Here is a 57,671-nt window from a genome sequence, read left to right as displayed (position 1 = left end):
GGCACCGGCTCTCCCCGCTGCTGGAGTCGCTGGAGCGGGAGGCGGAGGACGAACTGCTGCGGGCCCGCGAGTCGCTGTCGGCGGTCACCGCGCCGCTGGCGGTCCGGGCGGAGCTGCGTGGCCGGCTGGACGCGTTCAAGGCGAAGGTCGCCCGGCACGGGCTGGCGGAGGACCCGGTGCTGATCGAGCGGTACGACGCGGCGCGCCGGATGCTGTGGAGCGCCCCGTGCGATCTGCGGGTCGCGGGGCAGGCGGTGCTGCGCTATCAGGAGGCGGTGGCGGAACTGCTGGACGTCCGGCGGTCGTCCGCACCGGAGGACCGGCGATGAGTACACCTAGGTCCTGTCCGGTCGATCTTCGTGGATCAGCCTGCGGCGTCCGGTGCGGTGCATCGCAAGGCGGAGGATCGTCCTCGTACTGGGCGTACTCGGTCGACTCCGACAACGCGGCGAGGTGCCGTGCCGGACGTCGCGGGCCCACGAAAATCGGCCGGACAGGGCCTGGGCGTGCGTGCAAGGTGAACGGGCCGCTGCGGCGGCGGGGCGAACAGGGGGACCGATCATGAGTACGCAGTGCCAGCGCCCCGCGTGCGAAGGCGATTACGAGGACATGGGCGGCGGTGAGCTGTACTGCGACACCTGCGGTCTGGCCCCGGTCGTCTCGCCCATGGGGTCTCCCCTGTTCGAGCGCAGCCGAGAACTCGGGGATGGGATGGTGAGCTCGCCGCCCACCGGTATCGCGGTCGGCAAGGGGGGCAACAGCAGTTCGGCGCGGAGCAGTTCACGGGCATCGTCGCGCTCCTCGTCCCGCTCGTCGACCTCGCGGCGTTCGGTCTCGGGGCGGCTCTCCCGGTCCCTGTCGGGGACCTCCACGGCCCGCTCGGTGTCGGTGCGTTCCTCCGGCGCGTCGTCGGGCGCTTCCGGGCGCAACCGGCTGGGCGCTGGCCTGGTGCAGGTGCCGGACGTGCCGCGGCCCGACCCGCGTTCCGCGGTGATGGAGAACCCGGAGGTGCCGGAGCGGAAGCGGTTCTGTTCGCGCTCCGACTGCGGGGCCCCGGTGGGACGGTCGCGCGGCGAACGGACGGGACGAACCGAGGGGTTCTGCACCAAGTGCGGCCACCCGTACTCCTTCGTACCGAAGCTGCAGGGTGGCGACATCGTGCACGGCCAGTACGAGGTGGCGGGCTGTCTGGCGCACGGCGGGCTCGGCTGGGTCTATCTCGCGGTGGACCGTGCGGTCTCGGACCGCTGGGTGGTCCTCAAGGGGCTGCTGGACACCGGCGACCAGGACGCCATGGCGGCCGCGATCTCGGAGCGCCGCTTCCTCGCCGAGATCGAGCACTCCAACATCGTCCGGATCTACAACTTCGTCGAGCACCTCGACCAGCGGACCGGTTCGCTCGACGGCTACATCGTGATGGAGTACGTGGGCGGCAAGGCGCTCAAGGAGATCGCGAACGAGCGCCGCACCCCGGCCGGGAAGCGGGATCCGCTGCCCGTCGAGCAGGCGTGCGCGTACGGCATCGAGGCGCTGGAGGCGCTCGGTCATCTGCACAGCCGCAATCTGCTGTACTGCGACTTCAAAGTCGACAACGCGATCCAGACCGAGGACCAGCTGAAGCTGATCGACATGGGCGCGGTGCGCAGGATGGACGACGAGGAGTCGGCCATCTACGGCACGGTGGGGTATCAGGCGCCGGAGGTCGCGGAGGTCGGACCGTCTGTCGCCTCCGATCTGTACACGGTGGCGCGGACGCTCGCGGTGCTCACCTTCGACTTCCAGGGGTACACGAACGTCTTCGTGGACTCGCTGCCGGACCCGGACAACATCGAGGTGTTCCGGACGTACGAGTCGTTCTACCGGCTCCTGGTCCGGGCCACGGACCCGGATCCGGCGCGGCGGTTCGCCTCGGCGTCGGAAATGGCGGAGCAGCTGACGGGGGTGTTGCGGGAGGTCGTGGCGTTGCAGACGGGGCGTCCGCGGCCGGCCCTGTCGACGCTGTTCGGTACGGAACTACGGGTCACGGACACGCAGTTGTTCGCCGAGCTGACGGGCGATGTGTCGCGGCTCGGGGTACGGGCGGAGCCGGCCGGGCGGCGGAAGGGGAAGGGGGCGGGTGGATCCGGGGTTGTCGCAGCGGCTCCGGCCGCCGAAGTTCCCGCTGCGCCGGGGGCGGTGGGGCACGCGGCGCCGGGTGTGCCGGGGCAGCGGGCTCCGGGGGCTGCCCTGCTGTCGGCGCCTCCCACGCATGTCCGGGGCGGTGACGGAACCCCGGCCGCTCTCCCGTACGCGCAGACCCGGGCGGCCGTTCCGGCGCCGCGGCCTGCGCCCGCCGACCCGGGCACGCTCCCGGGGACGTACGCCTCGGCCGGCCCCCGGCTGGCCGGGCTCGATGCACGGGCCACCTCGCTCGCACTGCCCGTTCCCCGGGTCGACGCGAACGACCAGAATGCGGGATTCCTCGCCGGCGTGATGACGTCCGCACCCTCCGAACTGATCGCCGCACTGCAGGCGGTTCCCGCCGCCTCGCTGGAGACCCGGCTGCGCGAGCTGCGCGCCCGCCTGGAGCTGAACGAACCCGGTGCCGCCGTCCAGACGCTGACAGGTCTGGAGGCGCTGCACGCGGACGACTGGCGGGTCGTCTGGTACCGCGGGATCACCTCGCTGGTGACTGGGGACAACGCGGCTGCGGCGCTGTCGTTCGACGCGGTCTACGACGCGTTCCCCGGTGAACCCGCGCCCAAGCTGGCGCTGGGCATCTGCGCGGAGGTCCTCGGCCAGCTGGACAACGCCGCCGAGTACTACCACCTGGTGTGGACGACCGATCCGAGCTTCGTCAGCGCCGCGTTCGGTCTGGCCCGGGTGCAGATCGCCGCCGGGGACCGGGCCGGGGCCGTACGGACGCTGGAGTCCGTGCCCGAGGCGTCGATCCACTACACGGCGGCCCGGGTTGCCGCCGTGCGGGCCCGGCTGCGCGAGCGCGCCCCGCACGAGCCGCTGATCGCCGATCTGACGGCGGCCGCCGACCAGGTGGCCGGGCTGCAGAGTTTCGGGCTGGACGCGGTGCGCCGCGAGCAGTTGTCGACGGAGGTGCTGGGGACGGCGCTGGACTGGGTACTCTCCGGGAGTCCCACGGCCCAGCCGCCCGCTCCGCAGTCGCCGTCGCAGTCGCACGGCCCTGCCGGGCCGAGAATGCTGCTCGGCAGTGAGTTGGACGAACGCGGCCTGCGTTTCGGCCTGGAGCGTTCGTACCGGATGCTCGCCCGGCTTGCACAGCGCGGCGACGAGAGGATCGAACTGGTGGAGCGGGCCAACCGTTTCCGCCCCCGGACGTGGGTGTGAAGATGTCGCGGATGCACCAGGAGACCGCCTTGTCGAGGTGTCCCAACTGCGAGGAGCCGCTGGAATCGGACGACCTGTTCTGCGGCGCGTGCGGGTACGACCTGTCGGTCGTCCCCGCGCCGCCGGAGGACCGCCCGACCATTGCGATCACCGTGCCGGTGACCGGTGCGCCCGTGACCGGTGCGCAAGGGACCGGTGCGCCGGTGGCCGGTCCTGGCGGGCACACCGCGGCGGCCTCCGGTTCGGTGGAGTGGCCGGCCGCGTCCGCCGCCGACCGGTCCGGACCGCCCGCCCCGGCCGGTCCGCCCGCCGGAGTCCGTTTCGACCGGCGGGGCGGGTCGGGCGACTTCGAACTGGCCGCGCCCGCGGCACCCGTCGCTCCCGATCCCCGTACCACCGGCGCCGCCTCGGAGCAGGAACGCACGGCGGGCACCAAGCTGTGCGTGGCCTGCCGCGCCGGTCATGTCGACACCGACGGCTACTGCGAGAACTGCGGCCATGCCCAGCCCCGCGAGCGTGACCACATGGAGCAGGAGCTCGGTTCGGTGGCAGCCGTCAGCGATCGCGGTCTGCGCCATCACCGCAACGAGGACTCGTTCGCGGTGTCGACGACCGCCCTGCCGGACGGCTCCCCGGCCGTCGTCGCGATCGTCTGCGACGGCGTCTCCTCGGCGAGCCGCCCCGACGAGGCCTCGGCCGCCGCCGCGACGGCGGCCAACGAGGCGCTGCTGGAGTCGCTGCCGCGCGGCGCCCACCCGCAGCAGGCGATGCACGACGCGATCGTCGCGGCGGCCGAGTCGGTCAACGCGCTGGCCCACGACGACGGCCGGGCCATGGAGCACGATCCGCACCACCACACGAACGCCCCGGCGTGCACCCTCGTCGGCGCGATCAGCGCCGGTGGACTCCTGGTCGTCGGCTGGGTCGGCGACAGCCGCGTCTACTGGGTGCCGGACGACCGCGCTCACCCGCCTGCACGCCTCACCGAGGACGACTCCTGGGCCGCGCAGATGGTGGCGGCGGGCCTGATGAACGAGGCGGAGGCGTACGCGGACGAGCGCGCCCACGCCATCACGGGCTGGCTCGGCGCCGATGCGTACGAACTGGAGCCGCACACCGCGTCGTTCAAACCGGACCGGCCGGGTCTGGTCGTGGTGTGCACGGACGGGCTGTGGAACTACGCGGAATCGGCGGCCGAGATGGCCGCCGCGGTACCCGCGGATGCGCACGAACGACCGTTGCACGGCGCCCAGGTCCTGGTGGGTCACGCACTGGACGGCGGGGGCCACGACAACGTAACAGTGGCTCTGCTGCCGTTCGCCGTGCCGTCACCAGGGGCAGGGTCGGTCTAAGGCCCCACGTCCGGTACTGCCCGCTCTCTTGTCCGCTGCGACCTTTGCCAGCTCTGCCACCTCTGCCAGGAGCCGATCAGATGGCCAACTTCTCCAAGTCCCACGTGCCGCAGTTCTCCGTCGAGGTGTATCAGAACGAATATCTGCCGGAGGGCGGCCGCGAGGTCAACGCGATCGTCACGGTCACCTCGACCGGCGGCGGCACCACCGGTGGCGTCCCGCTGACCGGGGCGGCTCTCTCGCCCGCGCAGGTGCCGGGCCAGCGGCCGAAAGCCGCCGTGGTGATCATGGTGGACTGCTCCGGTTCGATGGACTATCCGCCGACGAAGATGCGCAACGCCCGTGATGCGACGGCCGCGGCCATCGACACCCTGCGCGACGGCACCTCGTTCGCCGTGGTCGGCGGTACGCACATCGCCAAGGAGGTCTATCCGGGCAACGGCCGCCTCGCTGTGGCCAACGCGCAGACCCGCGCCCAGGCGAAGGAGGCGCTTCGCCGGCTCAGCGCGGGCGGCGGTACGGCGATCGGCACCTGGCTGCGGCTGACCGACCGGCTGCTCGGTGCCGCCGACGTGGACATCCGGCACGGCATCCTCCTCACCGACGGCCGCAACGAACACGAGTCACCGGAGGACCTGCGGGCCGCGCTCGACGCGTGTGCGGGCCGCTTCACCTGTGACGCCCGTGGTGTCGGAACCGACTGGGAGGTGAAAGAGGTCACAGCCATAGCCTCGGCGCTGCTCGGCACGGCCGACATCGTCGCCGACCCGGCGGGGCTCGCCGCGGACTTCACGCAGATGATGGAGAACGCGATGGGCAAGGAGGTCGCGGACGTGGCGCTGCGCCTGTGGACGCCCGTCGGGGTCGAGATCAAGTTCGTGAAGCAGGTCGCGCCGGCGGTCGCCGAACTGACCGGCCGCCGCACCGAGGCGAACCCGCGCGCCGGGGACTACCCGACCGGTTCCTGGGGCGACGAGTCCCGCGACTATCACGTGTGTGTGCAGGTGCCGGAGGCCGGGATCGGGCAGGAGATGCTCGCCGCCCGCGTCTCGCTGATCCTCCCCGATCCGTCTGGCGCGGCGGCCCCGCAGGTCCTCTCGCAGGGGCTGGTACGGGCGGTGTGGACGGACGACATGGTGGCATCCACCTCGATCAATCCGCAGGTCGCGCACTACACCGGCCAGGCGGAACTGGCACAAGTCATCCAGCAGGGGCTCGATGCGCGCAAGTCGGGAGACTTCGACGGAGCGACGGCGAAACTCGGCCGTGCGGTGCAGCTGGCATCGGCGTCCGGGAACGAGGACACTGCGAAACTGCTTTCGAAGGTGGTCGACGTCGTCGATGCGGCGACCGGTACTGTGCGACTGAAGGCGAAGGTCGCGGCGGCCGACGAGATGACCCTCGAAACGCGCTCCACCAAGACCGTCCGCGTGAAGAAGTAACACGAGGGCCGCGCAGCTCAGCGACGTGGCGAAGCGATAAGAAATGACGGCCCCCGGGGCCGGATGAGGAGAGGGGGAAGCGCCGACATGCCGACCTGCCCGAACGGACACCAGTCGGGTTCCGAGGACTGGTGCGAGGTCTGCGGCCATCGCATGGCCGGGGCCGGTGCGCCTGCGGGCGCAGTCCCCCCGCCGCCGCCTCCACCGCCGCCCGCGCCCGGATACGGCTACCCGCAGGGTCCCGGCTCCGACGCCACCCAGCAGGCAGAGCTCTGCCCGCAGTGCCGCACCCCGCGTGAGGCGATGGCGCCGTTCTGCGAGGAGTGCCGCTGGAACTTCCTCACGAACACGGCGACGTCGTACACCCCGCTGGCCCCGCAGCACGGCGGTCCGGGCGGGCCCGGCCCCGGCGGTCCGGTGCCCGGTCTGAACCTGCCGCCCGGCTTCCAGGCGGAGCAGGGGCCGCCCGCGCCGCCGCAGCAGCGCGATCCGTACGAGTACCAGAGCTCACGCCCCTCGCAGGTGAACCGCCCGGCCGAGCCGCTCACCCCCGGGCCCCCGGCGCCGGGCTCGCAGCAGCCGCCGCACCCGTTCCAGCGGCAGGGCCCGCCGCCCCCGTCCTTCCAGCAGCAGGGTCCGCCTCCTGTGCCGTCGTTCCAGCAGCAGGGTCCGCCGCCTCCGCCGTCGTTCCAGCAGCAGGGTCCGCCGCCTCCGCCGTCGTTCCAGCAGCAGAGCGCGCCGCCCTCGTTCGAACAGCCCGGCCCGCCCGCGCCGCCGCAGCAGCAGGCCACGGGTGACGACTGGATGCTGCCACCGCCCTCGCAGCAGCAGGTGCCGGCGCAACAGCCGTTCCAGAGCCAGGGCCCGAACCAGGGACCGGACCAGAACCAGGCGCCCGCGGGCTGGACGGCGGTCATCGCCCCGGACCGTGAGTACTTCCTGGCGATGATGCAGCGCAGCGGCCCCGAGGCGACCGGACTCAACCTGCCCGCGTACTCCCCGGAGCAGCGCCTGCCGCTCACCGGCAACCAGATCACCATCGGCCGTCGCCGGCACAGCACCGGCGAGTCCCCCGACGTCGATCTGTCCGTGCCGCCGGAGGATCCGGGCGTCTCGCACCAGCACGCGGTGCTGGTGCAGCAGCCCGACGGCAGCTGGGCCGTGGTCGACCAGAACTCCACCAACGGCACCACGCTGAACGGAGCCGAGGACCCGATCCAGCCCTACGTCCCCGTACCGCTCCAGGACGGCGACCAGGTGCATGTCGGGGCGTGGACGACGATCACCATCCACCGCGGCTGACCGGGTTCCTCAGAGGCAGTCGGCGATCAGTGGCCAGGCGTACGGCCCCTCGGGGTCGTCCAGCCAGGCCCACTGCCGCCCGTCCCGGACGGTGATGCCGAACCTCTCCCGCTCGGGACGCTTCTCACGCTGCCAGAGGGAGAGGGCCTCCCGCGGGTCGAGGGTGGTGCCGGTCAGCGTCAGCAGGAACCGGAACAACTCGTTCTCGGCCACCCGCCTCGGCACTCCGCCGGTGTGCGGGTGGCACACCGGCGGTGGAGCCGACCCGCGCAGGGGCACGAAGTACGCGGGTGTGTGCAGGAACCGCCCCTCGGCATACGGGCCGTGCGGTGACGCTTGTACCCGCAGCAGGATCAGACCGGTCGCGAACGGTGCCAGGATCCGCGCCCCCGGCCTGCACTGTGCCAGCCAGGCCTGCGGTACGGACGGCAGGGTGCAGGTCACGATGATCCGGTCGTACGGGCCCCGCTCGGGGCAGCCCCGCGCCCCGTCCCCGGTGATCACCGCCGGGTGATAGCCCGCCGCCGACAGATGGTTGCGGGCCGACTCCGTGATCTCCGGGTCGAGGTCCATCGTGGTCACCGCGTCGTCGCCGAGGCGGTGGGCGAGCAGCGCCGCGTTGTAGCCGGTGCCCGCGCCGATCTCCAGAACGGTGTGGCCGTCCCGTATGTCCAGCTCTTCCAGCATCCGGGCCATCAGCGACGGCTGGCTGCTCGACGAGACGAGTTCGCCGTCCCTGATCCGGGTGGCCAGCGCCCCGTCGGCGTACGCGCCGTGCAGCCACTGGGCCTGCCGGGCCGGGTCGGGGTCCTCGCACCAGAGCCGTGCGGGCCCGCTGGTCCCGGTCACGTAGTAGTACGGCACGAACAGATGGCGGGGCACCGCCTCGAACGCGGCACGCCAGGCGGGGTTCTCCAGCGCCCCGCCCTCGACGATCCCCCGCACCATCGCCCGCCGGGCCTCGGCGCCGGCCTCCGCGAACTGATCCAGGTGTGGGCCCATACCCCCACTCTCCCGCTCGCGCCCCCCGGAAGCGACGAGGCACGATGGCCGTCCGGACCGGGGTCCTAGGACCCGGGTCCTCGGCCGGTGCGTCTGCGACCATGGACGGGTGACAGAGATTCCGCGCGACACGCTTCAGGAGCAGACCTTCTACGAGGAGGTCGGCGGCGAGGAGACTTTCCGGCGCCTGGTCCACCGCTTCTACCAGGGGGTCGCCGAGGACCCGCTGCTGCGGCCGATGTACCCGGAGGAGGATCTGGGGCCGGCCGAGGAGCGGTTCACGCTGTTCCTGATCCAGTACTGGGGTGGTCCCCGGACTTACAGCGAGCAGCGCGGTCATCCCCGGCTGCGGATGCGGCATGTCCCGTTCCGGGTGGACCGGGCCGCGCACGATGCCTGGCTGAGCCGGATGCGCGTGGCTCTCGACGAGCTCGGGCTCTCCCCGGAGCACGAGCGGCGGCTGTGGGACTACCTCACGTACGCCGCCGCCTCGATGGTGAACACCGAGGGCTGACGGCACAGCCCCGTCCCTCTATCCCCCCACACACGCATGCACTGTGCGGAATACGGTGCTCCGCCGCCGGATAACGGTCACGATCCCATCAAGGTGTGTGCGTAAGCGGTTTCCAGCAGTGGTGCGCTCTGAAAGCATCCTGGGAGCGTCGGGGGGCGTGCGGGGTAACCATGTCGAGGGGGCCAGGTGACGGGGTTCGTCTTTCTGCGGGTGAGGGCGCATCGACTCCTTCTTACCGCAGCCGTCCTGGCCGTCCTGCTCACCACATCGGTACTGGCGGCGCTCACCGCCTTCTCCGGCTCCATCGGCGACGCGGCCCTGCGCCACACGCTCACCCACCGCTCCGCCGCGTCCGCGTCGCTCGTCATCTTCGCGCAGGTGGCGCGCGAGCAGCAGGGAGCGGCCGACGCGACCGCGCGCAAGGCCGCCCGTGAGACGTTCGACGGCCTGCCGGTGACCGTACGGAAGCTGGAGGCCTCGGGGGCGTACGCGCTGCCGCGCAGCCTGCAGGCTCCGGCGGCCCGGCGTGGCAACCCCGATCTCACCCGGTTCGCCTCGCTCGACCCCAGCCGCGTCCGTCTCACCGCAGGCCGCATGCCCGGCGCCGGGAGCGGGAAGAGCGGCGGCCCCATCGAGGTTGCCCTGCCCTCCGCCGTCGCCGATGTCCTGAAGCTGAAGCCCGGCGCGCGACTCACGCTCACCAGTCGGCTCGCCGACGACACCAGGCAGCCGGTCCTGATCACCGGCCTCTACGAAGCGGCCGACCAGGCCGACCCGTACTGGCAGTTGGACGAACTCGGCGGGCGCGGCGTCCGCAAGGTCTTCTTCACCACGTACGGTCCGCTGCTCACCGATCCCGCCGTGCTCGCCTCCGGGCGGATCAGCACCCGCGAGATGTCGTGGCTGGCCTCAGCCGACTTCCGAACCGTCACCACGGACCGCATCGACACGCTGCGCACCACAGCGACCAAGGGTCCGAAGGCACTCCTCGCAGCCCCTGCGTTCAAGGGCGGGGCCAGCGCGCAGACCTCGCTGCCCACCGTCCTCGACCAGATCGACCGGGCGCTCCTGGTCTCCCGCTCGACCCTGATGATCGTCGCCGTGCAGCTGGTGCTGCTCGCCGGTTACGCGCTGCTGCTCGTGGCCCGGCTGCTGAGCACTGAGCGCGGCGGGGAGACGGAACTGCTGCGGGCCCGCGGTGGTTCGCGCGGCCGGATCACCTCGCTCGCCGCGATCGAGGCACTCCTGCTCGCGCTGCCGGCCGCCGTCATCGCCCCGCTGCTGGCCGGGCCGCTGACCCGGCTCCTTGCGGACCGCAGTGAGCTGACCCGGATCGGGCTGCGGCTCGACGAGGGCGCGACCGGCACCGTGTGGCTGGTGGCCGCCGCCGTCGCGCTGGCCTGTGCGCTGGCCGTCGTCGCGCCCGCGCTGGCCGCCAGCGCGGGGGTGCGCAGCCGCAGCCGGGCCGCCGCGCTGCCCGGACCGGTGCGCGCGGGCGCCGACATCGGGCTGCTGCTGATCGCGGCGGTGGCCTACTGGCAGCTCGACCGGCAGACCGGCAGCGGTGCGCTCAGCGGTGACCGGGAGGGCGGTCTCGGCATCGATCCGCTGCTCGTCACCGCGCCCGCGCTGCTGCTGCTCGCGGGCACCGTACTGACGCTGCGGCTGCTGCCGCCCGCGGCCAGGCTGGCGGAACGTCGTGCGGCGGGCGGCCGGGGGCTGTCCACCGCACTGGCCGGCTGGCAGCTCAGCCGCCGTCCGCTGCGCGGCGCCGGACCGGTGCTGCTGCTGGTCCTTTCTGCCGCGATGGGCATGCTGGCGATCGGGCAGAGCGCGTCCTGGGACCGTTCGCAGGGCGACCAGGCCGACTTCAGGACCGGTGCGTCGGTACGCATGACAAGCGACTTCAACAGCGATCCGACGAAGGCGGGCAGATACGCAGAGCTGCCGGGGGTACGGGAGGCGGCGCCCGCCTTCCGTACGGCGGTGGATCTGTCCGGCGACCGCACGGCCGACGTGGTCGCCCTGGACACGGCGCACGCCGACGAGCGGATGCTGATGCGCGGCGATCTCGCCGACGGACCGGCGGATGGGCTGTTCGGCTCGATCGCACCGCCGAAGAGCGCGCGCGCCGGGCTGCTGCTGCCGAAGGGCGGCAGGGAGATCCGGTTCGACCTGCGGATCGCCGTGGCCTCGGCGCCGCACCGGGCGTCGCCGTCCGGCATGGCCCCGCAGGTCACCGTGGAGCTGGAGGACCGTTACGGCATTCCGTACCGGGTTCTCCTCGGATCCGTACCGGCCGACGGCCGGGCGCACCCCCAGTCGCTCGCGGTGGCGGCCGCCGGTGAGTTCGCCGTGACCGGGTTCGAGCTGAACGGCAGCCAGCCCGTAGACCGGGACGAGACGCACCGGGTCGCCGTGAGCCGGCTGCGGACCGTGACCACGGACGGCACCGAGCAGCCGGTCTCCGTCCCCACCGGATTCCGCTGGCAGGGCGCCAGCCTCCTCAACGAGACGCAGCCGCGTGGCGCCGTCGACGCGGCCGCGTCCGACCAGAACCCGCTGACGGTCGGATACAACACCGGGTCCGTTCCGGCCGAGGAGGTGGTGTACGGGGGGGCGCCGATCCTCACCGTGCGGGTCGTCGCGGCCCGCGCCGAGGCCCCGGCACTCCGCGCGGTCGCCACCGACACCTATCTGAAGGCGTCCGGGGCGAAGGTGGGCCAGGACGTGGATGTCACGCTGGCCGGCGAAACGGTCCGGGTGAAGATCGTGCGGTCGGTCCGTCAGCTGCCCACCACCGGGCTCGGCGCCGCCACCACCACCGCTGCCGCCGAGGCGTACCGGCTCCGGGACGGCGGCGCGCTGCTGCTCGACCTCAAGGCCCTCAGCCAGGTTCTCGCGGACCGCCCGAACGCCGTCCTCACCGCCACCGAATGGTGGCTGAGCACCGACCCCGGCCAGGCCGGGAAGGCCGCCGCCGCGCTCCGTGAACAGCCCGACACCGACCCGGCGCAGGTCCTGGTCCGCGACGAGGTGGCCCAGGATCTGCTGGGCGACCCGCTTGGCGTCGGGCCGCAGTCCGCGCTGCTCGCGGTGGCGGTTGTCGCCGCCGCGCTGGCAGCGGCCGGCTTCGCGGTGAGCGCCGTCGGATCGCAGCGCGAACGGTCCGCCGAATTCGCCCTGCTGCGGGCGCTGGGTGCGCCGCGCCGCGGGCTGGCCCGGATGCTCGCCGCCGAGCAGGGCGTGCTGATCGCCATCGCGCTGCTGGTCGGGTTCGCGCTCGGGGCCGTACTGACCAGGGCCGTCGTGCCACTCATCGTGCTGACCGGGCAGGCCGCCCAGCCGGTGCCGCCCGTGCTGGTGCAGCTGCCGGCCGGGCAGGTCGCCGCGCTGCTGGCGGGCGTCGCCGCGCTGCCGCTGCTGATCGTGGCAGCGCTCGCCCTGCGCCGCGCCGACCCGGCGATTTCGGTGCGCCACCAGGGGGACAACTGACATGAGCCCGCGTTCCGACAGCGGTCGTTCCGCAGCCATCGCCCGGGCCGGTGCCTGTGCCCCGTGGGTCCGCACGCGGCTGCGTACCGCGCCCGGGGCCGCCTGCGCGCTCGGGTTGCTGGTGCTGCTCACCGCGTTCCTCGCCGCCGCGTTCCCGCGGGCCGTCGACGCGTATGAGACCAAAGGGCTGCGCCACGAGGTGGCCGTCGAGGACTCCTGGCGCAGCGTGCTGGAGCTGACCGCTCCGCCGCCCGCCCCGGGGGTAGAGGCGGAGCGCGAGGCCGCAGTGCGCGGGGCGGCGCTGGGCGCGGTCTACCGCAAGGTCCTGGCCGGGCTGCCCGAACCGGTGCGCGCCGACACTTCCCAGTCCTCGTACGGCATCCACACGACGGAGCCGATCGCCGCCGGGGAGGAATGGCTGCCCCGGCCCAGCGGCCTCGACCCCGAGCTGACGTACGCGACCCCGTCGGCCCTGCCGGCCCACGCCACGCTGCGCGACGGCGCCTGGCCCACCGTCCACGGCGAGGTCACCACGGCCGCCACGGAGGTCGAGGCCGCGGTCACCGAAGCGACCGCCAAGGCCCTGCGGCTCAAGGTGGGTTCGACGATCGCGGTACCGACCCGGGACGGGCGGCCGCTGACCGTACGGATCACCGGCATCATCGCCCCGAAGCTTCCGGAGGCCGCCTACTGGTCGTCCGAGCGCCTGCTGCGTACCCCGTCACTGGTCGCGAAGCCCGGCACGGATCCCCCTTACTACTGGATAGCGGCCCTGCTGCTGCCCCCGGACGCCGCGCCCGCGCTGCTCGCCACGACCGGTGTGCCCGAGCCGTACTGGCGGATCGCGCCGGACGCCGACCGGCTCACCGCGGGCGACGTGGACCGGCTGCGTTCCCGGGTGGCTTCTCTGGAGAGCGGCCCCGAGCTGCTGAAGCTGCGTGCGCTGGCCGGTGCGGCGACACTGACGACCGATCTGGACACGGTCCTCACCGAGTACGACGCGATGCGTTCGGCGATCAGCCAGGTCGTCACGGTCGCCGCCGTCGGGATCGGTGCCGTCGCCGCCGTCGTCCTGCTGATGACGGGCGGCCTGCTCGCCGCCCGCCGCCACAGCGAACTGGCTCTGCTGCGCTCGCGCGGCGGATCGCTGCGCGGCATCGGCGGACGGCTGCTCGCCGAGACCGCGGTGACGACGGTGCCCGCGGCGGCGCTCGGTCTGATGCTCGCCGTTGCCGCCGTCGGCCAGGCCCGGCTGTGGCCCGCGGTCACCGGAGCCGCAGCCGTCGCCGTCCTGGTCTGTGTTGCCCTGCCGCTGAGTACGACGCTCCGTCACCGCAGACCGCTGCTGCACGGCGCCCGCGACGACATGATGACCGCCCGCCCATCTCGGCGGCGCACGGTTGGCGAACTCACCCTGCTGGTCCTGGCCGTCGGCGCGGTCGCCGCGCTGCGCCGCCGCGGTACCGCGGCGGACGGTGGTTCGGACTTCCTGGTCAGCGCCGCTCCGGTGCTGGTCGGGCTGATCGCGGCGCTGGTCCTCGCCCGCCTGTACCCGCTGCCGCTGCGGCTCGCCTCCCGCTCCGTCGCACGGCTGCGCGGCGCGATCGGCTTCCTCTCACTGGCCCGGGCCGGGCGCGCATCGGCGAGCGGCGCACCGGCCCTGCTGGCGCTGCTGGTCGCGCTGACGACGACGGCGTTCGGCGGCTCGGTGCTGGCGGCGGTCGCCGACGCCCGGGACGACGCGGCGGTGCTGGCCACCCGTGCGGACGCCCGGATCAGCGGCGAGGGCAATACGGTACCGCTGCCGGACCGGCTGGTCCGGGACGTACGGAAGGCGGGCGGCGTACGGGAAGTGGCGCCGGTCCAGATCGAGTACGGCGTTGCGCTGACGACCAGCGACCTCGGCATCGACGCGAGGGCCGCGCTGGTCGGCGTCGATCCGGGGACGTACGCCAGGCTGGCCCGCGCGACCGGTCTCGGACCGTTCCCCGCGGACCGGCTGAAGGCCACCGGAGCGGCGCCCGGCAAGGGCACGCCGCCGTCGAAGGACCGGGTGCTGCCCGTCCTGGCCTCGCCGGCCGTGGCCGAGCAGCTCGGCAAACAGCCGCGCGCCGTCAACGCGCAGGCCGGGGACTTCAAGGTGCGGGTCGTCGGAACGGTGACGCGTACTCCGGCCGTCGACACCGCCGACTTCCTGATCGTCGACGCCGCGTCCCTCATCAACCGGCAGACCACCACCCTGCTGGTCACCGGCGACTCCCCGGACGCGAAGGCGCTGCGCGCGGCCGCGCACCGGGCGGGCTCGAAGTTCTTCGTACAGCTACGGTCCGAGGAGCGCGCGGCGTTCGTCGACACCCCCATGCAGTCGGGCGCCGAGCGGATCTACACGGCGGCAATCGCGGCCGGCGCGGGCTACGCACTGCTCGCCGTGCTGCTGTCGCTGCTGCAGGCCGCACCGGAACGCACCGCGCTGCTGGCCCGGCTGCGGACCATGGGCCTCACCCGTCGGCAGGGCCGACGGCTCCTCGGCCTGGAGGCGACGCCGCAGGCACTACTGGCCGCCGTCGGCGGTCTTCTCGTCGGCTGGGCGACGATCGCCCTGCTGGCACCCGGCGTCGACCTCGTACAGCTGGCGCTGTCCAGCGGGCCCGGATCCGACGCACTCGACACCGCTCAGCTGCGGGCCGACCCGTGGTCGCTGGCGCTCCCTGCGCTCGGCGTGGTCGCACTCGCCGCCGCTGTGGCAGCCGTGCAGGCCTGGTGGGCCGGGCGCCGTGGATCGATCACCGAACTCAGGGCAGGAGACACCCGATGACGTCGACGACCGAGACCACGCTGACGGAGCTCGAACAGCGGGCCGCCGCACGCCGCGACCGGCCCTCGTACGGGCACGACGCGCTGATCGCCTGCGATCGGCTGGTCCGCATCTTCAGCGCGGACGGGGTGGAGGTGCAGGCCCTCCAGGGCCTCGATCTACTGGTCACCGAGGGCGAGTTGATGGCGCTCGTCGGGGCGTCCGGCAGCGGCAAGTCGACCCTGATGAACATTCTGGCGGGCCTCGACGTGCCGACGGCCGGGTCGGCGAAGGTCGGGGGCTGCGATCTGCTGTCGATGGGCCCGAAGGAACGGCTCCGCTACCGCCGGGACGTCGTCGGGTTCGTCTGGCAGCAGACCGCCCGCAATCTGCTCCCGTACCTCACCGCCGTCCAAAACGTCACGCTGCCCATGCAGCTGCGCGGCCGCGGCCGGAACCGCGAACGCGCGGCGCGCGCCGAGTCGCTGCTGCAGATGCTGGAGGTCGCGGACTGTCGCGACCGGCGGCCCCCGCAGATGTCCGGCGGCCAGCAGCAGCGGGTGGCGATCGCGGTCGCGCTCGCCAACAACCCCTCGGTGCTGCTCGCCGACGAACCGACCGGCGAGCTGGACTCGGCGACGGGCGAGCAGGTTTTCGCCGCGTTTCGCCGGGCCAACGAGGAGCTGGGGACGACCATCGTGATCGTCACCCACGACCAGGCGGTGGCGAGCGAGGTCCGCCGTACGGTCGCCATCCGCGACGGCCGTACGTCGTCCGAGGTGCTGCGCCGTACGGAAGTGGACGCGGCGACGGGCCAGGAGTCCCAGGTTGCCCGCGAGTACGCGATGCTCGACCGCGCGGGGCGGCTGCAGCTGCCTGCCGACTACACCGAGACGCTCGGGATGGAGCACCGCGTGATGCTGGAGCTGGAGCAGGACCACATCGGGGTCTGGCCGGACGACCAGCCGCACCCGTAACCGGAGTTACTGGTGCCGGCCCCAGGGGGCTTCGGCCAGGTGGCCCCATGTTGCCGCGGGCGCCATCGTGATCGGCAACGACGTACCCGTACTGATGCTCCAGGCCCTGCGCGACAACAACGTCCCCTGACTGGCTAGGCCCTGGCATCGGCCGGTGCGGCACCGGCCGGCCGGGCCGTGTCATCGGACCGCCGGTGCTCAGCCCGCGCCCACCGTCACCGCGAGCGTGCCGAGTCCGCTGCCCGCGCCGCGCACGGCGATCGAGCCGAACGGGGTACGCAGCCGCAGCCACGGACCCGAGGCGAACAGCGCGACCGGGAAGTCCGGGGCCGGGCGGAGGAAGCCGAGGGACTGGGCGGCGTGGACGGCCCGCAGCGGAAGCGGGGTGCCGCCGACCGTGCGCGACCAGATCTCGCGGCCGATCAGGTCCCGCTCCGCCCTCGTACGCCGGCCCTCGGGCAGCGCCTCGTCGCGGGAGCGGAACTCCGCCACCGCGGCGGTGACGGCGGTGCGCAGGGAGACGGGGTCAGGCAGTCCGGGCCGTTCCTGCCAGCCGGTGCGCGGCGGGAGCATCCCCGTCCACGGCGGCCCGGTGACGGACGCGGGCAGCCCGCCACGGGAATCACCCGTCTCGACGTCGAGCGATTCGAGGAGTTCACCGGCGGACACGGTGACGTCGAAGTCGATCGGGCCGGCCAGCCGCGCCGTCCGGATCGCGAGGACCTCGAACGACGGCGGCCTGCCGAACACGGCCAGCGCGCCGCCGCCCGCCTGCAACCGGACGGCGGCCGCCCGGTCGTAGTGCAGCAGGCGGCCGAGGAAGGCGGCGAGGTCCGCCGCCTCCCTCGCGTCGGCGAAGTGCAGCGACTGCACGGGCACCGTCATACGGCGGCGGGCTCCTCGGCCAGGTACTCCTGGAGGAAGAGCTTCTCCTCCGCGGAGATCCGCCGGGGTCGCTCCTCGGCCAGGTTGTACGGCACGACGACGGTCGAGGCCCGTACGTACACCTGGTCCGGGTCCTTGATCTCGTACGAGATCGTCAGGGACGCGGCACCGATTTTCGTGACCCAGGACTCGACGGTCACCGGCGCGTGCCGGTGGACCAGCGGGCGCACGTAGTCGATCTCGTGCCGGGCCACGACGGACCCGCCGGCGAAGGACGGCGAGCCGTCCCCCGGCGCCAGCCGGAACATGAAGTCGATGCGCGCCTCCTCCAGGTAGCGGAGGAAGACCACGTTGTTGACGTGGCCGAAGGCATCCATGTCCGACCAGCGCAGCGGGCAGTTGTAGATGTGACGAGCCAAGACGATCAGCCTCGCGTGAGCTTCTTGTACGTGGCGCGGTGCGGGCGGGCCGCGTCCGCGCCGAGGCGCTCGACCTTGTTCTTCTCGTACGACTCGAAGTTGCCCTCGAACCAGTACCACTTGGAGTCGCCCTCGTACGCCAGGATGTGCGTGGCGACGCGGTCCAGGAACCAGCGGTCGTGGGAGATGACCACGGCCGCACCCGGGAACTCCAGGAGCGCGTTCTCGAGCGAGGACAGGGTCTCGACGTCGAGGTCGTTGGTGGGCTCGTCGAGGAGCAGCAGGTTGCCGCCCTCCTTGAGCGTCAGCGCCAGGTTGAGGCGGTTGCGCTCACCACCGGAGAGCACACCGGCCGGCTTCTGCTGGTCCGGGCCCTTGAAGCCGAACGCGGAGACGTACGCCCGCGACGGCATCTCGACCTGACCGACGTTGATGTAGTCGAGCTCGTCCGACACGACCGCCCAGAGGGTCTTCTTGGGGTCGATGTTGGCGCGGCTCTGGTCGACGTAGGAGATCTTGACGGTGTCGCCGATCTTGATGCCACCGGAGTCCGGCGTCTCCAGGCCCTGGAGCATCTTGAACAGCGTGGTCTTGCCCGCGCCGTTCGGACCGATGACCCCGACGATGCCGTTGCGCGGCAGCGTGAAGGACAGGTCGTCGATGAGGACCTTGTCGCCGAAGGCCTTCGAGAGGTTCTCGACCTCGACGACGATGGAACCGAGCCGCGGGCCCGGCGGAATCTGGATCTCCTCGAAGTCCAGCTTCCGCATCTTGTCCGCCTCGGCCGCCATCTCCTCGTACCGGGCCAGACGCGCCTTGGACTTGGTCTGCCGGCCCTTGGCGTTGGAGCGGACCCACTCCAGCTCTTCCTTGAGCCGCTTGGCGCGCTTCTCGTCCTTGCGGCCCTCGACCTTGAGGCGGGAGGCCTTCTTGTCGAGGTACGTGGAGTAGTTGCCCTCGTACGGGATGGCGCGGCCGCGGTCCAGCTCGAGGATCCACTCGGCGACGTTGTTGAGGAAGTACCGGTCGTGCGTGACGGCGACGACGGCGCCCGCGTACTTCGAGAGGTGCTGCTCCAGCCAGTTCACCGACTCGGCGTCGAGGTGGTTGGTGGGCTCGTCGAGGAGGAGCAGGTCCGGGGCCTCGATCAGCAGCTTGCAGAGCGCGACGCGGCGCTTCTCGCCACCGGAGAGGTTGACGACGGGCCAGTCGCCGGGCGGGCAGCCCAGGGCGTCCATGGCCTGCTCCAGCTGGGCGTCCAGGTCCCACGCGTTGGCGTGGTCCAGGTCCTCCTGCAGCTTGCCCATCTCGTCCATGAGCGCGTCCGAGTAGTCGGTCGCCATGAGCTCGGCGACCTCGTTGAAGCGCGTGAGCTTGCCCATGATCTCGGCGGCGCCGTCCTGGACGTTCTCCAGCACGGTCTTCGACTCGTCGAGCAGCGGCTCCTGCATGAGGATGCCGACGCTGAACCCGGGCGACAGGAACGCGTCACCGTTGGACGGCTGCTCCAGGCCGGCCATGATCTTCAGCACCGTGGACTTACCGGCACCGTTCGGGCCCACCACACCGATCTTGGCGCCGGGCAGGAAGCTCAGCGTGACGTCGTCAAGGATCACCTTGTCGCCGTGCGCCTTGCGCGTCTTGCGCATCGTGTAGATGTACTCAGCCAAGAGAAACCGTCCGGCAATCGATGTGTGGGCAGATACACCCCATCTTGCCTGACGTCCATCCCAGGACGGAAACCCGTCCGGCCGACGGTACGCCCCGCGGGTGCCTTCCGGTACGCGACAGCCCCGGTACGCGTGGGCGTACCGGGGCTGTCATCAGCGCATCGTGACGGCGTGGCCCCGATGCGTCACTCTTTGTTTACTCCGCGGTGGTCTGCGTCTTCTGCTTGCGGAGAAGGAAGACCGCGCCGCCGCCGACGACGACCAGGGCGATGGCGATGCCCGCGATGACCGGGGTGGCGCTCGAGCCACCGGTCTCGGCGAGGTCGCCCCCGGTCCCGGTCCCGGTCCCGGTCGAGCTGCCGCCCGCGGAGGCCGGGGCGGGCTGGTCGAGGGTCTGGGTGTCGGGGCCACCGGTGGAGCTGCCGCTGGTCCTGCAGTCCAGGACGCCCTTGAACGTCTTGGTGAACCCGCCGGGACCGGTGATCGTGAAGTCGTACGCCTGGTCCTCGGCGACCGGGAGGGTCACCGTCTCCGACGCGCCGGCCTCGACGGTGTGCTTGATGCCTCCCAGCTCGAAGGTGAATGCCTCGTCGCCCTCGTTGCTCGCGGTGACGTCCACGCCGCCCTTGGCACAGTTCTTCTTCGCGGTGACCGCGGGGATCGCGCCCTTCTTGGCCCAGGTCGCGGTGGCGGTCGCGGAGACCGTGGACTCGCTGGAGCCGGCCAGGATCTGCGTCTGACTCTTGGTCACTCCGGCGAAGGCCCGGCCGACCGGCACCGAGGTGGTGGTCTGGACGGTCAGCGAGGCGGTGCCGTCGACGGCGCCCGCCGGGACGTCGAAGTAGAGCTCGGCGCCATTGGCGGCGGCGGTGACGGGCTTGCCGCTCTTGTCGGTGACCTTGACGCCGCTGGCGGAGTCGACGGGCGGGGTCACCGAGACCTGGCCGGCGTTGGTGCGGACGGTGACCGGCCCGAGCCGCTCACCGGACCGGCCGGAGACCGCGGCCGGGTCCAGGGCGAGGGACGCCTTGGGCTCGGCGACGTCCTCGGCATGCTTCTCCAGCCAGTCGGCGAGCTTCTCGGCCTGCTTGTCGCTGGCCTCGACATCGGCGTCGTCCGAGTAGCGCCAGATGGCGACCTGGGTGCCCGCCGCCGCGGTCCGCTCGGAGAGCGGCCCGGTGCCAGCCTGCTTGGCGAGCGCCGCGAGGTCGTCGATCTGCGGGTAGGAGTGCTCCAGGATCCAGCGGATCCGGCCCGCGTTCTTGTTGACGCCGAGCGACGTCTGGTTCCAGGGCGTCTCCAGGTACTTCGCCTGGTCCTGGGTGGGGTTATGGATGTCGATGCAGTACGTCTTGAGCTTGCCGCCGCCGTCGACGGTCATCTCGAAAAGCCCCGCGGGCAGTTCCTGCTTCTTCCCGTCCGTGGTGAGCACGGCCCGGTCGAAGGTCTTCAACCCGTCCAGGACTGCGGTGGCACCGCCCTGGTGCTGCGGCGCCTCGTCGGCGGTCGCAGTGCCCGCGCCGACGAGGGCCCCGGCTATGACGAGCCCGGATGCCACCACCGATGCGGCCAGCCGGGCAATGCCCCGGCCCCGTGGCGGATTCGCCCCCGCGTTGGACGATGAAAAGGCCGCTGAAGAAGCAGAAAACACAGATGTCCCCTCCGGGCGGCGCCCTCCGCGCCTGATGCGCGTGTGGGGATTGCCCCGCCAGTCGACTCAAGTACCCGTGAGTACTGGGGAATCCTAAGGAAGCGACAAAGCACAGTCCCCCGTCATACCGTCGTACAACCATTCCGAATCGGAATCGTTATCACCGGAACTGTTTACCGGCCGCCGTCGCCCCCGCTCCACCCGCACCGGGCGGAGTCACGGCGCCGACGCCAGCTCGGGGAGCGGCTCCTGACGCATCATCATTCCCACCGGCGCCTGCGCCGGCGTCCCCGCTGCGACTGCCGCCCGCCGTCGCCCCCGCTCGGCAGCCTCCCCCCTTCCCCGCACATCTCCCGCCCCGTCCGGCCCGTCCCTCCTGCCCGGCCGTGCCGTCAGCGTCGGGTCACCCCGCAGCACCCGCCGGAAGGCCGCCGTGCCCCGTGTCAGATCGTGTCCGACCGCCACCGCCTCGATGTCCACGAACGTCCGCCGCTGTCCGTCCCGTTCCTCCTCGCGCACCTTCAACCGGCCGTGCACGAGCAGTGGTTCTCCGACGGAGACCGAGCCCGCGAGATTCGCCGCCAGTGTGCGCCACGCCCACACGGTGTAGAAGCTGGTGTGCCCGTCCGCCCAGAGCTGTTTCTCCCGGTCCCAGCGGCGGGCGGTCACGGCGAATCGGAATCGCGCCATTCCCCCGGTCGTGGTCTCCCGGAACTCCACCCCGGTCGCCGCATTGCCCACCAGTGTCACCATGGTCTCGTTCATGCCTCCGCCTCCCCTTCGGCTCCGTGACCGCTGCCGCGCGGTCACTGATCTCATGCTGAAGGGGAGGCGGGGATCCTGCTGAGGGCTGTGTACTACCGACCGGTTGTGGAAAACTCCGTCACCGTCACGTACCGCTCGCGCACCTCCCGGTACCGCACCAGTTCGGCCGCCACCGGATCGAGCACCCTCGCCCGGCCGACGGCCGCCGCCGCCTCGCGCAAGCGCCGCTCGGCCTCCTGCCCGTACCGCCGGGCGGGCCCCCGGGCTGCCGCCGCACACGACCACTCGACCAGTGGCCCGCCGATCACGCCCGCCAGCATCACCAGCGCGGGCGTGAGCAGTCCCGGTTCGATCACGCCGATGATCTGGCCGACCAGCCAGAGCCCGCCGAAGATCTGCAGCAGCGTCATGGACGCCTGCGCCAGCACGGCGGCGGGCCACCACGCGGGTCTCGGCGGCTTGCCTCCCACCCGTCCGCTGTGCGCCACACCCGATGCACCGGCCACACCGGTGGTCACCACGCCCCCACCGCCGACTGCGGCCGCGGTCCCGCGCCCCGCGTCCCTGGCCCGCCCGTGCCCCACAGTTCCGGCCTTCTCGGCCAGCTCGTCCAGCGCCTCCGGCAGCCCTGTCGCCCCCTGCACCGCGGCCTCGCGGACCGCCTGTGCCCAGGGACCCGGCAGTCCGTCCGCGGCGGCGTCCGCCACCGTCCGTACCGCCTGCTCGACGCGTTGCCGGGCAGTGAGCTGTTCCTCCGCCGGTGCGGGCATTGCCGGCGCCCGGTCCGGACTTCCCGGCCGCCGGGTGGACTCGTACCACCGCCACAGCCGCAGCCACGGCGTCCCGCAGGCGCGTCCGGCGTTCCTGCGCCACTCACGTTCGGCGGCCTGGCCGGCCGCGGCCGCGCCCACCGCCTCCCCCAACCGGTCGGCGAACTCCTCGCGGGCCCGTTCACCGAGTCCCGGCCGCCCCTCCGCGACGTACACCGGACGCAGCTTCGCCGCCGCGGCGTCCACATCGGCCGAGAGCCGGCGCGCCGCTGCTGTGCGCTCCTGCACGAACCGGCCGAGCAGATCACGCAGTTCACCGACACCTTCACCGGTGAGCGCGGACAGCGACAGGACGGTGGCGCCCGGTTCGCCGTGTTCGCCGAGCGCCATGCCGTCCTCGTCGAGGAGCCTGCGCAGATCGTCGAGGACCTGGTCGGCGGCGTCACCGGGCAGCCGGTCCACCTGGTTGAGGACGACGAACGTGACCTCCGCGTGGCCGGCCAGCGGTCGCAGATACCACTCGTGCAGGGTGGCGTCCGCGTACTTCTCGGGATCGACTACCCAGATCACCGCGTCTACCAGTGCCAGCACCCGGTCGGCGTTCTCGCGGTGCCCGGCCGCTGCCGAGTCGTGGTCGGGCAGATCGACGAGGACAAGCCCCTGGAGCGCCTCGTCCACCTCCGTACCGCCCTGCTGCGGCCTGCGCCTGAGGCGTCCCGGAATGGCCAGCCGGTCCAGCAGTCCGGCGGCGCCGTCGGTCCAGGAGCAGGCAAGGGGCGCGGCGGTGGTCGGCCTGCGCAGCCCGGTCTCGGAGATCTGTGCGCCCGCCAGGGAGTTGAAGAGCATCGACTTGCCGCTGCCGGACGCCCCGGCGATGGCGACGACGGTGTGCCGTGCGGAGAGCCGCTGTCGTGCGGCGGCCTCGTCGAGTACGCGCCCCGCCTCGGCGAGCGTGGTCCCGTCGAGTCGGGCCCGGGACAGCCCGACGAGTTCGCGCAGCGCGTCGAGCCGCGGCCGGAGCGGGCCGCCGGAGGGTACGTACGCCTCGACCTGAGGACGTACGTCGTCGCCGGGGGCGGCCTCGGGCCCGGGATCCTTGGCGAGAGCCGCTGCGCGCCGGGCGATGAGCCCGTCGTCCCACCGGCCCTCGGATGCGGGGAGGTGCCGGCCCTGGGATACGACGACACCACCGGCCTCGCCCTGTTCCTGGCCGTGATCCTGGTCAGTGACGGCAGTCAATGCTGCCACCTCTCCTTCTGCAGTACGGACAGCGCGGCAATCAGTTCGGCCTGCGGCTCCGGGGCCACGTCGAGCGCGTCCAGCGGCGCCAGCCGCCGGTCGCGCTCGCTGCCCAGCACCCGGTCGAGACAGCTGGTCAGCAGCGCCCCGCCCTTGTCGCGCAGCCGCAGCGCGCCCTGGGCTCCGATGCGTTCGGCGAGCTGCTCCCCGGCGCTGCGGGCACGACGGCCGCCGAGCAGCGCGGCGGCCAGCAGCGCGGCCACCGTCTCGGCGTCGGGTGCGGCGCTGCGTTCCAGCCGGCGCACCTCTTCCTCGGCCAGCTCCTCCAGGACCCGCCGCCACCGCCGTACGGCCATGGCGATCCGGCCCCGGACGTCCTCGGCGGGCCCCCATCCTCCGGCTTCCCGGCCCGTATTCCCGAACCCGAACACACCGGCTGCGGGTTCGCGCTGCCAGGCGGTCCGGATCTGCTCGTCGGCGGCGGCCACGGCGCACTGAAGCAGCGCGGCGAGGCTGTCCACCAGCGCTTCGAGAAGTTCCTCGGACATGCTGTAGTGCGGGTATCCGCGCCATCGGGTACGGGCGTCCCCGGAGAGCACGCCACCGTTCTCCACCCGCCGCCGGACCCGTGCACCCTCCTTCCGGTAGGCGCCCTCGACCACGCCAGTAAGCCGCATGGCCGCGGCGTGCTGTGCGGCGACGGCACCGGCCAGCTCCGGCATCCGTACGTCCAGCGAGTCGATGACCCCGGCCGCCGTACGCCCCACCGCCTGCTGACGGGCCGCCGGATCCTGTACGCGGTGGCTGAGCCAGGCGCGCAGTGGGGCAACCGCGGTGGTGGGCAGCAGCCCGCTGCCGCCGCCCGCCGACTCGGGCAGTTCCGGGATGGTGAACCGCGGCACCTCACCGAGTCCCGCCTTGGTGAGGAGCGCCCCGTACTGCCGCGAGACCTCGCCGATCACCTGGTGCGGTACCCGGTCGAGCACGGTGACGAGCGAGGCGTCGTACTCCTTCGCGGTACGCAGCAGATGCCACGGCACCGCGTCGGCGTACCGGGAGGCGGTGGTCACCATGACCCAGACGTCGGCGGCACAGATGAGTTCGGCGGCCAGTACCCGGTTCCGTACGACGAGCGAGTCGATGTCGGGGGCGTCGAGCAGCGCGAGCCCACGCGGCAGACTCGCGGCGGTCTCGACCCGCAGTGTGGTCCCGTCCTCCTCCGCACCGTCGTCGAGCCTGTCGAGCTCGTCGCAGAGGCCGGGGTCCGTGGACTCCCCCGGCGGCAGCCAGACCCGGGTCAGCTGCGACAGCACCCTGCCCCCTGCGAACCAGTGATGATCATCCGGATGGCAGACAAGGACGGGGATCCGGGTGGTCGGCCTCAGTACCCCGGCCTCACTGACCCGCCGCCCCACGAGCGAATTGACGAGCGTCGACTTCCCGGCTCCGGTGGATCCGCCGATGACCGCGAGCACGGGCGCTTCGGGATCCTTGAGCCGGGGAAGCAGGTAGTCGTCGAGTTGCGCGAGCAGCTCGACCCTGGTCTGCCGGGCGCGTGTCACCCCGGGGAGCGGGAGTGGGAGACGCACGGCGGCGACACGGTCGCGCAGGGCGGAAAGTGCGTCGATGAGCTGAGGCCGTACGTCCATGGTCACCACATGCGAAGAATGCCCAATTTTGGAGCCTTTTTGAAGCGTATAGCCACCTCTGCGCGCCGATTGCGCCGTCGGGACAGACGGGGCGAGTGGGACGCAGGCATAACGAGTGCACAACACCCGGCGCGTGAGGCGTCAAAAGTAATGCGGCAGCCGCGCCTACCTGCGATTATCGGTTCGCTTCACCGAACCTACACATCGAGCCACGCAGGTGAGGCAACCGGGTCGAGGCGATCGGAGCCCTATCCTTGTCCCGGCAAGGTCACGGACCGGCCCGGCCCCAGGGCTCCAGGCCGCCGAGACCACCACCCGGCCCCCGTAGCTCAGTGGATAGAGCAGGCGCCTTCTAAGCGCTTGGCCGCAGGTTCGAGTCCTGCCGGGGGCACACAGTCCGCACCATGCCAGGCCCTCCCTCGGGAGGGCCTTTTTGGCAGGTCACCGCACCGTAGCGAGGGCCGCGTAGCGAACGCATAAGCGCCGGACCGACCCCAGGTCACAGTGGGGAAGGTCCGGCGCTGTCCGGCTGTCACCGGGTTTCTGCGGGTGGCTGCGGTGGATACACGGGGGCACTCCCAGGTCGCCGAGCTCACGGGGGTCCACAAGAACACCTCGCGCGGCATCGTCGCCCCGGTCTTCCGCTGAAAGCCCTCCGGCGGCGTCGAGCGCACCTTCTACGAGTCCACGGCGGTCGACTGGCTCACGCTCGAAGAAGTCACAGAGCGCATGTCCGAGGTCTTCGCAGTGCGGTTGCTCGATGCCTTGGATGCGGAAGCTCCGTACCTCAGGAGCCACGACGGCAAGCACCCGGTCCCGGCGCAGTAAGACTTTCTCTACATCATCAAGGCCCGCGCACGGCGCGGGCGCGCGCCGCCTCAGCGGCGCGCTACGCGCTGCGGGCTGAAGCCAGAAATCATCCGCCGCTTCAACCGGGCCGCCAGCCTCTCCCCGCTTCGGAGAGGACGCACCACACAGGCGCAGAGCCCTCATCAAGTAATCGACGAGGGCTCATGACCGATCGAGGGTAACGATCAACTATGGGCGCATGACACTGGCGGAGAGCTCACACCTGCGTCGGCCCCGGACGCGCCGCCTACAGGGTGACCGGCGGCAGGTTCCCACCAGTGTTTCCACCGGTGACCGGCGGCAGGTTCCCACCAGTGTTTCCACCGGTGACCGGCGGCAGGTTCCCACCAGTGTTTCCACCGGTGACCGGCGGCAGGTTCCCACCAGTGTTTCCACCGGTGACCGGCGGCAGGTTCCCACCAGTGTTTCCACCGGTGACCGGCGGCAGGTTCCCACCAGTGTTTCCACCGGTGACCGGCGGCAGGTTCCCACCAGTGTTTCCACCGGTGACCGGCGGCAGGTTCCCACCAGTGTTTCCACCGGTGACCGGCGGCAGGTTCCCACCAGTGTTTCCACCGGTGACCGGCGGCAGGTTCCCACCAGTGTTTCCACCGGTGACCGGCGGCAGGTTCCCACCAGTGTTTCCACCGGTGACCGGCGGCAGGTTCCCACCAGTGTTTCCACCGGTGACCGGCGGCAGGTTCCCACCAGTGTTTCCACCGGTGACCGGCGGCAGGTTCCCACCAGTGTTTCCACCGGTGACCGGCGGCAGGTTCCCACCAGTGTTTCCACCGGTGACCGGCGGCAGGTTCCCACCGACCGTGACGGGGGCATTGATGACGCTGGAATTCTGGATTTGGGTCATGTTGTTGGTTGTCTGATTGATGACTTGGTTTACCATCGTCTGCGACAAGCCAAGGCTTCTCCCCGTGGTCTGTGCGGCTGCTATGCCTTGTGCCTTCGCAGCTTGCGGGGAGGCGCCTCTACTTATCGCCGCTTGTGCTGCACTCGTCCCGGCAGCTGTCGCAGCGGCTGTAGCTGTTCCGCTTGCTGCCGATGTCGCTGCCGCCCCGGTGCAGGCCACAGGACCTACGGAGAAGTTGCCCGCGCCCGTAACGGTGGTCGGTCCGATGCGACCGTCAGAGGAAGAGCGCACCATCATCCCAGCCGGCGAGACGTTGAACGTCCCATTGGGAGCAAAGTTCTCTCCGGTCAGGCTACTTGCTACTACCCGACAGTTCGGGTTCGGGGCAGCGGAAGCCGGCTCGACCGTGATCGCAGCCATCCCTCCGACGAGCGCAACTGCCGCGGCGGCACTCAGGGCGATCTTTCCTCTCATGGTTTTCTCCTTTTCGGCACTGTGCTTGCGATCCCAGTCGCGTGCCATCGTGAGCGGCGGGCCAAAAACATCGTGGCTCCGGTGTGACGCTGACGTAGTGGCGGGACTGGTGGAAGCAACTCCGTGTAGGTTGAACCCCCGCCCTTACACCTTGCGCGTTCTCTTCGAGGATGTCGCGCGGAAGGATTTCCCGGATTCAACCAGTCGCGGCTTAGGGGTTGCCTCCAGCGTCCGCTCGCCGGGCATCACGTGGCCGCGCGATGGGAAACAAGTGAAGAGCAGTCGAAGCATGAGAAAATGTACGCGAAGGCGCTACGGGAGTTGGGGCCGGTGCCGTACGAGATGATGGTTGCCAACGCGCAGCACTCCTACGTGAATCGTCCCCGTCGAGCCATGACGTGTGTGGGGCTTCTGAAGCCCCGTCGCGCCGCTGATGGGAAAATTCAGTTCACTCCTAGCCTTTGGGCTGATGAGCATGAAGAAGACAACCTTGCGGAGCGTCAGTGTCGCAGCGGCGGCCTCCTTCTGCTTGGAGGCTGGCATATTGGGCAGATCAGCGAGTGACTCCGTTGCTTCACCGCAGAATTCCCAGGTCGCACCGTCGGTGCTTAAGTGCTATACGACCATCAGTGATCCAAACGAGATCGTGTGCTATCGGGTTTCGAAGCGGATCCTGAACAGGGGCGGCCAGATTACATTCTTCCCCTTCCTTATCCAGGTGCCCACGCCTTCGAATGCCCCAGCTCCGGTCGTCGTGAACGTTTTGCCCCCGCCCCCGCCCGATCTGCCAGGGGAACTTCGACCCGAATCCTCCAGCGGCACTGAACACTCACCACAGCCACCAGCTGGCTGAGATCGCCTTCACCGGGTGCCGCCGGGCAGGCCCTCCCTCGGATGGGCCTTTTGGCAGGTCACCGCACCGTAGCGAGGGCCGCGGAGCGAACGCATAAGCGCCGAGCCCTCCCCAGGTCACGGTGGGGAGGGTCCGGCGCTGTCCGGCTGTCACCGGGTTTCTACGGGTGGCCACGGTGGATACGCAGTGGCGCTTCCAGGGCCGCGCTCAACGCTCTGGCAGATCCGGTAGGTCCCCTCCGGCCTCGATGCGCTTCTTGAGGTCCGGCAGGTGACCGACGATGCACCGGGCGTAGATCGCGAGCAGTACCGGGACAATGTTGCCCGCCCACTCCGCCACTTGTGCCGGCGGGACGCCATCGTTGAGCCAGTTCGTCAGACAGGTGTGTCGAAGGTCGTACACCCGCTTGCCGAGCGGAGAGGCGCACTCCTGAGGGTCGAGGACCTCGCGCCGTGCGCTCCTCCAGGCGCGCCGGAGGACAGAACCTGCGAGCATCTCGCCCTTCTCCCCCGGGAAGAGAAAATCGCCGGGCTTCAGCTTCTCCGTCTGGATGTGGGCACGCAGGACCTTGGTTAGAGCTGGGCGGCACGGCACAGACCGCATGTCGTCCTCCGCTCGCCCCTTCAGACCCCGCTTCTCATGGACCTGACCATCATTGGTCCAGTTCTTGCCGACCTCTGGCTGGGCCGTGTGGAACAGGAGCTCGCCCCACTGGTCCTCGGCATTTTCGTCCGGGAGCCGCACGTCGTGGACGACCATCGCAACGGCTTCCTCGGGCCGCGGCCCCGCGTAGTACATGGTGGCGAAGAATGCGTGGAGCCGCTGTCCACCGCGCGGCCGAAGGCGCACCCAGCCCAACAGGCGTGCGGCCTGCCCGCGGTTGAGTAATGCCCGCTTGTCCACCGCGGATGATGTCTTCGGGGAAGTCCCCCGCCCCTTCGGCAAGGGATTGGACCGCAGTATGCGGTGCTTGACCGCGTACTCCATGGCGACGTTGAGAATCCTGCGGTTGCGCTTGGCCGAACTCGCGGCAGCAGGCGTTCCGTCCAGCAGGCTAGTACTCCAGCCGTAGATCGTGATCTTCATGTCTGAGTGGCTTGTCGACGGTAGTGGCTGGCCTGGGATCGGGCCTGGTGGCGGCGCCGCCAGTCGGACCAACCGAGCCGGTGGGCGGCATCGTGGACGGGTCGGACAACGAGTGTGATGAACAGGCGCTGGATCTCGTTGCAGGTGAGCGGAATGAGGGCATCGGGTGCGGGGCGGGTGTGCTCGTCTGCGCGTACGACGGCGAGGAAGGCGTGCGCGAGCATGGCGAGGGTGACCCAGCGGGACCAGGAGGCATAGCGGCGGACCTGGTGCTCGTCGAGCGCGGCCAGGCCCTTGCCCGACTGGAAGAACTCCTCCACCCGCCATCTTGATCCAGCGACTCTGACCAGCACGGTCAGCGGCACGGACGTGGGCGAGTAGCAGCGGTAGTAGGCGAGTTCGCCGGTGCTGCGGTTACGGCGGATCAGCAGCTGACGACTCCCGGGTCGGGGGTCGGCGAGGTCGATGACTGCCCAGTCGTAGAAACGGTGGCCCTTGGCCCCGGCCCCTGCGGAGAGCTTCTGCCAGGCCCGCTTGGGCACCTTCTTGGCCAGGGTGTCCGCACGGAACCTCCCCGCCCCGGTGGTGACTTCGTGCGAGCAGGCCACCGCGAGGACGTAGCCGGTGCCGCGTTCCTCCAGTGCGGTTCGCAGCCTGGGGTTGCCGCCGTAGACCTAATGGGCAATGAAGAGAGGCCCGCTCCCCGCATAACCGGCCCGCCAGACTTGGACCGAGAGAGCGGAGTCACGCTTCGACGCAGGGAAGGCAGAGGACGGTACAGGGGGAACCGCACCGTAGACCAGGGGCTCGACCCCTGAGATGAGACTCGGTCCCTCGTATCGCCGTCTGCCCCCGCCCTCTCGGCCGCGGTGCCGGACGCCGACGTCGGCGCGACGCCTACCGAACACCTGGGCTCAAGCCTCGAAGAAGACCGGCGGGTGCCGACGCTCGCGGCCGGCACCGTGACCGAGCACATGATCGGACCGTTGATGCTTGCGGTCCGAGCCGCCCGCAGGGAGCACCTCTTCCGTGTTCGGGAGCCGCCGAGCTCTCGCCAAGACCGAGGACCCTGCGGGTCGCTGGGGTCACGAACGGCTAATCGGATGACGGGCCATCGAGCCCTGCCATTAGGGAGACGCGTGCCCCGCACGGCTGTGACCAGCCACGACAGGCAATTCGACCGAGAGGACGTGAACCGCTTTGAAGGTGTCCTGCGGCATCGACTGGGCCAGCGACCACCACGACGCCGCCATAGTCGACAACACCGGATCGTTACTGGCCAAGGCCCGGATCGACGACACCGCCGAGGGACTCGCCGAGCTCCTGCAGCTCCTCGCCGAGCACGGCGACACCGCCGAGGCCCCCGTCCCGGTGGCCATCGAGACCTCCCGCGGTCTGCTGGTCGCCTGCCTGCGCGCGGCCGGCCGCCCCGTCTACGCGATCAACCCGATGGCCGCCGCCCGCTACCGCGACCGCCACGCGGTCTCCCGCAAGAAGTCCGACCACCTCGACGCCATGGTGCTGGCGAACATCCTGCGCACGGATGCCGCCGCCCACCGCCAGCTGCCCGCCGACACCGAACTCGCCCAGGCCGTCGCGGTCCTCGCCCGCGCCCAGCAGAATGCCGTGTGGGACCGCACCCAGGCCGCCAACAAGCTCACCTCGCACTTGCGCGAGTACTTCCCCGGCTTCCTCGCCGCGGTCGGCGTCCGCCGCGAGGGGGTGTGCCACCCAATCGCCCGCACCCTGCTGGTCGCCGCCCCCACCCCCGTACAGGCCGCCCGACTCACCCGCGCCCAGCTGCGGTCCCTGTTGAAGAAGGCCGGCCGAAAGAACACCCTCGACGCCGAGGCCGACCGCCTCCATGCCGCAATCCGCCTGCCCCAGATGCGCCAACTCCCCCTGGTCGAACAGGCGATGGGACGTCAGACGCTCGCGCTGCTGCGGCAGATGGAGGCCGCCTGCACCAGCGCCGACGACCTCGCCGAGGCCGCGGTGGAGTCTTTTGAGAAACACCCGGACGCCGAGATCATCACCAGCTTCCCAGGGCTCGGCACTCTCAGCGGCGCCCGGGTGCTCGCCGAGATCGGCGACGACCGATCCCGCTTCGCCGACGCCAAGGGCCTGAAGGCCTACGCCGGGTCGGCCCCGATCACCAGGGCCTCGGGCAAGAGCGTGGCCGTCCTGGCCCGCCGGGTCAAGAACCAGCGGCTGGCCGGCGTCGGCTACATGTGGGCCTTCGCCGCTATGTCCCACTCCGACGGCGCCCGAGCCCACTACGACCGCCGCCGCGAGGCCGGAGACCGCCACACCGCCGCCCAGCGCAACCTCTTCAACCGCATGCTCGGCTGCCTCCACCACTGCCTCACCCGCCGCGTCTGCTACAGCGAGACAGTCGCCTTCCCTGCACCCTCTGACGCTCAACTCACGGAGGCCGCTTGACAGATCTTCCGCATCGGATGTCTCGTCGCCAGCGACCCAGCCGACGCGGTGGCCGGCGTCCAGGAACCGGGCGACCATACGAGTGGCCAGTTCCGGCTTGGTGGCGAAGGCGGTGTCCTGGTCGAGTCCGGCATCCCGGCAGCGGTCAGGGTCGGAGGTCCATGAACGCGGGACGTACAGTTCCCGGTCCACTGCCGCGTGCCCGCGCCGGCCGGCGTAGACCAGGTAGACGGCGACCTGGGCATTTTCGATCCTGCCCGCGGTGCCGGTGTACTGGCGCTGGACGCCGACCGTGTCGGTGCCCTTCTTCACGTCCCCGGTCTCGTCGACCACCAGTACCGCCTGGTCGTCGTGCAGGTGGTCCACCACGTAGTCACACACATCGTCGCGGACCCGGTCGGCGTCCCACTTGGCCCGGCCGAGCAGGTGCTGCATGCCGTCCGGGGTCCTCTCCCCGGCCCATTCGGCGATGGTCCAGCAGTTCTTGCGCGGCAGGTCCGACAGCAGCCCGAGCACCAACTGCCGTGCCCGGCACCGGGGTTCGACCCGCGTGAACCGTCCAGCTATCCGGCTCATCAGGCCCTCGAACGCCTCCTGCCAGCGGGCAGGGTCTACGCTGTGACCTGCGGCCACCGCGTGATCGTTTGTCTTCACACACCGATGATCAACGGGTGGCCGCACCCGTCTCCACAGCGCGTCAGGGTCGCGCAGCGTCCGCCCGCCGTTCCTGTGTCAGGAGGACATGTGCAACGTGGCGAAGTCTGGTGGGTGGAGCTCGACGAGCGGCGGCCGGTCGTACTGCTGTCGGGAGACGACGCGTCCGGGATCCGGGTGATGCAGGTCGTCGCTCCGGCGGGTGTCGACATCACCGGTCTGGGCGTCGAAGTGGCAGTAGGCGCCGTGGAAGGACTGCTCTTTGAAGGCGTGCTGCGGTTCGCGTTCCCGCGTCCGGGCTTTACCCCTTGCACGTGGCTGACCACAGTGTGCCGGGACGACCTGATCGAGCGAGCGGGCGTTCTGTCCTCCGCGAAACTCAGCGAGATTGAGAACGCCCTCCGTCTCGGTGAGCAGGCGAAGGAGTGGACCCCGGCGACGACCGCGAAGCTCAGCGAGATAAGGAACGCCCTCCGTCTCGGTGGACTCGGGTAGGCGGAGAAGGAACGGACGCCCGCGACGGCGTGGTCGGTCTCGTCCAGATGATCGACGCTGGCCACCTGCCTCCTCGGCGCCCCTCACGATCGAGATCACGAACTACGGCTGGAGTATTAGACGCTCATCGCGGCCGGTGAAAGTGGCAGAAGGCGCCGGCAGCCCCGACAGAGCAGGAGTGATCTGTGTCGGGAGGTGCACAGTTACATCGCGACCCTGAACAACAGCGTGGATGAAGAGGCCACCAATAATGGTGTTCTCAACATGGCCGTCGACTTCGCTCATGTCGGTACCATCTCCTGCACAGCTTCAATAGTCTATGCGGCATCTCGCAACACAGCGGAGCATGGTTAGGTTAACGTTGAAGCTCTGCCAACGCAGCGTAATAATGTGAAACGTTGAGTGTCGGCCAACTCGGTGTGGTGATGATCCACGGGATCAACTCCAGTCCCAAGGTGTGGCAGCCACTACAAAGGCTGATCGCGGAGGATGAGGAACTGGGCTTCGCCCACTAGCCGACTCCGCGGCGGACAGGCAAGGCAATTTCCAGCTCAAGAAGACGCCGGCCGAGCATTCGGGTATCCATCAGCTTGGAGGGGATTTCGCGCAGCCGTCACAGGTAGCGGACTCACTACAGATGGCCGAATGTAGGAGTCATGGCACTTGTGCACCCTTCACTCCAGAAGAAAGTAACGTTGGAACGAAGCGCGCCCTCAACCACCGCTCATTGTGCAAAATCGCCGCAGCTCGCAGCGCCTTCTCTTCCTCTTGTCGGTCGCCGCTCTCGCGATAGAGAGCGGCGACCTGGGTGTAGGCGTCGACGGCCTCCTTAAGCATCCCCGCACTTTGCAACGCGACGCCCAGGCACCTCACAGCGCTAGCCTCGCTACTTGCGTCGCCGGTCTCATGGGAGATGACTGCGGCTCGGGCATGAGTGTCGATGGCCTCCTGCAACCGGCCCATCACTTCAAGCCCGAGACCGAGATTGACAAGCGCCATGGCTTCGCTGTACCGGTCACCGGCCTCGCCGTAAAGGGCTGCGGCTTGAGTGTGGGCATCGACCGCCTCCTGCAACCGCCTATCACGACGCAGCGCGATGCCGAGGTTGTTCTGCGCCATGGCTTCGCCGTGGCGGTCGTCAAGGTCGTGATAGACGGCTGCAGCTTGAGTGTGGGCATCGATGGCCTTCTGCAACTGGCCCATCGCTTGAAATGCGGTGCCCAGGTTGTGCACCGCTGTGGCTTCGTTCATTCGATCGCCAATCTCCCGAAAGAGGGTGGCAGCTTGGGCATGGGCGTCAACGGATCCCTCGACCCGCCCCAATTTGCGCAGCCCCACACCTAGGTTCCCCAGGGCCACGGCCTCGAGGTAGCGGTCGCCGATCTCCTGAGCAATGGTTACAGCTTGACTATAGGAGCCGATGGCGTCCTTCAATTTCCCTACAGTTTCCAGAATCAAGCCCAGATTGTTCAGCGCCATAGCTTCACCGCGACGGTCGTTGATCTGCTGGCAGAGAGTCACAGCGCGCCTATTGGCGTTGATTGACTCCTCGAATTGGCGCGCCTTCTCTAAGGCGCTGCCGAGATCATGCGCCGCTGCCGCTTCTCCCTTCCGATCGCCGCGTTCGCGGAAAACGGTTAGGGCAGCGTTGGCGACGACAATCCAGTCGTCGAAGTAGCGGCGATAGTCGAGGTACCTGGCAAGGCTGCCGGCGAGGGCTGTCGTGGTCTCCGACAGGCCGAGGTGTGGGGCCGCAGCGGCGACTTCGATGAGGTTGCGCCGTTCAGCGTCGAGCCAAGCAAGGGCACCGTTGCGGTCGGGGAAACGGGGGGAACGAGTGCCGGGTAGGGTCTTCAGATGGGAGTCGGCGGCCGAAGCGGTGTTCTGGTAGTAGCCGAACAGCCGTGCCCGGGCGGTCCCACGCTGGTCGGCGTCGGAGTGGAGGCCTCCCTGCTCGTCGGCGTAGAGGCGGACCAAGTCGTGCAGCCGCCAGCGGCCCCACGTGTGACCGAGCTCGACCAAGTGTGCGCGTTTCAGGTCTTGTAGCACCCGGCTGACCTGCCGCTGGTCAGCATCGGTTAGGTGAGCGGCGGATTCGGTGGACAGGTCCGAGCCAGGGTTGAGCGACAGCAACCGGAAAAAGCTAGCGTGGTCGTCGTCGAGGTGCTGGTAGGACAGGTCGAAGGCGGCGCGCACCGCGCGGTCCTCGCGACACAACTCGTCCAACCGGGAGTGCTCCGCCTCCAGGTCTTGGGCGAGTGAGGACAACGGACGGGTGGGGGTGTCGGCAAGCAGGGCCGCAGCGATACGTAGGGCAAGCGGCAGACCCGCGCACAGTCGGGCGATTGCCGCAGCCGCTTCAGGCTCGTCACTCACGCGAGTGTCGCGGACGCCGCAAGCCTGCTGCAGGGCCCGGCGGAGCAGCTCTGTCGAGGCCTGTTCGTCCAGGACAGCCAGATCGTACCGGCGGGCATCGACATCGAGGAAGTGGCGGGATGTGAGCAGAGCCGCGGTGACGCCGTCTGTGGGCAGCAGCAGGCGAACCTGCTCGGTGGTGGAGGCGTTGTCAATGACGACCAGGATCCGCCGACCCTTCTCGGCGAACGCCGCCAGCACACTGCGATATAACCGCGTTCGGTCCTGTAGGTCAGCAGGGATGTGCTCGCCGGGCACACCCAAGGCATTCAGAAGGCTGTCCAGGGCCCGCTCGGGAGAGAGGCGGCGTTCGGGGTCGTAGCCGAATAGGTCGACAAACAGCACACCGCCAGGGAACCAGCCCGGTTGCTTCAGCGCCCGGAAAGCAGTCTGCACAACGAGTTCGGTCTTACCAACTCCGGCCAGCCCGGCTACCGCCGCTACCGGTCCCGCCAGCTGCGGCCACCCCCCGTTGTCGGGAGCCAGGCCCTGAAGCAACTCCTCGAGATACGTGTCGCGGCCGATGAAGGTGGTCGCTACAGCCTTCGGCAAGCCGGACAGCGCAGGGGTAATCTGCGGGGGCAGTACCACGGTGATGTCCCGACCCTGAATCACCGCGTGGAAGAAGATGCCGTCGCTGATCTCGTTCAACACCCTCCCGTCCACATCGCCTTCAATATCCGCCTTGGCTACCCGATCAATCCTGCGTCGGTCATGCACCAGTGCCGGGTGTGGCCCTCGGCGGAGGCGGCATAGCGAAGGAGATCCCGGAGAAGTCCCGGCCTTGCAACACCGGGCCGTTCTGTGTGCCGCCGCTGATTGTGTTGTGCACCTCGCCGTCGCCGGTGCGCACCAACTTTGCTTGCTGGTGCCACTGCTGCAGGCCATCGCGAAACTCCGTGTCCAGCGCGGCCCGCACCGCCAGAGCGGCGCTCAGAACCTGCGCGTGGGCAGGATCCGTCGGGGCTTGTTCCAGGCGGGCCAACTCCACCTCCCCAGTACTGGCGGCCGAGGCATCTGTTTCTCCACGCCCCCGAAAGCGACGCCCAACCAGCGCCCTTAGCCCCGCCCAGGCTTCTCGGCCAGCCTCGCCTCCGACACCGCCCGCCAGAGCCGACAGCAACGCCACCGAAATCGGATCCACCCCATACCGCCTTCCACGTATCCCCACCTCTTGAGTAGACACGGTAGGGGACCCCGCGGTTCCACAGACGGCAAAGCTCCCAAGCCGTTGCTGTACCGAGAGGTGCGCCTGGCGGTCGACTGCCGTTCCCAATGGATCGATCTACTCAGGGTGCCGCATGAATACAGGGCAGACCGACGACGATCGGCATCCTGCCGAGAGAGCGAAGCCAACAGACCGAAATCCGGCATTGGCCGCATGTTGAGGCAACTCACAGACAGCGGAATGACTACTTCCGGTGGGCTGGCGGGTACGCACGGAGCTCAGGCAGGGCTACAACCGACCCGTCGCAGGTCAGAGCTACGGCTGGAGGGAACTAGATCAGCCTCTTCTAAGCGCTTGGCCGCAGGTTCGAGTCCTGCCGGGGGCGCTTTTCCCGTAAGACGTCAGGCCCTCCCGCCGGGAGGGCCTTCTTGCTGGTCATGGCACGGTAGCGAGGCCTCTGTAGCGAACGCGTAAGCACCGGATCGACCCCAGGTCACGGTGGATAGGGACCGGCGCTTTCCGCCTTTCCGGGTCTTCGGCGATCCGTTCGTAGATCGTGGTGCACACGGCGCCGTGGCCGGTGCCGAGCAGCCAGTGGCGTCCGGCGGGCTCGTCCATGCGGTCGCGGGCGATGTCGTCGACGTGGAGGAGGTCCCGGCGGACCGTTCCGGCGTACCCCATCGTCACGGGTTCACCGGCCACCGCGCGGCGCACCTTCATGGAGACGACGCCCTTGTCCCGGGCGGTCGACCCGGCGTACGGGGAATTCGGTCGCAGCGGCCGGTCGGTCCACGCGCCCTGCTCGATGGATGCGTGCATCTCGTCGGTGGAGGCCTGCGCAAAGCGGCGGATGCCGGTGCGCAGCGCGGCCTCAGGGGCGACGGCCCGTGACCGGACCGGTCGCATCGGGAGCGTCGTACGCGCGGCGGGCCTCCTCGACCCGCTCCAGGTTGGCCTGGGACCAGTCGGCAAGCACGGCGAACAGCGGCGAGAGGCTCCGGCCGAGGTCGCTGATCTCGTACTCGACCCGCGGCGGCACCTCCGGGTAGTAGGTGCGCAGCACGAGACCGTCCCGCTCCATCTGCCGCAGTCGCTGCGTCAGCACCTTGGAGGTGATGGTGCCGATGCGGCGTTCGAGCTCCACGAAGCGCTGCCGCCCGAACGTGTGCAGGGCCCAGAGGATCGGGGTGGTCCAGCGGCTGAAGACGATGTCGACCGCCGGTCCGATGGGGCACGCCTGAGTCGGCGCGACCGCCGTGGCGGACGGAACTGCCCGTCCGGGGGCGGGAGTCCGGGGGACGGGGCTGTAGGGCATGACGCCTCCAGGGAAGTCACTTTCCTCTGGATGGTCACTGTACTCAGGACGGTAGCTTCCTCAAGGGGACCCGGGAACGACGCCGTCGGAAGCGCCGCACACCATCGGCGGCGGAGCCTACGTGGTGCGGCCCGACGGGGACCCGAGCGCCGTCCCGGCTGTGACGTACTGCCCGCATCGCGCGGCTCCACCCACGAACTCGGCTCCGAGACAGCCCGGTCGCTCGCCGGTGTGCTGCTGTCGGCGCGCCGTCCGCCCCGGTCGTCCCTGCCCGCCGGGCATCAGGACGCTTCTGTACCAGTCCGCATGGAGCGGGAAGTCCGCCTTGAAGCCTTCACCGGGATCACAGCCGAGGAGATCCCAGACCCGGTCATCGGTGAACCAGTGCTCCACGGTGAGCAATTGAAGGGAATGCAGAAGACGCGGTGACGCGGCGAGCCGTGCCCGCGCTTCGTCCAGCGCGATGTCCGCGGCAGCCCACTCCAGTCCGAGCGCGGCGGAGACCGCCGCGACAAGATCGGAACAGGCCACCGGATCAGGGTGGTTGACGTGGTGGACACCAGCGGTCTCCCGGGGCGAGAGCGCCGCGGCCAGCAGAGCCCGGCCCAGCACGCGCACATCGATCATGGAGTGCCGGGCGGCGCACCCGGCCAGACCGGACGACAGTTCCCGGACCAGCGCGACCAGACCGGGGATCACCCAGCGGTCCCCCTCGCCGTGGACGAGGTGGGGGCGCAGCACGGTCCCGCCGGCAGCCAGCACATGGCTCTCCGCGGCGGCACGCGTGACGCTGGTGAGCGAGACCGGGGCGAGCGGTGCCCGGCCGGGGGCCAGGTCCGTGAACGGCCCACGTCCGTACACGGCTGCCGTGCTCAGACAGACGATGCGGGCGACGCCTGCGCGCTCCGCCTCCTCCACCAGTGCCCGGGTCCCGAGGTCGTTCACGGACCGGACCGTTCGTTCGTCCCCGTTGATCTGCGAGGCGCAGTGAATCACCGCGTCGACCCCGTCGCAGACGCCGCGCAACGACGCGATGGCGGCGAGGTCCCCGTACACGGTTTCGATGTCGGAACCTGCGCCGGACGCAGGGACGTCCACGGGCGCCCGGTGTTCCATCAGACGCAGCCGGACGCCGGGGATGGCATCCGCAGCCGCCACCACATGTCTGCCGACGAAGCCGCTCGCCCCGGTGATGAGAATGTGCGTGGTCACAACCGGTCGTCCCCCGTGTGAGTGAGTTCGCTGGTGAATACCGGCTCGCCGTCCTGTTGTCCGCGTACCCGCGCCACGGTGCGGGAACTGTCGCCGGAGGGCATCAACTCGGCCTCCACCCAGCACGGGCTGTCGAGTTCGGCGTATTTGTGGAAAGCGATCTCCACCGACGTCGGGAGAAAAGCGTGCCCCGGCGCGACAGCGACGGCTGCCTGGCGGGCCGCCTCCAGCAGCATGATGCCCGGAACATGGTCGTTCGGGCGCCTGAACAGGGTCGGGTGGGTGGTGTCCAGCCGCAACCGCCAGCGGTTCGACTGAGCTGTCGGCGTCAGTACGACGTCCGACTCCGCCGTCCGGCCCACCTCGTACGGATCCGCACCGGGCGACAGCGGTACAGGACGGCCCACCATGTCCAGACTGCCCTGGCGGAGGCGGCGGTAGGCCCGCGCCGATGTGCAACTGATCCGTCCCGAGCTGGTCGCCAGTACGGTGCCGCCGCGGCAGAAACGCAGGTCGACCCGCATGCCGGCGATGCTCTTGCCCCGCTTCCGCACATCCGAGCAGGTCAGATCGATCAGGACCTTTCCGGACGCGACCTCAAGGGAAAAACCCGGAACGACGGTGTCGTACGCCAGATCCCACATCACGAACTGGTCGTCGACCGGAACTCCCAACTCCGCGTGGGCCAGCATCATCGTCGCCTGCCGCATGGTCTCGGCTATCAGCAGGGGATCCTGGTGGTGGCCCGATGCGGCGGCGAAGAAGTGGTGCGGGCGCGGCCACTGGGCCGATACGGAGAACTCCGTATCGCTCAGCCTGCACCAGGCGGTGGGAAAGATGTCCCTGGGGTCGGACCGGTGAACGAGTTCATGCGAGACATCAGTTCTCCAACCTCTCTGCGGCGGAATCGCCATCCCGTGGAGACCGGATGGTTCGGCCTCGGCGAGGGCGACAGTGTCGGGCAAATCAATGTGAACCATGGAAATACCCCCAGCTCATCCATGGGGGAGTGCCTCGCTCCCCCACGGTAAGATACCGACGGTCCTGGTTCTTCCATAGTGCGGCTGGTGTATACGAGATCACATCGCCACGAGAGGCAGGAACGCACAGCTGATGGCCCAACAAGCTCGAGCGATCCAGACCCGGCAGTCGATTTTGCTGGCTGCCGCCACTGTCTTCGACGAGCGCGGCTACAGAAGCTCCACCATCAGTGAGATTCTCGCACGGGCCGGCGTGACCAAAGGGGCCCTCTACTTCCACTTCGCCTCGAAGGAGGAGCTGGCCCTCGGAGTGATGGAGGCGCAGCTGGAAGTCGGTTCGCTGCCGACGCAGTTGACGAAGCTCCAGGAGCTGGTCGACCAGGGTCTGGTGCTGGCCCATCGGCTCCGCCACGAGCCGCTGGTGCGCGCGAGCGTCAGACTGGCGATGAAGCAGGGGGGCGGCGAACTGGACCGCGGCCTGCCGTTCCACTCCTGGATTGCCCGGCTCGAAACCCTGCTGATCGAGGCGAAGCAGCAGGGCGAGGTCCTGTCCCACGTCAATCCCGCGGAGGCCGCCCAGCTCCTGGCCGGCGCCTTCTCCGGCATCCAGGAAATGTCCCAAGTCCTCTGCGAACGAAAGGACTTGGAGCAACGGATCTCGATGCTGCTGCGCTATGTACTGCCGAGCATCGCGCTGCCGGCCGTACTCGCCGTACTGGAGATCACCGAGACCCGAGCCGAACAGCTGCTGGCCACGGCCGGCGAACCGGACGTACCCGGGGACCGGCGCGAAAGGGAGTAGCTCCCCTTCCGTCACGCCGGTCTCACCGGAACGGCCGCTGGTGCTGTTCTGCCTGCATCAGCGATCCCGGCTGCGTCCCGCCCTGAAGCAGTCGGACGGCTTCGTCGTCAACCTCCTGACCAGCAGACAGGAGCCGTCGGCCTGGGCGTTCGCGGGCAAGGGCGGCGGGCCGGGACGAGGATCCGCAGATCTTCCGCCGGGTCGCTCGAGTACGAACTCGCCAGATCGCCCCGGCAGTGATTCCCGGCGCCGGTTCCGGCTCGACGACGTGCAGACCGCAGTGCCTCGTCGCTCAATGGCCCCCTCCAGGGAAGTCACTTTCCTCTAGGTACCTACTTCACTCCGGATGCTAGCTTCGCCGAGTCGCCGCAATAACGACCTGTATTCGGCACCTCTCTGCCATTCGCGCCGGCTTCCGAATCCCACCGACTGCCAGGAATTGCCATGTCGATCCCAGAATCCTTGCCCATTCCCCGCGAGACTTCAGTCGCACCAGAGCCCCAGACGGTCCATAGACCCGGGCTGATTCTGGCGTTCCTTTGCGTTGCCGGACTCATGACGTTTCTCGACGTGACCGTCGTGAACGTCGCTCTGCCGAGCATTGAGGAAAGCCTCCATATCTCCGAAGCCTATTTGCAGTACGTGGTGACGGGTTATGGAACGGTCCTCGGCGGATTCCTGCTGCTCGGTGGCCGGCTTGCCGACACCTTCGGGCGCCGGCGCATGCTCCGGACGGGCCTGATCGTGTTCGCCGTGGCGTCCCTGCTGGCGGGCATCGCCCAGGGCCCCACCATGCTCATCGCCGCCCGCGCCGCGCAGGGTCTCGGGGCGGCGTTCATCGCTCCTGCCGCCCTCAGTCTCCTGACCAACACCTTCGCCGAGGGTTCCGAGCGCAACAAGGCGCTCGGGGTGTGGGGTGCGATGGGCGGTCTGGCGTCGGTGGCCGGCGTCATTCTGGGTGGCCTCTTCACGGAGGGTCCCGGCTGGCGCTGGATCTTCTTCATCAACGTGCCGATCGGCCTGGCGGCCGCTTTCGCAGCGCCGTTCATCCTCCCCGAGAGCCGCTCCGCGGAGCGCCGCAAGTCCTTCGACACGGCTGGGGCCGTCCTCCTCACCGCCACCCTGGTGCTCACGATCTACACCCTGGGCCAGACCATCGAAGTCGGCTGGTCGTCCGCCCGCACCCTCGGCAGTCTGGCCGTCGCGGCCGTCCTGCTGATGGCCTTCATCGTGGTCGAGCGGCGGGCGCAGTCGCCGCTGATCCCGCTCAGCATCTTCCGGCGCCGCGTCCTGACCATGGCCAACATCGTCGCCACCCTGCTGTTCGGCACCCTGGTGACGCTGTTCTTCTTCGCCAGCCTCTTCATGCAGATGGTCCTGGACTACTCGCCGATCAGGGCAGGTCTGGCCTACGCGCCGCTCGCCCTGATCACGGCGGTCGGCGCGGGCGTCGCATCGAAGCTGATCACCAAGATCGCTGCAAAGCCGGTGCTTCTCACCGGTCTCGCCCTCACCTTCGTCGGCATGCTCATGCTGTGGCAACTGCCCTCGGACAGCACCTACGTGTCCCACGTACTGCCGGCCTTCCTCGTCGTCGGCCTGGGCCTCGGCATCTCCTTCGTGCCGCTGCAGATCGCCGCGTTCACCGGGGTCGAGAAGAGCGAGTCCGGTCTGGCCGCGGGGCTCATCAGCACGAGCCAGGAGGCCGGCGGCGCCCTCGGCGTGGCCGTCGCCGCCACCATCGCGTTCAGCGCCACCCGCAGCCTGGAGAAGTGGGCCCACGGTGACCCCGACCTCGTACGGGAGGCCCGTACGAGCGTCTTCCACCACGCGTTCGTCGTCGGGGCCTGGTTCGCCGTGGGTGCCATCGTCATCGCGCTGCTGCTGCCGATGATGAGGACGTCGGAACACGACGGCATTCCCGGGGCCTGAAGAGCGGAGGAACAACATGTCGCTGTTCCTGCCGGAATCGGCCGAGGCCTTCCTGGCCGAGAACCACGTGTGCACGCTGACCACCATCCGGCCCGACGGCTCCCCCCACGTGGCGCCGGTGCGCTTCACCTGGGACGCCGACGCCGGGCCGGCTCGGGTCATGACGGCCGCCTCACGGCAGAAGGCCGCCGGAGGCCCGCAAACGGCTGGCGCACCCGGCGGGTGAACTGGCCTCCCTCTACTGGCCGTCGGCGGAAGCGGGAGAGGAATCGGCCGTCCCGGACGAGTTCGTCGACCGGCGCCGTTGATCCGACCGCGCCGTCCGCCCGTCGTGCAGACCCGCCGCACGGCGGTCAGGTCACCGGCTGTTCGGTCCAGATGCACTTGCCGGAGGCGGTGTAGCGAGCACCCCAGCGGTGGGCGAGGGCGGCGACCAGTTGCAGACCGCGGCCGCCCTCGTCGGTCTCCGCCGCATTGCGGATGCGTGGTGTGGACAGGCTGCCGTCGGAGACCTCGCAGATCAGCCCCTCGGCGCGGAGCAGGCGGAGGGCGATGGGGCTTTTGCCGTACCGGACGGCGTTCCCGACCAGCTCGCTGACCAGGAGCTCGGCGGTCGTGGTGAGGTCGTCGAGCTCCCAGCCCTCCAGCTGGTCCCGGACATGGTGACGTGCCTCGCTTGCGGCGATCGGACCGTCGGAAAGTGTCCAGCTGGCAATGGAGTCGGCCGGTATCGCAAAGGTGCGGGCGACGAGCAGCGCGGCGTCGTCCATGAGCTGGGTGCCCGGCAGCAGCTCGGCCAGGACGTCGTCGCACAGCCGCTCCAGCCCGAGCGAGCTCCCCACGGCATCGTCCTCCCGTGCGGCGGCCGCCGCACTCGAGAGCGCCTTCGTCAGGTGGAGCATGCCCCGGTCGATGTCGCGGGTGACGGATTCGATCAGTCCGTCCGTGTAGAGCACCAGCAAGCTGTTTTGGGGGAGAACGACCTCAGTGGTCTCGAACGGCGGGCGTCCGGTGCCCAGCGGCGGATCCGGCCGGTGGGCGATGAACTCGGTGTTGCCGTCCGGGTACACGACGGCCGGCGGCGGGTGCCCGGCGGAGCCGAACTTGCACGTGCAGGTGACGGGGTCGTACACCGCGTACAGACAGGTGGCGTAGAAGTCGTCGCCGAGGTCGTTCACCACCTGGTTGAGGCGGGTGAGGAGTTCGGAAGGCGGGAACTCCAGATCGGCGAGCGTGTGCACGGCCGTCCGCAGCCGCCCCATGGTGGCCGCCTCGGACAGGCCGTGTCCCATCACATCGCCGATGACCAGCGCCACCCGGGCGCCGGACAGCGGGATCACGTCGTACCAGTCGCCACCGACCTCGATGCCCTCGTTGGCAGGTACATAGCGGGCAGCGGTACTGACCGCGCACAGCGTCGGAAGCTCGCTCGGCAGCAGTCCCCGCTGGAGCTCCTGGGCCCTCATGTGCTCGGCGTCGAACAGCCGGGCGCGCTCGATGGCCTGCGCCATCAGCCCGCTGAGTGTGATGAGCAGAGCCCTTTCCTCTCCGCCGAGACGCCGCGGATCAGTGAAGGAGACGACGCAGCAGCCGACGGTGCGGCCGGAGGCGATCAGCGGCAGGAACGCCCAGGATGCCTTCTTGGCCTCGGCCGGGCGGTCGGCCATCCGGGGGTAGCGCTCTACGTACTCCTCCACCGAGTCGATGAAGGCGGCCGTCCTGCTGCGGTACACCTCGTCGAGCGGAGCGATGTCGCGGACCGGTCTTCCGTCGAAGTCCCGGAAGAACGTCTCCGGGTATCCGACCTGCCCGGCGACGCGCAGCGTGCCCCCTTCGATGAGGTGGACGACGAGACCGGAGGCGCCGAACGGCGCCATGATCCGCTCGGCGGCGGCGTTCACGACGTCCTGCACCGTCAGGGCCTCGGCAAGGGCACCGGCCAGGGCGGTGATGCGGGCGTTGCGGTCGGCCGTGACGCGTTCCGCCGCGACGGACTCGGCCTCCCGTGACCGCATCTCGGTGACATCGGTGGCGTACACCGTCAGTCCGTCCGGTACCGGGACCAGCCGCATCTGGTACCGACGCCGGTTGGTGGGCCACCTCACGTCGAAGCCGACCGGGCTGCCGCGGTCGACGGCCCGCCGGTACGACGCCTGCAGGCCGAGTCCCGTGGCGTCGACGCCGATCTCGGCCAATACGTCCCACAGGTTCTGCCCGAGCAGCTCATGCGAGGCGCCGAGGAGCCGCTCCGCCTCCATGTTGAGGAAAGTGATCCGCCACTCGCTGTCGACCGCGAAGAACGCATCGCTCATGCGCCGCAGCGCGCGGCTGACCGAGTCCCGGGCGATCCGGCTCTCGGTGGTGTCCCACACCGTGCCGACCATGCGGCCGGGCCGGCCGTCCTCCCCCGGCAGGACCCCGCCCCGCGAGCTGACCCAGCGCGTGGTCCCGTCCGGGCGGCAGATCCGGTACTCCACACCGGACACCCGGTGGTTACGAATCGCCTGCTCGGTCTCGGCCAGGAGCCACGGCAGGTCATCGGGGTGGACCAGCCCACTCCAGGTGTCGAAGCGCTGGTTCGTGGACTGCCCCGCCATACCGAAAATGGCGAGCGTCGACTCGTCCCACAGCTGCTCCCCGGTGGCCAGGTCCCATTCCCAGGAACCGACCTTGATCGCTTCCAGCGACTGCCGGAGCCGGGTTACGGGGGGCTCCTTCCCCAGCCGCCCGCGGTCGGCCCTGCCCCAGCCCATCGAGGGCTCCCGCAGCCGCAGGGCGGCCCAGGCGGCGAGCGTCTCGACGGCCGACCGCTGCTGCGGCGTGGGCTGCCCCTCACCGACGGTGAGCACGGACAGCGCGCCCACGACCCCGTCCGGCGTGAGGAGCGGAACGGCCAGCAGCCCGCTGCCTGCGGGCAGCGCGGAGGGCGGCGACCAAGGGGCGGCGGCGTGGGGGTGGTGGCCGAGGGGGCTGTCGGGGCCCCGGCCGCCGTGCCCTGCGCCGCCGTCCGTACCGCCCTCTCCGGTGCGTTCCGTGCCGCCCCCTGTGCTGCGCTCGGCCACGGAGGCATGGGAGAGGCTCTGCCCGCCCAGAGCGGACATCCATGCCGAGGCTCCACCGGCCACCGCGCGCGCCGGCGCGGTGTCGCCGTCCACCGCGATGTCTTTCCAGTCCTGGGCCACGGTGCGGACGATCCCGCTGGTCGCCATCAGCAGCAGCCTCTGGCCCCCGGGGTCCCTCACATGGACCATTCCGCCCAGTCCGTCGGCCTCCGTCACCGCATGGTCCAGGGCGAAACCGAGCAGATCGACTCCTCCCAGCTCAACCCCCGCTTCGATGATCATCCGAAGCCGTGCCGCACCGGCTTTGTCCATCAGGAGCCGCTCAGCCATCGCTCGCTTCCTTCCGCGAACCCGCCTAGGACACAGGGCACCCGGAATGAGTGATATTGCCCTCTTAAGTGTACGTACGGGCACGGATGAGCGAATGCGCAGGCGACTGCCGCGGGACTCGCTACGCGGCGTCCACCACCGCCGTGCAGCCGAGCTTGTCGACCGCCTGGTAACAGGTCCAGGCCGTCGCGTCGCAGGAGACCTTCTCTGCGGCCGAATATGCCGCGCAGCCCCTCTTCAGGTCGGCGTAAAAAGCACTGTCGATGAGGGAACGCGACTGTTCCGGCGGTCTTCGCTCGGGACGGGCACAGCATCCGGCAGTGGACTGTCACGGATGTATCCGGGAGCTGTATGCCCTGCACCGTGGAGGCAAATCGACTATCACGCATGGCAGTTGACGCCGCAACACTCACAGTGGTGACGCGTGAACGGCCACGGGGCGGGGAGTTACGCGCGGAGGAACGCCAGCACCGCCAGCACCCTGCGGTGTGTCTCGTCGGCCGGCGGCAGGTCCAGTTTGGCGAGGATGTTGCCGATGTGCTTGCCGACCGCGGCTTCGGAGACCACCAGGTCGCGGGCGATCGCGCCGTTCGACCTGCCCTGGGCGACCAGGGCGAGCACTTCCCGTTCGCGGGCGGTGAGCCGCTCCAGCGGATCGCGGCGGCGGCGCAGGAGTTGGCGTACGACCTCCGGGTCGACGACGGTGCCGCCGTCGGCGACCTCCCGCAGGGCGTCGATGAACTCCTCGATCTGGCCGACCCGGTCCTTGAGCAGATAGCCGACACCGGATCCGTCGCCGGAGTCGAGGAGTTCGGCGGCGTACGTCCGCTGCACGTACTGGCTGAGAACCAGCACCGGCAAAGTGGGCTGCCTCTCGCGGAGTTCCACCGCCGCGCGCAGTCCTTCGTCCTGGAGACCGGGCGGCATCCGGACGTCGGTCACGACGATGTCCGGGGTGTGTGCGGCGACGGCCGCGATGAGCGCTTCCGCGTCGCCGACGGCGGCGACGACCTCGTGGCCGCAGCGGGTGAGCAGTCCGATGAGACCTTCACGGAGCAGCACGCTGTCCTCGGCCAGCACTACGCGGAGCGATCGGTCCACTCGCAAGGAATCTCCACACGCAACAGGGTCGGGCCGCCGGGCGGGCTGGACAGCGCAAGTCTGCCATCCAGTACGGAGACCCGGTCGGCGAGACCGGTCAGCCCGGTCCCTTCGTCACCGGTGCGCGCGCCGCCCCGCCCGTCGTCGCGGATCTCCAGGAAGAGCCGTCCCGCGGTGTGGCCGCCGGTCACCTCGGCGCGGCTCGCACCGCTGTGCTTGCCGACGTTGGCCAGCGCCTCGCAGACCACGAAGTACGCGGCCGCCTCGACGGCCTCGGGGAACCGGCCCGGGAGCGCCAGTTCCAGGTCGACGGGGGTCGCGGAACGGTCGGCCGCGTCAAAGACGGCGGCTTCCAGGCCGTAGTCGGCAAGGACCTTGGGGTGGATGCCGTGGATCAGTTCGCGCAGTTCGGCCAGTGCCTGACCGGCCTCCTGGTGGGCCTTGGCCAACTGGTCGGCGAGGGGGCCGGGCGGCGCGTCGAGGCGGGCGAGTCCGAGGGTCATGGTGAGCGCGACGATGCGCTGCTGGGCGCCGTCGTGGAGATCGCGTTCGATGCGGCGCCGTTCTGCCTCGAAGGCGTCGACCAACCGGACCCGGGAGCGGGTGAGTTCGGTGACCCTGTCCCCCGTGTCGTCACCCCTGTCGGCGATCAGGAGGCGGGCCAGTCCGGCTCTCGCTCCGGCCAGCAGGCCCAGCGCGTAGCAGCCGAGCGCGAGGAGTACGAGGCCGAGCGCAGCGGTGGCGAAGGCTTCGGGCCAGGTGGTGACCATCCACTGCTTCACCACGCGGGCCTCTTCGCCGTTCCCGTACACCTGCATCACCGCGGGGGTGGACATCAGCGCCAGCGGGACGGCTACGCACGCACCCACCGTGCCCAGCGTGCGGAATCGCCGGGCGCCGGGAGCCCACTCCCTGTCGCGGGCGAGGCCGTAAGGGCTACACCGCGGCAGCGACCAGCAGCGCGAATGCCGCTGCCGAGAGCACGGTGCGGATCCGGTGGAGGGCGGTCCAGCGGGACTCGAATACCTGGCGGGCCGCGCTGTCGTCGCCGCCCTCGGCCGCCGCGAGCGCCGAGTTGAGCGGGATGTTGCCGCTCACGGTGACAAGGTGACTGAGCGCCGCGCAGACCAGCCCGCCTGCGACGAGTCCCCGCTCGGCGGAGGTCCGGCCGTCGACGGGGACGACGAGCGCGGCGACCGGGAAGGCGATCACCCCGAGGAAGAGGACGAGGAACACCGGCCCCGGCACCTTCTCGTTGAAACGGCGCATCGCGGCGGTGAACTGGTCGTCCGGCAACAGCTTCAGGCCGGGCATGATCCCGGTCGTGAAGCACACCAGGAAGCCGGCGTAGAGACCGGTGGTGACGGCGGCGAGCGCGAGCAGCAGAGAGGCCATGGCCCACATCATGGCGCGGCGGGGCGGGCCGCGCGGCACCATTTCACCAAGGCGCCGCTGCCGGCCCGCCCCCGCCCCCGTCCCCGCCCGCCCCTGCTTCACTTACGGCCTCCCCCGCGACAGGGAGACGGCAACACCGCAAACGGAGACCGAGGTGGCCCGGTGCCCCGGCCGGGTCAGCCCATCTCGCCCTCCTGCTCGCCCCCGCCGCCGGGGCCCCTGTCGTCACCCCGGAGCCGGTCGGCCTGCGCGATCGCCGTCGCCAGCTTCCGTACCGAGCTGTCCTCCGTGCCGGTCGCCAACGCCGCCGCCCGGGTGGAGAGTTCACCGAGCCCCGGCTGACCCGGCAGTGTGCCGCCGCGCAGTTCCTCGGCGAAGTACGCCGCCACCGCGGCCACCTGGAGCCGCTTGTTGCCGTCGGCGCCCCACAGGCTGCCGTCGATCGCACCGGTCTCGACCGTGCCCGACTGCTCGTGCGGCGCCCGTGTCTTCGGGTCCAGCCAGCGCACCGTCGCGGTCGCCACATGTCCGGCGGCGCCGTCCCGGAGCCGTACGGCATAGAGCGCGGTCACCGTGTGCCCGGGGCCGACCTCGCCGCCGTCCACGCTGTCGTCGCGGAAGTCGTCGTCGGCGACCTTGCGGTTCTCGTACCCGATGAGCTTGAACTGCTTGACGTTCTCCGGGTCGAAGGCGACCTGCGCCTTGGCGTCGCGGGCCCGCAGTTCTATGTGGGCGGGAAGCTGGTCGACGAAGACCTTGCGGGCCTGGGTCTCGTCGCCGATGTAGGTGGTGTGGCCGTCTCCCTTGTCGGTGAGGCGTTCCATCAGCGCGTCCCCGTAGTCACTGCCGACGCCGACGCCGAAGAGGGTGATGCCGTACTCGCGGCGGGCGCCGTCGATCCGTTCGAGGATGGCGTCGGCATCGGTCTCGCCGGTGTTGGCGAGGGCGTCGGACAGCAGGACGACCCGGTTGTTCGCGCCCGCGCGGTGACCGGCGACCGCCTCTTCGTAACCGCGCCGGACACCCGCTTCCACATTGGTGGAGTCGGTGGGTTCCATGGAGCCGACGGCGTCACGGATCTTTCCGCGATGGTCCCGCAGCCGGGTCATCGGCACCAGGGTCTCCGCCTTGTCGCTGAAGGTGACCAGGGAGACGGAGTCGTCGTCGCGGAGTTCGTCGGTGAGGATCGAGAGGGACTTCTTCACCAGGTCGAGGCGGCCGGTCCCGGCCATCGAGCCGGAGATGTCGACGACGAAGGTCAGCGCGGCGGGCGGGCGTTCGCCGTCTTCGTCCACGACACGGGTGGCCAGACCGACCCGTACGAGCGACCAGCCACCGGCCCTGGAGCCTTCGCCCGTACGTGCCCCGTCGACCGTCACCGAGAACCCGTTGCCGGCCGGCCGGCGGTAGCCCTGGCGGAAGCTGTTGACGAACTCCTCGGGCCGTACGGTCTCCGCCCCCGGCAGCTCGCCGTCGTCGAGCTTGCGGCGCGCGTACCCGTAACTGGCGGTGTCCACGTCCAGTGCGAACGTGGAGAGATAGTCCGGCGCCACGGGCTTCTCCGGCCTGTCCTCCGCCTTCTGCGCACCGTCGTCCTCGGCGGCGGGCGCGGGCGCGGGAACGACCTGGCCGCCGCCGCTCGTCCCCTGCGGACCGTCGGCACGTTCGGCGGAAGAGTTGTACCCGCTTTCCCCCGCCCCGCAGCCGGTGAGCAGCGCCCCGCCCGCCAGCATCCCGCCCGCCAGCACCAGTCCGAGCGTCCTTCGATACGTCCGGCCATGCGTCCGGTTTTCCATCCCGTACCCCCAACCATCGTGTCAGCACTTGTGCATGTGACGTTCGGGGCGGCGCCAGGGAGCAGACGAAGACGTTGCGGAACAGTCTCGATGTGGCAACGGCGGGCGGAAACGGCGCGAGACGCCGCGGAACATCAACGTCAGGACACGATGTCCTTACGACTGAACCCGCGGAACGCGAGAGCGAAAAGGATCAGGGCGTACGTCACCGAGATCGCCGCCCCCTTCGCCATGCCACCCCACTCCAGGTCCGGCTGGAGCGCGTCCGCCCAGGCGAACTGCCAGTGCGCGGGCAGGAAGTCGCGCCAGGAGCCGAGCGCGGTCACGGCGTCCAGCACATTGCCGACGATGGTCAGCCCGACCGCACCGCCGACCGCGCCCAGCGGGGCGTCGGTCTTCGTCGACAGCCAGAACGCCAGCCCGGCGGTGACCAGTTGGGAGACGAAGATGAAGGCGACGACGAGGGCGAGCCGCGGCACGGTGTCGCCGGCCGCGAGCGCACCACCGGTGGGGAGTTCGAGCGGCCCCCAGCCGTATGCTGCGGCTCCCGCGGCCAGTGCGACGAGCGGCAGCAGCACCATCGCGGCCAGGCTGAAGCCGAGTGCCACGACGAGCTTGCTCCACAGCAGCCTGGCCCGGGGCACGGGCGCGGCGAGCAGGTAGCGCAGCGAGGACCAGCCGGCCTCCGAGGCGACGGTGTCCCCGCAGAACAGTGCCACCGGCACCACCAGCAGGAATCCGGCCGAGACGAACAGGCAGGTCGCGGCGAAGTTCGCGGCGGACGCGGTCGCGGTGTCCATCAGGGTGAGCCGGTCGCCGCCGCCCCGCGAGGACGGGGTGCCGCCGATCGCGAAGGCGGTGATCAGGATGAACGGCAGCGCCGCCAGCACCCCGCCCATCAGCAGAGTGCGCCGCCTGCGCAGCTGCCGAACCGCCTCGACACGCAGCGGCAGGGTACGCCGGGCCAGGTAGCCGGGAGCCTCGGCGGCGTGGGTGACATCGACTGCGGCACTCATGCGGAGCCTCCGGAGATCAGTGTGAGGAACGCGTCCTCCAGGCGACGGTGCGGCCCGACCCCCGTCAACGGCACGTCCAGCCGGACCAGTTCGGCGATCAGCCGGGAGGAGTTCGCGCCGTCGAGCCGGACGAGCAGGCCCAGCCCGTCATCCGTACGGACGGCCGAGCCGATCCCGGGGAGTGCGGCGATCTTCTCCACCAGCGGTTCGGTGATCTCCTCGGCGGTGGCGACGAGCAGCATGTCGCCCGAGCCGGTGATCTCGGCGACCGGTCCGGCCTGGACGAGCCGGCCCCGGTCCATGACCACCAGGTGGGTGCAGGACTGCTCGACCTCGGAGAGGAGATGGCTGGAGACGATGACGGTCCGGCCTGCGGCCGCGTAACGGATCATCACGTCCCGCATCTCGCGGATCTGGGGCGGGTCGAGCCCGTTGGTCGGCTCGTCGAGGATGAGGAGGTCCGGCATGCCGAGCATGGCCTGGGCGATCGCGAGCCGCTGCCGCATGCCCTGGGAGTACGTGCGCACGGCGCGGGCCAGCGCGTCACCGAGCCCGGCGATCTCCAGGGCCTCGTCGATGTGCGAGTCCCCGGCGGGGCGTCCGGTGGCCTGCCAGTACAGCTCCAGGTTGGCGCGCCCGGACAGGTGCGGCAGGAATCCGGCGCCCTCGACGAACGAGCCGACCCGGGACAGTACGGGCGCGCCCGGCCGGATGGCGTTCCCGAAGACGCGGATCTCTCCGTCGTCGGGCGTGATGAGGCCCATCAGCATGCGGAGCGTGGTGGTCTTGCCCGCGCCGTTGGGCCCGAGGAGTCCGAGGACCTGACCCTTCTCCACGCGGAAGGAGAGGTCCTGCACGGCGTACCGGTCGGCGGACTTGGCGTACTTCTTCGACAGTCCGGTGATCTGGAGGGGGACCTCGGCGAGCATCGGGTCGGGGGCGGGGGTCGCGGTACGCCGCCGTGCGGTGAGCAGCAGTGCGAGAGCGATGACGGCGGCCGCCGCCGGGAGCCCCCAGGTCCACCACGGCAGGGCGGCCGATGCCGTCTTCACCGCGGGGGCGGTGGGGACGGTCAGCGGGCCGTCGAGGGACACGCTGTACGTGGTCGGCTCGGCCGGTGAGGCGTAGCCGAGGTCCGTGGCGGAGAGGACGAGCCGGAGCCGGTGTCCGGCGTCGAGTGCGTGGTCGACGGCGGGCAGGGTCAGCTCGACGGTCTTGTTCTGCCGCTCCGGCGTAATCCGGTAGGGGGCGACGAGCTGCGCGGGCAACACCTGCTGCTTCCCGTCCGGCGAGACGTCGTACACCTTGCCGAACAGGACCGCGTCGCCCTGCCCGGCCGTCACCTTCACGCGGACGGTGGGCGATCCGGTGATGCGCATCGACGTGTCGAGCGGTGCGGAGTCGAAGCGGGCGTACTGGCCGGGGAAGTCGATCGAGAGACCGACGCCGAGGGACGAGAGCTGGGCGATGCCGCCGCCGGCGCCCGGGACGGCGGAGATGGCGGGCGGGTTGGCACCGGCGGGGTTGCGGAAGGTCTGCGTCCGACGGTCCGCGGATCCGCCGCTCCGCCCGCCACTCGCCGGCGTACCTGCGCCTGCGCCTGCGCCTGCGCCCACGATGCCCGGCGCGCCGCTCGTCGCGGTCAGCGCGATCTCCCGGTCGCCGCTGGACAGACCGGGATACGTGTCGCTGCTCGCCCCGCGCTGGAGCGCCGCCCCGTCCGTGGAGTCAATGCCTCCGGTACGGGTGACGCGGAAGGCGGGTCCGGTGTCGGCGCCCTTGTCCTCCTTCAGATAGCGGTCGAACCAGGCCCCGATCCGGTTCTCGACCCGCCCGCTCTCCATGTCCCCGCCGTCGTGCCCGCCCGCGATCCAGTCGACGGCGACGGGCGCGCCGTTCCCGCTGATGGTCCGCGCCATGGCATCGGCCTGGCCGAGCGGGAAGAGGGAGTCGGCCTGGCCCTGCACGATGAGCGCGGGCACCTTGATGCGGTCGCCGACGGCGCTCGGCGACCGCTCGCTGAGCAGCGCACGCGCGGCGGCGTCCGGCTTCCCGGAGACGGCGACCCGTTCGTACATGGCGCAGAGCTGCTTCTCGAACTTCTCGCAACCGCCGCCCGAGGTGACGAAGATCCCGGCCCAGAGCTTCTTGAAGACCCCGTCGGGGAAGAGTGCGTCGGCGAGGTTCCAGTACGTGATCACCGGCGCGATGGCATCGACACGCCGGTCGTACCCGGCGGCGAGGAGCGAGACCGCGCCACCGTACGAGGCGCCCGTGACGCCGACCCGCGGGTCGCCCTTCGCGTCCAGCTGCACCTCGGGCCGCCGGGCCAGCCAGTCGATCAGCCCGGACACGTCCTTGACCTCGCGGTCGGGCGCGTTGAGCGAGATCTCCCCGCCGGACTTCCCGAATCCGCGGGCCGACCAGGTCATGACGGCGTACCCGGCACCGGCCAGCTCCTCCGCCTGCGCCCGCACATCGTCCTTGGAACCCCCGAAGCCGTGCCCGATCAGCACGGCGGGCCGTCGCTCCGAACCGCCGGACGTGAAGTACGAGGTGTCGAGGGACACCCCGTCGATCCGCATCGTCCGGTCCTCGCGGTGCACGGCGGGCGCTCGGTCGTCGGCCACCGCGGTCCAGGTACCGGCACCCGCGAGCACGACGAGCGCAGCCACGGCCGCCGCCCACCGGCCGCGTTTGGGGGGCAGCAGGCGCCGCCACCGGGACATGCGCGCGAAAGGGGTCTCCATATGCCGACCCTAAGCGCCCGGCCCCTGTGCCTGGGCTGCCGCCAGGGGGAAGTGTCCGACCTCCCGCAGGCGTACGCCCCTCCCCCGCTGTACTCCGTACGCGGTACACCCGCCCGGCCCGACTCGCCCCCGCCCTTCATGACGGAGATCCGCAGATCGACCCGGTCACTGACGGCGGCCTGAGCACGTCACGGCCGGCCCTCCGGCCCGACCCGCATCGGCACGGGCACAGGGCCCGTCGGATACGGCGACTCGCACGGCAGAAGCGCCGTTGCCGCGTCGGTCCTCCCGGCGCGGACCAGTTCGTGGACCTGCCGGGCCAGCGGTGTGACGTCATGGATCGAAACCGTCCACTCATCGGCGTACCGCCGCGCCGCCTCACCCGAGAGCCCGAGTTGCAGGGATCGGTGCGGGAGCGGATTGAGGTGGAGGTCGCGTTCGGGGTCCCACTGGACGCGGGCCGGGGACCGGCGCAGACTGCGCTGCCAGCTCGCGCGGTCCGCGTGGGCTCTCCTGACGTAGTGGGAGAGTTCGGCGTTGCCCAGCGCCCAGTCGAAGCCTTCGCGGCTGATCTCGACGGCCAGCACGGTCTCCTGGCCCTCCTTCGTGGCCCAGCCGCAGCGGTACATCATCCACAGGAAGCTCGGCTTGATCCATGTCATGCGGTCGCGCTTCCAGGCGGCGGGGAAGCGTCCGTCACGGGCGGCGGGGAGGCCGATGGAGCGCGAGTAGGCCTGGTAGACGGTGATGGTGGTGTCCGTGTGCTGGGCGCGGATCTGGTGCTGCGGGGCGGCCGGTGCTGTCATGACGTCATCACAGCACCGGCCGGTCCGGTTCGGCGAGCGGGTTTCCGTGGCTCAGGGCGCCGTGAACAGAGCCGGGAAGCGGGGTGCGAGCCAGGGCTTGCGGCCCCATGTCAGCACCCGGCCACGGGCCATCGCCCCCCATGGATCGCACCGGCCGAGGGCGATCAGCAGGAAGGTGACCGGCTCGATGGAAATGGTGCAGTCGGGGCGACGGAGCGGCTCGCGGCTGACGGCCACCGCACCGTCGGTGACGGCCACCCCGAAGCTGGAGCCGCCGCGCAGCCGGATCGTGTAGCGGGCGGTCAGGCCGGCGGTGGCGACGACCCGCGGCATGACCGTGAGCATGAAGGGCATCGACAGCTCGACCCGGATGCGGTCGAGCATGTGCGGACGGCCGAGCGCGCGGGCGAGATCGTAGCCGTGGCCGAGCATGTGGGTGAGCAGGTACGAGCCGAGCGCTGCGAGATCCATCGAGCCCAGCGGCGTCTCCACCGGCTCGTCCGGTGCTCGACGTTCCGCGGCCCGGAGAAAGGCGGCCGCCTGCGCCACGATCATTGCGGCCAGCGGATCCGCCCCACGCTCCTCGAACCCGGCGAGGGCGCGCTCGTTGGCCGCCGCCAGGCTCTGCGGCGTGCCGTCCCCGTAGCTGCGCTCGTGGCCCGCGGCGACCTCCGCCATCAGCTCGTTGGCCTGTGCCAGATGGGCTGCCGCCTCACCGAGCGTCCACTCGGATCCGGGGACGGGCACGCTCGTGTCCGTGCGGCCGCGCAGCAGCGCCGCTATGTCCTCGGCGGTGTCGCGTATCGCCTCGGCGAGCCCTTCGGGAAGGGTGTCGTGCCGCTCCCGGGCAGGCGTGGGTTCCACGGCTGTCTCCCCTCTTCCCTCTCCCCTGACCGGTCTCCGCGTTCGGGGTCCGGTGGACACGTGCAGAATGCCAGGTCGCGCAGGTCGGGTCAGCCCCTGGGCGGCATCGTGGGCTGGTCCCTCAGCACACCGCCTCTCGCCTCCGGATCATCGGCAAATGCGGTCGGTGCGTGAACCCGTTGGCCTCAGGTCGGCAAGTACTGGTGGACGATGTCCCTTCCGCACAGCGAGGACCACCCATGACCGACCCACCGCGCGGGCCCTCCCGGGGAGCCCGCGTGCCCAGCGGCACCTTCGTGGAAGACGAAGCAACGCTGATCACGGCCTCACTTGAGGAACCGGAGCGCTTCGCTGAGGTCTTCGACCGCCACGCCCCCGCCATCCATCAGTACGTTGCACGGCGACTGGGTTCTGACGCGGCCGATGACGTCACCGCGGAGACCTTCCTGACAGCCTTCCGGATACGGGCCCGTTACGACTCCAGCCGCGCCTCGCTCCGCCCCTGGCTACACGGCATCGCGGCCAAGCTGATCAGTCGACACCGCCGTGAGGAGGTCAAGGCCCTGAAGATCCTCGCCCGCACCGGCAACGACCCGGTGGCCGAGACCTGGACCGAATCCGCCGACGACCGTGTCACGGCACAGGCCGCTTCCCGATCCTTGGCCAAGTCAGTGGCCGAACTCTCCCAGGGCGACCGGCACGTACTTCTCCTCTTCGCCTGGGCCGATCTCACCTACCAGGAAATCGCCGAGGCCTTGGACATCCCAGTGGGAACCGTCCGCTCCCGGCTCAACCGGGCCCGCAAGCGGCTACGCACCGCGCTGGGCGCACACAGTCCTGTTGCCGAATTGTCAGTACACGAAGGCGGTGCCGTATGAACGAGCTGACCGAGACTCGAGCCCTGCGTACCAACCCCCCGCTCCCCGATCCGGAACAACTCGACCGACAGCGTTCCCAGCTGCTGGATGTCATCCAGCACGACAAGGGCCGCCAGTGGCGGACTCTGTTCACAGTCACCGGAGCAAGCAGGAGCCCGCGCCGCAGGATCCTGATGGCTACCGCGGCCGGCGCGGCCCTGGCTGTAACCGGCGGCGTCGTCGCACAACTGCCTCACGGCGCTCCCGCCGGCGGACGCGAAGTGCTGTCGGCGAAGGCCACTGCAGCCGCGCTCGAGCTGGCTGCAGCCACCGTGGAGCAGAAGGGAGCGACCGAACCCGGGCCGAAGCAGTGGGTCTACGCGAAGGGCACGCGCTTCGTCGGGGGCAAGCCCCAGACGTCGGAGCAATGGACCCGCTGGGACGGCACAGGGAGCGCCAGCCTGCCCGCTCAGCCCCCTGCGGGCCACGTAAAGAACTTCGACCCGAACAAACTCCACGTCTGGTACGGCCCCAACCAGGAGGAGAAGCGGAAGAAGGAGGGATATGACGACCGTTCCCAGCGTCAGTTCTACCGTTTCCTCGCTACTCTGCCGAGCGACCCCGACCAGATGATGCAGCGCATCCGCCAGGAGCACGCCATTGGAGATATCAAGGGCGAGACGCATGCGCAACGCGACTGGCGGGAGATCGACGTCCTCTTCCGCTCAGTCCTTATCCCGCCAAAGGTGCAGGCCGGCATGTTCCGTGCGCTGGCGAAGATCCCCGGAGCCCGGGTAGAAAAGGGGGTCAAGGATCCCCTCGGACGCGAGGCGATCGGTGTGACCGTGAACTTCCCCAAGAGGACGGCCGCAGGTTGGCAGGGC

Annotated in this window: 42 protein-coding genes, 1 tRNA gene and 5 pseudogenes (2 of these 48 cut by a window edge); 19 read left to right on the top strand and 29 right to left on the bottom strand. The window is 70.3% G+C overall.

Features of this window, described 5'->3' with window-relative positions; translation table 11 throughout:
• From OH809_RS28275 to OH809_RS28255, 5 genes are all read left to right on the top strand, one after another.
• Window positions 1-329: the final stretch of a hypothetical protein gene (locus OH809_RS28275; RefSeq protein WP_406515813.1), read on the top strand. Its footprint begins 997 nt before the window's first position; the window shows 329 of its 1,326 coding nt (coding positions 998-1,326); its start codon lies off the left edge, out of view; it ends in the stop codon at window positions 327-329.
• A 232-nt stretch (window positions 330-561) separates the two neighbouring features.
• Complete coding sequence (locus tag OH809_RS28270) at window positions 562-3,342, top strand: tetratricopeptide repeat protein (protein ID WP_406515812.1); 2,781 nt, start codon at window positions 562-564, stop codon at window positions 3,340-3,342.
• Between the two features lie 2 nt (window positions 3,343-3,344).
• A complete protein-coding gene (locus tag OH809_RS28265) occupies window positions 3,345-4,694 on the top strand; it encodes a PP2C family serine/threonine-protein phosphatase (RefSeq protein WP_406515811.1) in 1,350 nt (449 codons plus the stop codon).
• A gap of 80 nt (window positions 4,695-4,774) precedes the next feature.
• Window positions 4,775-6,136, top strand: a complete 1,362-nt coding sequence (locus tag OH809_RS28260) for a vWA domain-containing protein (protein ID WP_406419493.1) — start codon at window positions 4,775-4,777, stop codon at window positions 6,134-6,136.
• Between the two features lie 87 nt (window positions 6,137-6,223).
• Window positions 6,224-7,438 carry an FHA domain-containing protein gene (locus tag OH809_RS28255; protein ID WP_406419495.1) on the top strand — a complete coding sequence of 405 codons (1,215 nt, stop codon included), beginning with the start codon at window positions 6,224-6,226 and terminating at the stop codon, window positions 7,436-7,438.
• A gap of 9 nt (window positions 7,439-7,447) precedes the next feature.
• Here the strand turns inward: OH809_RS28255 and OH809_RS28250 are convergent, their stop codons facing one another.
• Window positions 7,448-8,440, bottom strand: a complete 993-nt coding sequence (locus tag OH809_RS28250; protein WP_406515810.1) for a methyltransferase domain-containing protein — start codon at window positions 8,438-8,440, stop codon at window positions 7,448-7,450.
• Window positions 8,441-8,549: 109 nt separating this feature from the next.
• Between OH809_RS28250 and OH809_RS28245 the strand changes: the two genes are divergently transcribed.
• The 4 genes from OH809_RS28245 to OH809_RS28230 all read left to right on the top strand — a co-directional run bounded on the left by OH809_RS28245 (window position 8,550) and on the right by OH809_RS28230 (window position 16,220).
• Window positions 8,550-8,954, top strand: a complete 405-nt coding sequence (locus OH809_RS28245) for a globin (protein ID WP_406419499.1) — start codon at window positions 8,550-8,552, stop codon at window positions 8,952-8,954.
• A 186-nt stretch (window positions 8,955-9,140) separates the two neighbouring features.
• Window positions 9,141-12,449 (top strand): FtsX-like permease family protein, encoded by a 3,309-nt coding sequence (locus OH809_RS28240; RefSeq protein ID WP_406515809.1) that lies wholly within the window; start codon window positions 9,141-9,143, stop codon window positions 12,447-12,449.
• 1 nt (window position 12,450) lies between these two features.
• Window positions 12,451-15,264, top strand: a complete 2,814-nt coding sequence (locus OH809_RS28235; protein WP_406515808.1) for an FtsX-like permease family protein — start codon at window positions 12,451-12,453, stop codon at window positions 15,262-15,264.
• On the top strand, window positions 15,261-16,220 hold the full coding sequence (locus OH809_RS28230; RefSeq protein WP_406419505.1) for an ABC transporter ATP-binding protein: 960 nt from the start codon (window positions 15,261-15,263) through the stop codon (window positions 16,218-16,220). Before OH809_RS28235 ends, OH809_RS28230 begins: the two co-directional genes overlap by 4 nt.
• A 198-nt stretch (window positions 16,221-16,418) precedes the next feature.
• On the opposite strand, the gene OH809_RS28225 is transcribed toward OH809_RS28230, so the two are convergent.
• From OH809_RS28225 to OH809_RS28195, 7 genes are all read right to left on the bottom strand, one after another.
• Window positions 16,419-17,105 (bottom strand): hypothetical protein, encoded by a 687-nt coding sequence (locus tag OH809_RS28225; protein WP_406419507.1) that lies wholly within the window; start codon window positions 17,103-17,105, stop codon window positions 16,419-16,421.
• Window positions 17,102-17,524: an acyl-CoA thioesterase gene (locus OH809_RS28220; RefSeq protein WP_406515807.1), complete on the bottom strand. Its 423-nt coding sequence runs from the start codon at window positions 17,522-17,524 to the stop codon at window positions 17,102-17,104. Before OH809_RS28220 ends, OH809_RS28225 begins: the two co-directional genes overlap by 4 nt.
• A gap of 5 nt (window positions 17,525-17,529) precedes the next feature.
• Window positions 17,530-19,194: an energy-dependent translational throttle protein EttA gene (gene ettA / locus OH809_RS28215; protein WP_406419511.1), complete on the bottom strand. Its 1,665-nt coding sequence runs from the start codon at window positions 19,192-19,194 to the stop codon at window positions 17,530-17,532.
• A 196-nt stretch (window positions 19,195-19,390) separates the two neighbouring features.
• Window positions 19,391-20,845: an LAETG motif-containing sortase-dependent surface protein gene (locus OH809_RS28210; protein ID WP_406515806.1), complete on the bottom strand. Its 1,455-nt coding sequence runs from the start codon at window positions 20,843-20,845 to the stop codon at window positions 19,391-19,393.
• 216 nt (window positions 20,846-21,061) lie between these two features.
• The gene (locus OH809_RS28205) at window positions 21,062-21,610 is read right to left on the bottom strand and encodes a single-stranded DNA-binding protein (protein ID WP_406419515.1); all 549 of its coding nucleotides are present in this window, start codon (window positions 21,608-21,610) and stop codon (window positions 21,062-21,064) included.
• Window positions 21,611-21,702: 92 nt separating this feature from the next.
• Entirely contained in the window at window positions 21,703-23,619 is a 1,917-nt protein-coding gene (locus OH809_RS28200) for a GTPase (protein WP_406419517.1), read from the bottom strand.
• Entirely contained in the window at window positions 23,616-25,268 is a 1,653-nt protein-coding gene (locus tag OH809_RS28195) for a dynamin family protein (protein WP_406419519.1), read from the bottom strand. The genes OH809_RS28200 and OH809_RS28195 overlap by 4 nt, the downstream gene beginning before the upstream one ends.
• A 318-nt stretch (window positions 25,269-25,586) precedes the next feature.
• On the opposite strand from OH809_RS28195, the gene OH809_RS28190 reads away from it, so the two are divergent.
• Both OH809_RS28190 and OH809_RS28185 read left to right on the top strand, forming a co-directional pair.
• Window positions 25,587-25,659 (top strand) — tRNA-Arg (locus OH809_RS28190).
• 191 nt (window positions 25,660-25,850) lie between these two features.
• A pseudogene (locus OH809_RS28185) lies at window positions 25,851-26,096 on the top strand (NUDIX hydrolase); the annotation flags it as partial.
• Window positions 26,097-26,364: 268 nt separating this feature from the next.
• Here the strand turns inward: OH809_RS28185 and OH809_RS28180 are convergent.
• The 3 genes and pseudogenes from OH809_RS28180 to OH809_RS28170 all read right to left on the bottom strand — a co-directional run.
• A complete protein-coding gene (locus tag OH809_RS28180) occupies window positions 26,365-26,982 on the bottom strand; it encodes a hypothetical protein (protein WP_406515805.1) in 618 nt (205 codons plus the stop codon).
• Between the two features lie 1,534 nt (window positions 26,983-28,516).
• Window positions 28,517-29,395, bottom strand: a complete 879-nt coding sequence (locus OH809_RS28175; RefSeq protein ID WP_406419523.1) for a tyrosine-type recombinase/integrase — start codon at window positions 29,393-29,395, stop codon at window positions 28,517-28,519.
• A pseudogene (locus OH809_RS28170) lies at window positions 29,392-30,069 on the bottom strand (IS701 family transposase); the annotation flags it as partial. The pseudogene OH809_RS28170 and the gene OH809_RS28175, both read right to left, overlap by 4 nt.
• A 526-nt stretch (window positions 30,070-30,595) precedes the next feature.
• Between OH809_RS28170 and OH809_RS28165 the strand changes: the two are divergent.
• A complete protein-coding gene (locus OH809_RS28165) occupies window positions 30,596-31,837 on the top strand; it encodes an IS110 family transposase (protein WP_406419525.1) in 1,242 nt (413 codons plus the stop codon).
• Here OH809_RS28165 and OH809_RS28160 read toward each other — a convergent pair.
• Window positions 31,775-32,413 (bottom strand): annotated as a pseudogene (locus OH809_RS28160) (IS701 family transposase); the annotation flags it as partial. The gene OH809_RS28165 and the pseudogene OH809_RS28160 sit on opposite strands and share 63 nt — an antisense overlap.
• A 168-nt stretch (window positions 32,414-32,581) precedes the next feature.
• On the opposite strand from OH809_RS28160, the gene OH809_RS28155 reads away from it, so the two are divergent.
• Window positions 32,582-32,986 (top strand): type II toxin-antitoxin system PemK/MazF family toxin, encoded by a 405-nt coding sequence (locus OH809_RS28155; protein WP_406419527.1) that lies wholly within the window; start codon window positions 32,582-32,584, stop codon window positions 32,984-32,986.
• Window positions 32,987-33,088: 102 nt separating this feature from the next.
• Here OH809_RS28155 and OH809_RS28150 read toward each other — a convergent pair whose 3' ends face one another.
• From OH809_RS28150 to OH809_RS28120, 7 genes are all read right to left on the bottom strand, one after another.
• A complete protein-coding gene (locus tag OH809_RS28150; RefSeq protein ID WP_406419529.1) occupies window positions 33,089-33,271 on the bottom strand; it encodes a hypothetical protein in 183 nt (60 codons plus the stop codon).
• Between the two features lie 369 nt (window positions 33,272-33,640).
• Complete coding sequence (locus OH809_RS28145; protein WP_406419531.1) at window positions 33,641-36,052, bottom strand: tetratricopeptide repeat protein; 2,412 nt, start codon at window positions 36,050-36,052, stop codon at window positions 33,641-33,643.
• Window positions 36,053-36,113: 61 nt separating this feature from the next.
• Window positions 36,114-36,386, bottom strand: coding sequence for a hypothetical protein (locus OH809_RS28140; RefSeq protein ID WP_406419533.1), 273 nt, complete (start codon window positions 36,384-36,386; stop codon window positions 36,114-36,116).
• Window positions 36,387-37,004: 618 nt separating this feature from the next.
• Window positions 37,005-37,475, bottom strand: a complete 471-nt coding sequence (locus OH809_RS28135) for an NAD-dependent epimerase/dehydratase family protein (RefSeq protein ID WP_406419535.1) — start codon at window positions 37,473-37,475, stop codon at window positions 37,005-37,007.
• On the bottom strand, window positions 37,441-37,884 hold the full coding sequence (locus OH809_RS28130; protein WP_406419537.1) for a winged helix-turn-helix transcriptional regulator: 444 nt from the start codon (window positions 37,882-37,884) through the stop codon (window positions 37,441-37,443). Before OH809_RS28130 ends, OH809_RS28135 begins: the two co-directional genes overlap by 35 nt.
• A gap of 117 nt (window positions 37,885-38,001) precedes the next feature.
• The gene (locus tag OH809_RS28125) at window positions 38,002-39,096 is read right to left on the bottom strand and encodes an NAD-dependent epimerase/dehydratase family protein (RefSeq protein WP_406419539.1); all 1,095 of its coding nucleotides are present in this window, start codon (window positions 39,094-39,096) and stop codon (window positions 38,002-38,004) included.
• The gene (locus tag OH809_RS28120) at window positions 39,093-40,076 is read right to left on the bottom strand and encodes a ScbA/BarX family gamma-butyrolactone biosynthesis protein (RefSeq protein WP_406419541.1); all 984 of its coding nucleotides are present in this window, start codon (window positions 40,074-40,076) and stop codon (window positions 39,093-39,095) included. Before OH809_RS28120 ends, OH809_RS28125 begins: the two co-directional genes overlap by 4 nt.
• 133 nt (window positions 40,077-40,209) lie before the next feature.
• Between OH809_RS28120 and OH809_RS28115 the strand changes: the two genes are divergently transcribed.
• The 4 genes from OH809_RS28115 (at window position 40,210) to OH809_RS28100 (ending at window position 43,036) form a co-directional block, all read left to right on the top strand.
• The gene (locus OH809_RS28115) at window positions 40,210-40,878 is read left to right on the top strand and encodes a ScbR family autoregulator-binding transcription factor (RefSeq protein ID WP_406419543.1); all 669 of its coding nucleotides are present in this window, start codon (window positions 40,210-40,212) and stop codon (window positions 40,876-40,878) included.
• Between the two features lie 40 nt (window positions 40,879-40,918).
• On the top strand, window positions 40,919-41,206 hold the full coding sequence (locus OH809_RS28110; protein ID WP_406515804.1) for a flavin reductase: 288 nt from the start codon (window positions 40,919-40,921) through the stop codon (window positions 41,204-41,206).
• A gap of 116 nt (window positions 41,207-41,322) precedes the next feature.
• On the top strand, window positions 41,323-42,810 hold the full coding sequence (locus OH809_RS28105; RefSeq protein WP_406515803.1) for an MFS transporter: 1,488 nt from the start codon (window positions 41,323-41,325) through the stop codon (window positions 42,808-42,810).
• Between the two features lie 16 nt (window positions 42,811-42,826).
• Window positions 42,827-43,036 carry a pyridoxamine 5'-phosphate oxidase family protein gene (locus tag OH809_RS28100; protein WP_406419549.1) on the top strand — a complete coding sequence of 70 codons (210 nt, stop codon included), beginning with the start codon at window positions 42,827-42,829 and terminating at the stop codon, window positions 43,034-43,036.
• Window positions 43,037-43,163: 127 nt separating this feature from the next.
• Here OH809_RS28100 and OH809_RS28095 read toward each other — a convergent pair whose 3' ends face one another.
• The 10 genes and pseudogenes from OH809_RS28095 to OH809_RS28050 form a co-directional block, all read right to left on the bottom strand.
• Window positions 43,164-46,202 (bottom strand): SpoIIE family protein phosphatase, encoded by a 3,039-nt coding sequence (locus tag OH809_RS28095; protein WP_406515802.1) that lies wholly within the window; start codon window positions 46,200-46,202, stop codon window positions 43,164-43,166.
• A gap of 121 nt (window positions 46,203-46,323) precedes the next feature.
• A pseudogene (locus OH809_RS28090) lies at window positions 46,324-46,482 on the bottom strand (phospholipase A2); the annotation flags it as partial.
• 167 nt (window positions 46,483-46,649) lie between these two features.
• Complete coding sequence (locus OH809_RS28085) at window positions 46,650-47,309, bottom strand: response regulator (protein WP_406419553.1); 660 nt, start codon at window positions 47,307-47,309, stop codon at window positions 46,650-46,652.
• A pseudogene (locus OH809_RS28080) lies at window positions 47,282-48,151 on the bottom strand (sensor histidine kinase); the annotation flags it as partial. The gene OH809_RS28085 and the pseudogene OH809_RS28080, both read right to left, overlap by 28 nt.
• Before the next feature lie 88 nt (window positions 48,152-48,239).
• Window positions 48,240-48,698: a DUF1772 domain-containing protein gene (locus OH809_RS28075; RefSeq protein ID WP_406419555.1), complete on the bottom strand. Its 459-nt coding sequence runs from the start codon at window positions 48,696-48,698 to the stop codon at window positions 48,240-48,242.
• A gap of 176 nt (window positions 48,699-48,874) precedes the next feature.
• Window positions 48,875-50,494, bottom strand: a complete 1,620-nt coding sequence (locus OH809_RS28070) for a von Willebrand factor type A domain-containing protein (protein WP_406419557.1) — start codon at window positions 50,492-50,494, stop codon at window positions 48,875-48,877.
• A gap of 140 nt (window positions 50,495-50,634) precedes the next feature.
• Window positions 50,635-51,510 (bottom strand): ABC transporter permease, encoded by an 876-nt coding sequence (locus tag OH809_RS28065; RefSeq protein ID WP_406419559.1) that lies wholly within the window; start codon window positions 51,508-51,510, stop codon window positions 50,635-50,637.
• Window positions 51,507-54,260, bottom strand: a complete 2,754-nt coding sequence (locus OH809_RS28060; RefSeq protein WP_406515801.1) for an alpha/beta fold hydrolase — start codon at window positions 54,258-54,260, stop codon at window positions 51,507-51,509. Before OH809_RS28060 ends, OH809_RS28065 begins: the two co-directional genes overlap by 4 nt.
• A 188-nt stretch (window positions 54,261-54,448) precedes the next feature.
• The gene (locus tag OH809_RS28055; protein ID WP_406515800.1) at window positions 54,449-55,066 is read right to left on the bottom strand and encodes a DUF4291 domain-containing protein; all 618 of its coding nucleotides are present in this window, start codon (window positions 55,064-55,066) and stop codon (window positions 54,449-54,451) included.
• A gap of 51 nt (window positions 55,067-55,117) precedes the next feature.
• Window positions 55,118-55,930, bottom strand: a complete 813-nt coding sequence (locus OH809_RS28050) for a maleylpyruvate isomerase family mycothiol-dependent enzyme (RefSeq protein WP_406515799.1) — start codon at window positions 55,928-55,930, stop codon at window positions 55,118-55,120.
• Window positions 55,931-56,169: 239 nt separating this feature from the next.
• Between OH809_RS28050 and OH809_RS28045 the strand changes: the two genes are divergently transcribed.
• Both OH809_RS28045 and OH809_RS28040 read left to right on the top strand, forming a co-directional pair.
• A complete protein-coding gene (locus OH809_RS28045; RefSeq protein ID WP_406419565.1) occupies window positions 56,170-56,808 on the top strand; it encodes an RNA polymerase sigma factor in 639 nt (212 codons plus the stop codon).
• Window positions 56,805-57,671, top strand: the 5' portion of a protein-coding gene (locus tag OH809_RS28040) for a CU044_5270 family protein (RefSeq protein ID WP_406515798.1). It continues 189 nt past the right edge of the window; only the first 867 of its 1,056 coding nucleotides appear in the window; it begins with the start codon at window positions 56,805-56,807; its stop codon lies off the right edge, out of view. Before OH809_RS28045 ends, OH809_RS28040 begins: the two co-directional genes overlap by 4 nt.

This window comes from Streptomyces sp. NBC_00873 (genome assembly GCF_045207415.1).
In the GTDB taxonomy this organism is placed as follows: Bacteria; Actinomycetota; Actinomycetes; order Streptomycetales; family Streptomycetaceae; genus Streptomyces.
The sequence above is the reverse complement of the archived record's forward strand: the minus strand, read 5'-3'. Positions and strand labels throughout refer to the sequence as shown.

Excerpts from the sequence above, each read along its gene's own strand:
- OH809_RS28270 (WP_406515812.1), top strand. The coding sequence starts at position 562 with ATGAGTACGCAGTGCCAGCGCCCCGCGTGCGAAGGCGATTACGAGGAC.
- OH809_RS28265 (WP_406515811.1), top strand. The coding sequence starts at position 3,345 with ATGTCGCGGATGCACCAGGAGACCGCCTTGTCGAGGTGTCCCAACTGC.
- OH809_RS28260 (WP_406419493.1), top strand. The coding sequence starts at position 4,775 with ATGGCCAACTTCTCCAAGTCCCACGTGCCGCAGTTCTCCGTCGAGGTG.
- OH809_RS28255 (WP_406419495.1), top strand. The coding sequence starts at position 6,224 with ATGCCGACCTGCCCGAACGGACACCAGTCGGGTTCCGAGGACTGGTGC.
- OH809_RS28250 (WP_406515810.1), bottom strand. The coding sequence starts at position 8,440 with ATGGGCCCACACCTGGATCAGTTCGCGGAGGCCGGCGCCGAGGCCCGG.
- OH809_RS28235 (WP_406515808.1), top strand. The coding sequence starts at position 12,451 with ATGAGCCCGCGTTCCGACAGCGGTCGTTCCGCAGCCATCGCCCGGGCC.
- OH809_RS28230 (WP_406419505.1), top strand. The coding sequence starts at position 15,261 with ATGACGTCGACGACCGAGACCACGCTGACGGAGCTCGAACAGCGGGCC.
- OH809_RS28225 (WP_406419507.1), bottom strand. The coding sequence starts at position 17,105 with ATGACGGTGCCCGTGCAGTCGCTGCACTTCGCCGACGCGAGGGAGGCG.
- OH809_RS28205 (WP_406419515.1), bottom strand. The coding sequence starts at position 21,610 with ATGAACGAGACCATGGTGACACTGGTGGGCAATGCGGCGACCGGGGTG.
- OH809_RS28195 (WP_406419519.1), bottom strand. The coding sequence starts at position 25,268 with ATGGACGTACGGCCTCAGCTCATCGACGCACTTTCCGCCCTGCGCGAC.
- OH809_RS28180 (WP_406515805.1), bottom strand. The coding sequence starts at position 26,982 with ATGACCCAAATCCAGAATTCCAGCGTCATCAATGCCCCCGTCACGGTC.
- OH809_RS28175 (WP_406419523.1), bottom strand. The coding sequence starts at position 29,395 with ATGAAGATCACGATCTACGGCTGGAGTACTAGCCTGCTGGACGGAACG.
- OH809_RS28150 (WP_406419529.1), bottom strand. The coding sequence starts at position 33,271 with ATGAGCGAAGTCGACGGCCATGTTGAGAACACCATTATTGGTGGCCTC.
- OH809_RS28135 (WP_406419535.1), bottom strand. The coding sequence starts at position 37,475 with ATGCGACCGGTCCGGTCACGGGCCGTCGCCCCTGAGGCCGCGCTGCGC.
- OH809_RS28130 (WP_406419537.1), bottom strand. The coding sequence starts at position 37,884 with ATGCCCTACAGCCCCGTCCCCCGGACTCCCGCCCCCGGACGGGCAGTT.
- OH809_RS28120 (WP_406419541.1), bottom strand. The coding sequence starts at position 40,076 with ATGGTTCACATTGATTTGCCCGACACTGTCGCCCTCGCCGAGGCCGAA.
- OH809_RS28115 (WP_406419543.1), top strand. The coding sequence starts at position 40,210 with ATGGCCCAACAAGCTCGAGCGATCCAGACCCGGCAGTCGATTTTGCTG.
- OH809_RS28105 (WP_406515803.1), top strand. The coding sequence starts at position 41,323 with ATGTCGATCCCAGAATCCTTGCCCATTCCCCGCGAGACTTCAGTCGCA.
- OH809_RS28100 (WP_406419549.1), top strand. The coding sequence starts at position 42,827 with ATGTCGCTGTTCCTGCCGGAATCGGCCGAGGCCTTCCTGGCCGAGAAC.
- OH809_RS28095 (WP_406515802.1), bottom strand. The coding sequence starts at position 46,202 with ATGGCTGAGCGGCTCCTGATGGACAAAGCCGGTGCGGCACGGCTTCGG.
- OH809_RS28075 (WP_406419555.1), bottom strand. The coding sequence starts at position 48,698 with ATGGCCTCTCTGCTGCTCGCGCTCGCCGCCGTCACCACCGGTCTCTAC.
- OH809_RS28070 (WP_406419557.1), bottom strand. The coding sequence starts at position 50,494 with ATGGAAAACCGGACGCATGGCCGGACGTATCGAAGGACGCTCGGACTG.
- OH809_RS28065 (WP_406419559.1), bottom strand. The coding sequence starts at position 51,510 with ATGAGTGCCGCAGTCGATGTCACCCACGCCGCCGAGGCTCCCGGCTAC.
- OH809_RS28060 (WP_406515801.1), bottom strand. The coding sequence starts at position 54,260 with ATGGAGACCCCTTTCGCGCGCATGTCCCGGTGGCGGCGCCTGCTGCCC.
- OH809_RS28055 (WP_406515800.1), bottom strand. The coding sequence starts at position 55,066 with ATGACAGCACCGGCCGCCCCGCAGCACCAGATCCGCGCCCAGCACACG.
- OH809_RS28045 (WP_406419565.1), top strand. The coding sequence starts at position 56,170 with ATGACCGACCCACCGCGCGGGCCCTCCCGGGGAGCCCGCGTGCCCAGC.